This window comes from Peribacillus sp. GL_122 (genome assembly GCF_057835005.1).
The window spans coordinates 1964218-2021888 of sequence record NZ_CM174415.1 but is presented as its reverse complement, the minus strand read 5'-3'; the positions used below and the strand labels follow the sequence as shown (position 1 = coordinate 2021888).

The 57671-nt window shown below is 37.7% G+C and carries 50 protein-coding genes and 2 pseudogenes (2 of these 52 only partly in view); 17 read left to right on the top strand and 35 right to left on the bottom strand.

Annotated elements, in window-relative coordinates; all coding sequences use genetic code 11:
- Positions 1-591, bottom strand: the 5' portion of a protein-coding gene (locus AC3ISB_RS09820) for an SDR family NAD(P)-dependent oxidoreductase (protein ID WP_141994738.1). It extends 153 nt beyond the left edge of the window; the window shows 591 of its 744 coding nt (coding positions 1-591); it begins with the start codon at positions 589-591; its stop codon lies off the left edge, out of view.
- Between the two features lie 50 nt (positions 592-641).
- Entirely contained in the window at positions 642-1394 is a 753-nt protein-coding gene (locus AC3ISB_RS09815) for an SDR family NAD(P)-dependent oxidoreductase (protein ID WP_098372816.1), read from the bottom strand.
- 274 nt (positions 1395-1668) lie between these two features.
- Here AC3ISB_RS09815 and AC3ISB_RS09810 point away from each other — a divergent pair, with 274 nt between their 5' ends.
- Positions 1669-2808: a LuxR C-terminal-related transcriptional regulator gene (locus AC3ISB_RS09810; protein ID WP_063234572.1), complete on the top strand. Its 1140-nt coding sequence runs from the start codon at positions 1669-1671 to the stop codon at positions 2806-2808.
- A gap of 156 nt (positions 2809-2964) precedes the next feature.
- Here the strand turns inward: AC3ISB_RS09810 and AC3ISB_RS09805 are convergent, their stop codons facing one another.
- The 5 genes from AC3ISB_RS09805 to AC3ISB_RS09785 form a co-directional block, all read right to left on the bottom strand.
- Positions 2965-4104, bottom strand: a complete 1140-nt coding sequence (locus tag AC3ISB_RS09805; protein ID WP_480338778.1) for a Ger(x)C family spore germination protein — start codon at positions 4102-4104, stop codon at positions 2965-2967.
- Positions 4104-5615 carry a spore germination protein gene (locus AC3ISB_RS09800; RefSeq protein ID WP_489276237.1) on the bottom strand — a complete coding sequence of 504 codons (1512 nt, stop codon included), beginning with the start codon at positions 5613-5615 and terminating at the stop codon, positions 4104-4106. Before AC3ISB_RS09800 ends, AC3ISB_RS09805 begins: the two co-directional genes overlap by 1 nt.
- 72 nt (positions 5616-5687) lie before the next feature.
- Complete coding sequence (locus AC3ISB_RS09795) at positions 5688-6677, bottom strand: endospore germination permease (protein WP_489276235.1); 990 nt, start codon at positions 6675-6677, stop codon at positions 5688-5690.
- Positions 6678-6971: 294 nt separating this feature from the next.
- Positions 6972-8528 (bottom strand): BCCT family transporter, encoded by a 1557-nt coding sequence (locus AC3ISB_RS09790; RefSeq protein ID WP_489276233.1) that lies wholly within the window; start codon positions 8526-8528, stop codon positions 6972-6974.
- A 145-nt stretch (positions 8529-8673) separates the two neighbouring features.
- Entirely contained in the window at positions 8674-9708 is a 1035-nt protein-coding gene (locus AC3ISB_RS09785) for an aromatic ring-hydroxylating oxygenase subunit alpha (protein ID WP_144528648.1), read from the bottom strand.
- A 308-nt stretch (positions 9709-10016) separates the two neighbouring features.
- Here AC3ISB_RS09785 and AC3ISB_RS09780 point away from each other — a divergent pair, with 308 nt between their 5' ends.
- Together AC3ISB_RS09780 and AC3ISB_RS09775 are read left to right on the top strand one after the other, a co-directional pair.
- Positions 10017-10934, top strand: coding sequence for a sigma 54-interacting transcriptional regulator (locus AC3ISB_RS09780; protein ID WP_489276231.1), 918 nt, complete (start codon positions 10017-10019; stop codon positions 10932-10934).
- 27 nt (positions 10935-10961) lie between these two features.
- On the top strand, positions 10962-11444 hold the full coding sequence (locus AC3ISB_RS09775) for an AAA-type ATPase lid domain-containing protein (RefSeq protein ID WP_489276892.1): 483 nt from the start codon (positions 10962-10964) through the stop codon (positions 11442-11444).
- Positions 11445-11919: 475 nt separating this feature from the next.
- On the opposite strand, the gene AC3ISB_RS09770 is transcribed toward AC3ISB_RS09775, so the two are convergent.
- Positions 11920-12669 (bottom strand): TerC family protein, encoded by a 750-nt coding sequence (locus AC3ISB_RS09770; RefSeq protein WP_141994730.1) that lies wholly within the window; start codon positions 12667-12669, stop codon positions 11920-11922.
- A gap of 501 nt (positions 12670-13170) precedes the next feature.
- Between AC3ISB_RS09770 and AC3ISB_RS09765 the strand changes: the two genes are divergently transcribed.
- Complete coding sequence (locus AC3ISB_RS09765) at positions 13171-13350, top strand: H-type small acid-soluble spore protein (protein WP_076368724.1); 180 nt, start codon at positions 13171-13173, stop codon at positions 13348-13350.
- Between the two features lie 48 nt (positions 13351-13398).
- Here the strand turns inward: AC3ISB_RS09765 and AC3ISB_RS09760 are convergent, their stop codons facing one another.
- Positions 13399-14169, bottom strand: a complete 771-nt coding sequence (locus AC3ISB_RS09760) for a GH25 family lysozyme (protein ID WP_489276229.1) — start codon at positions 14167-14169, stop codon at positions 13399-13401.
- A 450-nt stretch (positions 14170-14619) separates the two neighbouring features.
- Here AC3ISB_RS09760 and abc-f point away from each other — a divergent pair, with 450 nt between their 5' ends.
- Together abc-f and AC3ISB_RS09750 are read left to right on the top strand one after the other, a co-directional pair.
- Positions 14620-16257: a ribosomal protection-like ABC-F family protein gene (abc-f, locus tag AC3ISB_RS09755; RefSeq protein ID WP_489276227.1), complete on the top strand. Its 1638-nt coding sequence runs from the start codon at positions 14620-14622 to the stop codon at positions 16255-16257.
- Between the two features lie 411 nt (positions 16258-16668).
- Positions 16669-17502, top strand: a complete 834-nt coding sequence (locus tag AC3ISB_RS09750; protein WP_480338773.1) for a DUF2935 domain-containing protein — start codon at positions 16669-16671, stop codon at positions 17500-17502.
- 116 nt (positions 17503-17618) lie between these two features.
- Here the strand turns inward: AC3ISB_RS09750 and AC3ISB_RS09745 are convergent, their stop codons facing one another.
- On the bottom strand, positions 17619-17969 hold the full coding sequence (locus AC3ISB_RS09745; protein WP_098372804.1) for a hypothetical protein: 351 nt from the start codon (positions 17967-17969) through the stop codon (positions 17619-17621).
- A gap of 329 nt (positions 17970-18298) precedes the next feature.
- Here AC3ISB_RS09745 and AC3ISB_RS09740 point away from each other — a divergent pair, with 329 nt between their 5' ends.
- The gene (locus tag AC3ISB_RS09740; RefSeq protein ID WP_480338772.1) at positions 18299-18766 is read left to right on the top strand and encodes a DUF2306 domain-containing protein; all 468 of its coding nucleotides are present in this window, start codon (positions 18299-18301) and stop codon (positions 18764-18766) included.
- A gap of 392 nt (positions 18767-19158) precedes the next feature.
- Here AC3ISB_RS09740 and AC3ISB_RS09735 read toward each other — a convergent pair whose 3' ends face one another.
- Positions 19159-19332: a hypothetical protein gene (locus AC3ISB_RS09735; protein ID WP_185151533.1), complete on the bottom strand. Its 174-nt coding sequence runs from the start codon at positions 19330-19332 to the stop codon at positions 19159-19161.
- Here AC3ISB_RS09735 and AC3ISB_RS09730 point away from each other — a divergent pair.
- A pseudogene (locus tag AC3ISB_RS09730) lies at positions 19291-20031 on the top strand (amino acid permease); the annotation flags it as partial. The gene AC3ISB_RS09735 and the pseudogene AC3ISB_RS09730 overlap by 42 nt on opposite strands.
- A gap of 73 nt (positions 20032-20104) precedes the next feature.
- Here AC3ISB_RS09730 and AC3ISB_RS09725 read toward each other — a convergent pair.
- From AC3ISB_RS09725 to AC3ISB_RS09715, 3 genes are all read right to left on the bottom strand, one after another.
- Entirely contained in the window at positions 20105-20965 is an 861-nt protein-coding gene (locus AC3ISB_RS09725; RefSeq protein ID WP_144528660.1) for a MurR/RpiR family transcriptional regulator, read from the bottom strand.
- Between the two features lie 205 nt (positions 20966-21170).
- Positions 21171-22544, bottom strand: a complete 1374-nt coding sequence (locus AC3ISB_RS09720) for an aspartate aminotransferase family protein (RefSeq protein ID WP_489276223.1) — start codon at positions 22542-22544, stop codon at positions 21171-21173.
- A 902-nt stretch (positions 22545-23446) separates the two neighbouring features.
- Positions 23447-23656: a hypothetical protein gene (locus tag AC3ISB_RS09715; RefSeq protein ID WP_489276221.1), complete on the bottom strand. Its 210-nt coding sequence runs from the start codon at positions 23654-23656 to the stop codon at positions 23447-23449.
- Between the two features lie 298 nt (positions 23657-23954).
- Between AC3ISB_RS09715 and AC3ISB_RS09710 the strand changes: the two genes are divergently transcribed.
- Positions 23955-24461 (top strand): DinB family protein, encoded by a 507-nt coding sequence (locus AC3ISB_RS09710; RefSeq protein WP_489276219.1) that lies wholly within the window; start codon positions 23955-23957, stop codon positions 24459-24461.
- Positions 24462-24503: 42 nt separating this feature from the next.
- Positions 24504-24668 carry a hypothetical protein gene (locus tag AC3ISB_RS09705; RefSeq protein WP_185151532.1) on the top strand — a complete coding sequence of 55 codons (165 nt, stop codon included), beginning with the start codon at positions 24504-24506 and terminating at the stop codon, positions 24666-24668.
- Between the two features lie 77 nt (positions 24669-24745).
- On the opposite strand, the gene AC3ISB_RS09700 is transcribed toward AC3ISB_RS09705, so the two are convergent.
- The 4 genes from AC3ISB_RS09700 to AC3ISB_RS09685 form a co-directional block, all read right to left on the bottom strand.
- Positions 24746-25474, bottom strand: a complete 729-nt coding sequence (locus AC3ISB_RS09700; RefSeq protein WP_214791584.1) for a GntR family transcriptional regulator — start codon at positions 25472-25474, stop codon at positions 24746-24748.
- A gap of 67 nt (positions 25475-25541) precedes the next feature.
- Complete coding sequence (frlD, locus tag AC3ISB_RS09695) at positions 25542-26324, bottom strand: fructoselysine 6-kinase (protein WP_489276891.1); 783 nt, start codon at positions 26322-26324, stop codon at positions 25542-25544.
- 409 nt (positions 26325-26733) lie between these two features.
- Positions 26734-27747, bottom strand: coding sequence for an SIS domain-containing protein (locus AC3ISB_RS09690; protein ID WP_489276217.1), 1014 nt, complete (start codon positions 27745-27747; stop codon positions 26734-26736).
- A gap of 134 nt (positions 27748-27881) precedes the next feature.
- Positions 27882-29225: an amino acid permease gene (locus AC3ISB_RS09685; protein ID WP_489276215.1), complete on the bottom strand. Its 1344-nt coding sequence runs from the start codon at positions 29223-29225 to the stop codon at positions 27882-27884.
- 937 nt (positions 29226-30162) lie between these two features.
- Here AC3ISB_RS09685 and AC3ISB_RS09680 point away from each other — a divergent pair.
- The 3 genes from AC3ISB_RS09680 to AC3ISB_RS09670 all read left to right on the top strand — a co-directional run bounded on the left by AC3ISB_RS09680 (position 30163) and on the right by AC3ISB_RS09670 (position 33412).
- Positions 30163-31653 (top strand): DHA2 family efflux MFS transporter permease subunit, encoded by a 1491-nt coding sequence (locus AC3ISB_RS09680; RefSeq protein WP_098372798.1) that lies wholly within the window; start codon positions 30163-30165, stop codon positions 31651-31653.
- A gap of 314 nt (positions 31654-31967) precedes the next feature.
- Positions 31968-32549 (top strand): YitT family protein, encoded by a 582-nt coding sequence (locus tag AC3ISB_RS09675; protein WP_214791593.1) that lies wholly within the window; start codon positions 31968-31970, stop codon positions 32547-32549.
- A 455-nt stretch (positions 32550-33004) separates the two neighbouring features.
- The gene (locus AC3ISB_RS09670; protein ID WP_098372791.1) at positions 33005-33412 is read left to right on the top strand and encodes a DoxX family protein; all 408 of its coding nucleotides are present in this window, start codon (positions 33005-33007) and stop codon (positions 33410-33412) included.
- Positions 33413-33490: 78 nt separating this feature from the next.
- Here the strand turns inward: AC3ISB_RS09670 and AC3ISB_RS09665 are convergent, their stop codons facing one another.
- The 12 genes from AC3ISB_RS09665 to AC3ISB_RS09610 form a co-directional block, all read right to left on the bottom strand.
- Positions 33491-34126 carry a class D sortase gene (locus AC3ISB_RS09665; RefSeq protein WP_141994140.1) on the bottom strand — a complete coding sequence of 212 codons (636 nt, stop codon included), beginning with the start codon at positions 34124-34126 and terminating at the stop codon, positions 33491-33493.
- Position 34127: 1 nt separating this feature from the next.
- The gene (locus AC3ISB_RS09660) at positions 34128-35537 is read right to left on the bottom strand and encodes a processed acidic surface protein (RefSeq protein WP_480340428.1); all 1410 of its coding nucleotides are present in this window, start codon (positions 35535-35537) and stop codon (positions 34128-34130) included.
- A 542-nt stretch (positions 35538-36079) separates the two neighbouring features.
- Positions 36080-36547 (bottom strand): RidA family protein, encoded by a 468-nt coding sequence (locus AC3ISB_RS09655; RefSeq protein WP_489276211.1) that lies wholly within the window; start codon positions 36545-36547, stop codon positions 36080-36082.
- 150 nt (positions 36548-36697) lie between these two features.
- A complete protein-coding gene (locus AC3ISB_RS09650) occupies positions 36698-38152 on the bottom strand; it encodes an amino acid permease (protein WP_489276209.1) in 1455 nt (484 codons plus the stop codon).
- Between the two features lie 886 nt (positions 38153-39038).
- A complete protein-coding gene (locus AC3ISB_RS09645; protein WP_489276207.1) occupies positions 39039-39344 on the bottom strand; it encodes a YerC/YecD family TrpR-related protein in 306 nt (101 codons plus the stop codon).
- A gap of 311 nt (positions 39345-39655) precedes the next feature.
- On the bottom strand, positions 39656-40192 hold the full coding sequence (locus AC3ISB_RS09640) for a gamma carbonic anhydrase family protein (RefSeq protein ID WP_098372784.1): 537 nt from the start codon (positions 40190-40192) through the stop codon (positions 39656-39658).
- A gap of 221 nt (positions 40193-40413) precedes the next feature.
- Positions 40414-41745, bottom strand: coding sequence for a CitMHS family transporter (locus AC3ISB_RS09635; RefSeq protein ID WP_098372783.1), 1332 nt, complete (start codon positions 41743-41745; stop codon positions 40414-40416).
- Positions 41746-41945: 200 nt separating this feature from the next.
- Positions 41946-43109, bottom strand: a complete 1164-nt coding sequence (locus tag AC3ISB_RS09630) for a CaiB/BaiF CoA transferase family protein (protein WP_141994134.1) — start codon at positions 43107-43109, stop codon at positions 41946-41948.
- Between the two features lie 129 nt (positions 43110-43238).
- Entirely contained in the window at positions 43239-44123 is an 885-nt protein-coding gene (locus AC3ISB_RS09625; protein WP_489276204.1) for a hydroxymethylglutaryl-CoA lyase, read from the bottom strand.
- Between the two features lie 17 nt (positions 44124-44140).
- On the bottom strand, positions 44141-44815 hold the full coding sequence (locus AC3ISB_RS09620; RefSeq protein ID WP_489276202.1) for a GntR family transcriptional regulator: 675 nt from the start codon (positions 44813-44815) through the stop codon (positions 44141-44143).
- A gap of 357 nt (positions 44816-45172) precedes the next feature.
- Positions 45173-45814 carry a hypothetical protein gene (locus AC3ISB_RS09615; protein ID WP_489276200.1) on the bottom strand — a complete coding sequence of 214 codons (642 nt, stop codon included), beginning with the start codon at positions 45812-45814 and terminating at the stop codon, positions 45173-45175.
- Positions 45815-45995: 181 nt separating this feature from the next.
- On the bottom strand, positions 45996-46241 hold the full coding sequence (locus AC3ISB_RS09610; RefSeq protein WP_179891145.1) for a DUF1450 domain-containing protein: 246 nt from the start codon (positions 46239-46241) through the stop codon (positions 45996-45998).
- A gap of 241 nt (positions 46242-46482) precedes the next feature.
- Here AC3ISB_RS09610 and hppD point away from each other — a divergent pair, with 241 nt between their 5' ends.
- The 4 genes from hppD (at position 46483) to AC3ISB_RS09590 (ending at position 51109) form a co-directional block, all read left to right on the top strand.
- Positions 46483-47604, top strand: coding sequence for a 4-hydroxyphenylpyruvate dioxygenase (gene hppD, locus AC3ISB_RS09605; RefSeq protein WP_489276198.1), 1122 nt, complete (start codon positions 46483-46485; stop codon positions 47602-47604).
- A gap of 63 nt (positions 47605-47667) precedes the next feature.
- Positions 47668-48609, top strand: a complete 942-nt coding sequence (locus tag AC3ISB_RS09600; protein ID WP_489276196.1) for a hypothetical protein — start codon at positions 47668-47670, stop codon at positions 48607-48609.
- Positions 48606-49901 carry a fumarylacetoacetase gene (gene fahA, locus AC3ISB_RS09595; RefSeq protein ID WP_489276195.1) on the top strand — a complete coding sequence of 432 codons (1296 nt, stop codon included), beginning with the start codon at positions 48606-48608 and terminating at the stop codon, positions 49899-49901. Before AC3ISB_RS09600 ends, fahA begins: the two co-directional genes overlap by 4 nt.
- A gap of 50 nt (positions 49902-49951) precedes the next feature.
- Positions 49952-51109, top strand: a complete 1158-nt coding sequence (locus AC3ISB_RS09590; protein WP_489276193.1) for a homogentisate 1,2-dioxygenase — start codon at positions 49952-49954, stop codon at positions 51107-51109.
- Between the two features lie 279 nt (positions 51110-51388).
- On the opposite strand, the gene AC3ISB_RS09585 is transcribed toward AC3ISB_RS09590, so the two are convergent.
- The 5 genes and pseudogenes from AC3ISB_RS09585 to AC3ISB_RS09565 all read right to left on the bottom strand — a co-directional run.
- Positions 51389-52870 carry an aldehyde dehydrogenase family protein gene (locus AC3ISB_RS09585; protein ID WP_489276192.1) on the bottom strand — a complete coding sequence of 494 codons (1482 nt, stop codon included), beginning with the start codon at positions 52868-52870 and terminating at the stop codon, positions 51389-51391.
- Between the two features lie 89 nt (positions 52871-52959).
- Complete coding sequence (locus tag AC3ISB_RS09580; protein WP_141994129.1) at positions 52960-54339, bottom strand: aminotransferase family protein; 1380 nt, start codon at positions 54337-54339, stop codon at positions 52960-52962.
- A gap of 172 nt (positions 54340-54511) precedes the next feature.
- Complete coding sequence (gene nhaC / locus AC3ISB_RS09575) at positions 54512-55972, bottom strand: Na+/H+ antiporter NhaC (protein ID WP_489276190.1); 1461 nt, start codon at positions 55970-55972, stop codon at positions 54512-54514.
- Positions 55973-56355: 383 nt separating this feature from the next.
- A pseudogene (gene aspA, locus AC3ISB_RS09570) lies at positions 56356-56707 on the bottom strand (aspartate ammonia-lyase); the annotation flags it as partial.
- Between the two features lie 239 nt (positions 56708-56946).
- Positions 56947-57671, bottom strand: the 3' portion of a protein-coding gene (locus tag AC3ISB_RS09565; protein ID WP_489276188.1) for a M20 family metallo-hydrolase. 517 nt of this gene lie beyond the right edge of the window; the window shows 725 of its 1242 coding nt (coding positions 518-1242); the start codon falls outside the window, past its right edge; the stop codon is at positions 56947-56949.

Here is a 57671-nt window from a genome sequence, read left to right as displayed (position 1 = left end):
ACCTTGTGCTTCCGCAATAAGTGGTGTATCAATATATCCTGGGCAAACTGCATTGACACGAATGCCATCTTTGGCATAAGTTGAACCTAACGTTTGTGTTAATAGTTTGACCCCGCCTTTCGCAGCAGAATAGGCTGTTACCCCCGGTTTCCCTGCATGGCTATGGATGGAGCCTGTATTGACAATGGCGCCGCCTGTAGATTGTTTTTGCATTTGCTCTATCGCATATTTATCGGATAGGAAGACACCGGATAAATTAATATCAATTGTTTTTTGCCATTGTTCATAGCTTAACTCATGGATGTTTCCGTCTCTTGCAATCCCTGCGTTTGCGAACATGATATCCAGTTTTCCATATTTATTAACCGTCTCTTCAATCATTTTCTTTACGTCATTTTCATTTGTCACGTCAGTTTTAACAAAAAGAGTATCATACCCTTTTCCATTTAACTCTTCTGATACAGCTTGTCCATGATCAGCAAAATCGGCAATGACCACCTTTGCTCCTTCTTCTGCAAATAATTGAGCCGTACTTGCTCCAATCCCGCTTGCTCCCCCAGTTACGATCGCCACTTTATTTTCCAATCTCATATTTAAACACTCCTTAATTTTTAGTTTTTAATATCCGTTAGAAAGGGATTTTAGCGAGCAGTCGCTCCGCCATCTATTACAAATTCAGTACCCGTAGTATAGGAAGATTCGTCCGAGGCAATGAAAAGCACTGTATTCGCTACATTATTGACGCTGCCCAGATGTCCCAACGGGAATTCTTTACCCAATTCATCTTTTGAACTGCCCGTTTGTTCAGATGCATAGTCCGCCATCCCGGTATCGATATATCCTGGATGAATCGAGTTTACACGGACCCCTTTTGAAGCATACTCGATAGCAGCATCTTTAGTCATTGTCCGAACCGCTCCCTTGCTTGCACCGTATAAAACATGACCAGGGGCTCCAATCAAGCCTGCTATGGAAGAAGCGTTTATGACTGAACCTTTATTTTGTTTCGCCATCAGTGGCATAATATGCTTCATTCCCAGGAATACGCCGGTCACGTTAATCGACATGAGACGATTCCACTCCTCCAGTTCAATCTCCGCAACCGGTTTAATGATATAAATACCCGCATTGTTGAACAGAACATCCACCTTATCAAAAGTATCGATCGTTTCCTTTGCAACCTTTTTCCAATCTTCTTCATTGCTGACATCATGACGAATGAATAGTGCCTCTCCGCCGATTGCCTGAATGTCTTTCACAGCCTGATCACCGGATTCCTGGTTTATGTCAGTTATGACGATTTTTGCTCCCTCACTAGCAAATAGCAAAGCTGTTTCTTTCCCGATTCCTGTACCCCCGCCAGTAATGATTGCCACTTTGTTTTCAAGTCTCATGATTTCATCAGATCTCCTTTTCTTATTTTACTGATACTGAAATCCTCAACCTTAGAGGTTCTCACTAGACAAGTATTCCTATACAAGTAAATAAAGCTGACTTTAACAATTGTCCCCCCCTTTAAATGGAATGCCGCTAAAAAAGCTTCATTGTCTGTCTATTCCTTTATTTTACTCCTCGTAATTTGAAATACTATCCTATAATATGCTGTATAATAATTGGGTAAGTATCCCCCTTATATAGGGTTATTTTGTTTAAGGAGAAGAGACTCGTATGACCCAGCACTCTCATGCTTATGAAGAGATATCGTTTCAGCAATTCATCTTATTCATAAAAAGCCATAACAAACAGATTGAAGAAAATATCAATATTTATTTAAATCTAGAGCCCCTTATATTAGAAAATGAACGTAAGGTGATACAAACATTACTGGAATCATTTCTACTATTTTTATCCGCTCCAAAAATCGAAGACATAAATGAAACGTACGATAAGTATCTGGAAACTTGGCTTCAATCACATTTACCCATTTTAAATGTGAACCATTTCAGCATGTTCCGATTAATCTTTGAAAAGTCCATCGTTACCTTAATGGCCAACCTGAAACATGCCCATACCATCTCCATTCTAATGTTCTTATTATCCATTTTCTCTCATCTCATCCATAGCTATAACAAATGGATGGATGTCGAACCAATGCAACTTTCAAAAACCCACGAAGAAAATGCTGAACTTAAAAGGCTGCAACTATTAGACCAGTTGGATGAGCTTCTAATTAACTCATCAGGAATTAAGGATTTTGCTCATATCCTAAAAAAATGTGAAGAGTTCTTTCACTATAAAAGATGTGTTTTTTATGCTTATATTCCTTGGTCCAATCAATTTTATGGCACCATTGGATTGGAGCTGCCTAAGGTTCAAAGCATGAGAGGACAACTCAGCTTGAAGCAATCCTTTGTTTTCAATTCAAAAAAGCCTGTATTTTTAAAGAATCCCAATCATTATATTAAAAAGGAACATATAGCCTTGTTTAATCTTTCATCTGTCATATTTGTGCCGATTGTTCATGACCAGCAAGTTTTTGGCTGGCTGACCTTTGATCAATTAGGAGAGGAATTCGATTATTCAAAAGATGAACTAACTTTACTTGAACAGGTCGGAAAACGGTTAGGCTTATATTTATCAAGAAAGGATGATGAGGTATCCATTGATATAGATCTACAATTGACGGAACGGGAGTCCATGGTTTTAAATTTGCTGGCGGAGGGGTTTAACAATAAAAAGATGGCCGAATTATTGCAATTAAGCGAGCATACTATAAGGGATTATATAAGCAGTTTAATGACAAAGTTTAAAGCCAAGAACCGTACACAAGTCGTAGTCTATGGATTTCGTTTTGGTCTATTAAAGTAAAATCTGATTTCCTTTAATCGTTATGTAAGTCAAAATAAATCCTTACATAGTTAGTTGTTGAATATATCATTTACAGTGGCTGCCATATCATAATCATTGGAAACGACTTTGAAGAAAGATTCTGTCATGGCAGCCTGCGATCCACTTCTGAAGGTATCAATTCATGTACTCATATTTATAATCGCCTGTTATATTAATAGCACTATCCACCTGAATATTACGGATGGATCCTTCATTAAGGCTAAAATCCTCTTTAGAAACTTCTTTCCATTTTTTCAAATCCTTTCTGTAGATAACTGCTTCTAAATTATAGATGTCTATATTTTTTTCAAGAGCATATTTGTACGTATCCCTAATTTCTTTCTCTAATGCCCCCTGTATTTTTTCTTTAAGATGGTGTAAGGAGATGTTTTCTTCCATATCCGTTACGGCACCTTCTACTTCAATTGAAATATCGAATTCGACTGTATCATTTACATAGATAGGCTTTATATTGAATTTTGGCCTCATTAGAGATATTTGAACATTTTTGTTTTTGTTGATTTTTATTCCAATTGGGGACCTTACCGTTGATTTTGTTAACCATCTCATCCCCCCAAGATGTTTATTTGCTATCTCCCCCTTTAGCTGATTATTTTTAATAAAATAGGTCCCTGATAGTTTTACAGTGTTCTGTGTTTTTTCTTTTGCTTTCCATACCTCATTTTTTAACGAAACCTTCGGTAGTTTTATTGTCATTCCTGTTTCATAATTTTGCGTATAAAATCTTTGGATCCGGATGGGTTCGACAAAGGATCTTAATTTATAAATATCCTTCGGATTGAAAATGCTTGTTTGCACTGAAGAGCCGAATAAACTATTGACAAAGAGGATCTTTTCTAAGGAATCATCGGTTCCATATAACCAAGTTGTTTCCCTAATTTGCTGAAATCTTAAAATGGGATCGTTTACGTTGACCAATCCATGTTTTAGTAAGCTTTCAGAGAAAATGATCAATTTAACATGAGCCCAATAAATATACTGGTTTGACCTTTTATAAATGTCATTCATGGCCTCGTTCATTGTTTTCCCTCGCCCTTTGGCGACCCAAACAGGTGTTGGTTTTGGTTCCAATCCTTCTTGTTTAGCCACACCGGCAAAAGACGTCACCTGCACATAAATGACATACTGCCCATTCTGATAATCTATTCCCATTGCACTTATATATTGAATATCTTGAATATCCTTGGCATCCCAGCAGCCACTTAAAAGAGCAAGGCTCATTACGAATAGTATAAATCTAAGGATCATTTTCATTAGCGATTTCCTTTTGTTCTGTCCTTAGTTTTCAGCATTTCGGCTCGTTTCTTTCTAAAGAGATATGGCTTCACAAAGACACCGCCCCCTAGAAGATCTTTCAAGGATAGTGGTGATATAGGCGCTAAGTAGGGTAAACCATAAATCTGCAGCCTTGATAAATAAAGGACAATGGAGAAAACACCGAGAAAGAATCCGAATAAACCTAAAACAGAAGAGAGAAATAATACAAAAAACCTGGCCATGCTTACAATTCCACCTAAAGATTGATTGATTAATGTATAGGTGGCTACCGCAGTTGTACCTGCCACCACCAACATCGTCGGGGATGTAATCCCTCCTCTAATTGCCGCATCCCCTATAATTAATCCACCCACAACGGCCAGTGATTGACCGATTGCTTTGGGGAGTGTGATCCCTGCCTCTCGAAACAACTCAAATAAACCCAAAATCAAGAAGGCCTCTTGTTGAGGTGATATAGGCAACCCAAATCTAGATACGGTTATCGTCGCCAAAAATGGGAAGGGGAGCTGGTCTAATTGAAATGATATTAGTGCTATATAAAAACCTGGCAGGAATATTGATATCACCAGTCCGATAATGCGAAAGAAATATTCGAAATTTGTATAGTAAGATGGAGTATGACGATCTTCCGCCGCCCTTAACAATAATGTAATATTACCTGGTCCAATTAAGGCAGTTGGTGACCCATCCACTAAAATGGCAAAGCGCCCATTATTTAAACTGGCTACAGCATAATCCGGCCTCCCTGTATAATCAAAAAACGGGATCAGGTTGAACTTACTGCCTGATAAAAATTCTTCAAGTTCAGTAGTTCCCAACAAGATATCTGTATTTATTGAGGAAATTTTCCTTTTTACTTTTTCAATGGTTTCTGGATTTACAACATCCTTCACATATAATAAATTGATTTTTGTCTTGCTCCTTTTGCCAATGGTAAATGCTTGATTTTCGAGTGATGCAGTTTTATATCTTTTTCTGATCAACCCTAAATTAACAGAGATATCTTCAATAAATCCATCACGTGGACCTCGGATGGAAATTTCACTACTTGTTTCCTCGGGACTTCGATTCGGGATGCTTGGTAGGGAAAACATGAATAATAATTCCAATTCTTCAAATAGCATCAGGACCATCCCGGAAAATACGTTTTCCTCCACATTTTCTTTTAAAGTGGAGGAAGGGAAAACCCTACTGACTTTAAATTCGTCTTGCGGATCCTCTATAACCTCTTCTTCCTTCAGTTTAGAATTTATGAATACACTACCTTCAAGCCGTGCTACTGATTCCCACAACTTTTTGACATCGACCAACACCTCTGAATAAATCAAAGTGCAAATAAGGGGCGGATCGGTTTTCCCTTCAGATGTAATGGTATGCTTTTTGAATTTTACATCCGAGCTCATTCCGAATAATTCATTGAAATACTCCGTCTTTAGTTGGATCTCCGAAGAACTCCCCTTATTTGACTTGTTCAATAGAGGCTCCATTCTTTTTCACCCTTTCTTTCAAAAAAATGACCATGTTAATAAAAAAGGTTATAACCAAAATGCTAATCACACTCAATTTAAAATAATATCGTTCCGTGCTGGAATGTCGATTGGTATACAAAGCGCAATGATTAAGGAGACTGATATAGCAAGCAATACAATATTTTTTATTTTCTTTGATTTAATTTGAAACAGTTCCCCCATTAGGAATATCGATAACGATACACGGATAAATGCACCTGAAAGCCATTGGTATATTGATAAAAAATCCAGCCGATTCAAATACTTACCCATGGTTAGTAACCGCCATTGAGCGTATGCAGGATTGCTGATTTTTGCAGCCTGTATCGGACCAAACTCTGTAATGGAGCCTATTATGGGTCCCATACTGATAAACAAAAGAAATAAACCTAAAAAAAGTAAACTCCTGAACTTTATTTCTGTCTTTACAAACTGTTGAAGCAAAACGAGAAGAAATATCTCTGTAAAACCTCCACCTAGTATTACGACCCCGTCCCAAACAGGTGTAATTCCATTTTCAAAAATAGGGAAAAGCAAGGAGTAATCCTTATACTGTATATTTGCCGTCATTATCATAAATCCAAGTGCCACAACAAGGGGTAAAACCAATCCTCCGGCAATGGCTATTGTTTTGATTCCAGCCTCTGCAGCAATAAAACATAGGATGATGAAAGGTATAAATAATATATATTCTGGCGTTTGAATCATATAAGTACTGTTTACCCAGGAAAATGTGCTATATAAAGTGACAAACAAGTTTAATAAAATATAGAAGAAAAGAAGGATTTTTATGGACCAGGCGGCGAGCGGGTGACTGTGAGTATGAAGCCAGCCAATGATATGCTGCTGTTTTGTTTTATTTATGATCCAATAAACCATGGGAAGCCATAAAAGAAAAAGCATCCCGGTGACTAAATTACTGATCCATGAATCTCTTCCGGATGCCCCAAGCAGTGAAGGCAAAACGATAACATGGTTCATCAACCCAATAGATAGAATCAGCACCATTGTCGCTTGAAAAGTAGATATACTTTTTATCATGTGAAACATCCCCTCTCTTTTAATATGAGGAGGCATTTTTGTTTTTATTCATACGATGCATCAATTCTTTAATGGACAGATAGGTATTTGAACGTCCCCTTCCGTCAATAAGCTCCGCTGAATCAACTGCCATTTATGGCTTTGCGATAAATAATTTAGAGAGACATTTTTTGTTTACAAATCAGAAAAGTTTTGTACGGTTTCATCGAACGCCCAACAGGCACCAGCTATTTTTTAGCTGGTGCCTGTTGGCATTTCTCCCTTATACTGTATCCTCCCAGTTTGAATGATACTTTAAGATGTTAGCTTTGTAGGTTCTTCATTGATAGTTTTTTCTATACTGCTGCTTCCTGCCTGATCCTCTTTTATCCATTTAATGAGCGATATCGATGCCATCGCCATTATTAAGATGAGTGGAACGGAAGTAATGACTACTACTGATTGAAGAGCATGAAGTCCTCCACCGAACATCATGGAAAACGCTACAAGCTCTATGACCAATGCCCAAAATATTTTGTGCCATCCAGCTGGCTCTTGATCTATTGACAACTTTTTTGATGCTGCGCTTGCTAATGTGAATGATGAAGAGTCTAGTGTAGCAGAAAGAAAAATAAGTGTGATAATCATAATCGCAAGCAAGGCTACACTGCCGCCGGGAAGCCCCTGGTAAATGGCGGCAATGGCTGCTTCCCCACCTTTTTTCTCTAAAATGTCAATGACAGGAACAAGTTTATTAAGTTCAAAGTAAAGACCTGTATTACCCATAATGGAAAACGCCGCCCAACACCCTACTGTTCCTCCAATACATTCAGCAAAAATGACTTGTCTTATCGTTCTTCCTTTCGAGATTTTTGCTACAAATATGCCCATATAAGGAGCACAAGCAAACCACCAGGCCCAGTAAAATATCGTCCAAGCTACCGGAAAGCCAGAATTGGCAACAGAGTCGGTGTAGAAACTCATACGAAAGAAATTCTGTAACAAAATCCCAACGCTATCCGTAAATCTGGATATTATAAACAAAGTTGGACCAGCTAAAAGAACGAATGCAGAAAGTGCCAAAAAAAGGTACGTATTGATGTTAGCTAATCTTTTCAGGCCCTTTTTCAGACCAAAATACGTGCTAACACAGAATATTAATGTCAAGGCTACTATTAGCGTCATATCTAACATAAAGCTTCGTGGTATATTAAATAATTCAGATATACCTTCAGAAATCATCGGAAGTCCCAAGCCTAAAGCAGCCCCTATTCCTCCAACCAGTCCAACCATGAAAAAAACGTCAATCGCTTTACCTAACCAGCTATTTGCTCCCTTTTTGAGAACACCTTCACACGCTGAACTCAATTTCACACTCGGATTTTTCCTCACATATAAGTTATAGGCAATCGGCAAAGCAGGTAGACAATATAGTACCCATGCGCTAAAGCCCCAATGAAATAATCCATACGTAGACGCCCAATCTGCCGCCGCCGCAGTTTTTGGTTCGGCCCCAAAAGGCGGAGCAGTGTAATAATAAGCCCATTCAATCGCGCTCCAGTATGTGATACTTGCACCAATTCCCGCCGTAAATAACATAGCTAACCAACTGAATGTCGAAAATTCCGGCTTGGTATCAGGCGCACCAAATTTTATCTTTCCATATTTACTAAATGCCAGCCAAATCAAGAAACCTAAAGCCGCCACCACAGCCCATAAATATAATGAACTCAAACTCTCGGCAATTAAATGATGTAGATCTCCGAGGATTGCAGTCCCTTTTTTAGGATTTAATAGTACAGGAATTGATAAAGCAGCAAGAATAGCTAGAGCCGGCCAAAAGATTGCTTTATCAACATTTGATTGTTTCATATTAAAAGAACCCCTCTTTCATTGCTTTTTGATAGTATGAAAACTTACACTTTCAGCTCCAGCTTTAATATAATTCACCTAACGAATGATCAACATTTAAAGCGCTTTCATTTTATCAAACCATAGGTCATTTATAGATTACAGACTAGCTTTGCATCGCCTTTGTGACTAATTGATGAAAATGTTTCAAACCGTGCTCGGTCGGAGAATATACTCCTCTTCCACAAGCTCTAGAATGTAATCCACTTTGTAATAACTCAACTAATTCGAAGTCTTCTTCCCGCACTTGATCTACAAATTTAATTAAATCTTCCTCGTCTTCAGTCAAGTTTTCATCAGCAAAATAATAACGATAAATTGCCAATGAACTTTTTTCATCAACCGGGATAATATGGCTCGTTGTCATATTTCCAGTACCTGGGTATATACTTATCATGGTATTCGGCCAAACCCAGTAAAAACGTGCACCAGGACCTTCTTCTTCATCACTGGCTGTTGTACACTGATAGGAAAAATTATCACAAGGAGTAATACTATATTTAGTTAAATCGAAGGCCTTCGAGAAGCTAGGATGTGCAATTTGACAATGATCACATTCCAAATAATTGTCAATGATTGATTTCCAGTTAGCTTGAACAATTCGACGGTTTTCCCTGACCTTTTTTAAAGAACTAAGAAATGTATATTCATTTATGTTATTTAAAAAAGATTGATAATCTGTTTCGAAAGCAGGTGCATCCTGATTTAGATTTACAAATATCATCGACTGATGTACTTCTATACGAATTGGAGTCATACAGCTAGGTTTTTCTATATCATTTGTTTTGAAATTTGGAGTCCTGTTCACCTTACCATCTAAATGGAATGTCCATCCATGATAAATACACTGGAGAATTTTTTTATTGCCCTGTTCTGTACGCTCGACTATCGCACCACGGTGAGGGCAAATATTATAAAAAGCATGCAACTCTTCGTCCTTGCCCCGTGTTACAATAATCGGCTCCCCGACCAAATCAAATGTAAAGAAGTCTCCAACCTTCTCTACCTGGCTTGTATGCCCAACCATAATCCAATTTTTATAGAAAATATTTTCCCTTTCCTCCTTCATGACTTCAGGATCCACATACTTATTATAAGGTAGTGTATAGTCCAGCCTTTTCATTTCTTCTTTTGTCGACATAATGGCAGTTCCTCCTTTTAATTATCCATAAAAATAAAGACTTGCTCTGAATAAGGATACAGGTATTCCTTTTAAACCTCCTCTGCCGATTGGCATCATATTTCCTTATTTCTGCAGCATGCTTTACTTAACTCTTATGCAAGGATAATGCCATTTCGACAGCCCCCTATTATTACCGATATTTTACTAATTCCCCCTTCTTTAATGTATAAATATGATTTATAATTGACTCAATTTAACCATAATAGACTCATCCTAGTTATTATAGACTCATTTAACACTTAAAAGGAGATGAAGGGAGCAAACTCATGCAAAACTTAATGAGTAATGAAGGAAAAATTGAAATGAGTACTGAGATATTGAAAAAAATTTTAGATCATTCACCTAATGAGATATATGTTCTTAACAAAGATGCCCGCATTATTTATGCAAATAAAGCGTATGAAAGACATTATGGAAAGCAGTTAAGCGAAATAGTCGGAAAACATAATAATGAAATTTTCTCCAAAGGATATTGGAAACCTAGTATTTTACCCTTTGTTTTGAAAGAAAAGAAATCGGTTACAATCAAGCAAGTTTCATATATTGGAAAGGAAATGATTACAACAGCTATTCCTTTACTCAACGATGAACAGGAAATTGAACTTATTATTACAACAGCACAAGAACCAAACTATAAAGGGTTATACATTCCGGACGAACAAGAACCAGAAAAACTAAGTGAAAAGAATTCTTATAAAGAAAGCGTAATTACGAACAACGAACAGATGAACAATGTAATGGAGGTCTGCGATAAGATTTCTATGGTTGATGCGACCATTTTGATTCAAGGGGAGTCTGGTACAGGGAAAGGAGTGTTGGCTAAATACATTCATAATAGAGGACTTCGAAAGAACTCGCCTTTTTTATCCATTAACTGTGCTACCATACCGGAACAATTAATAGAATCAGAACTTTTCGGATACACCGATGGTTCTTTTACCGGGGCAAACAAAGGCGGAAAAAAAGGTCTACTTGAAATGGCAAACGGCGGTACCGTATTTTTGGATGAAATCGGGGAAATCCCGATTAATATTCAGGCTAAGCTTTTACAGGTTATTCAAGACCTTGAATTTCTTCCTGTCGGGGGCAGAGAACTAAAGAAAGTGGACATTCGTATTATTTCCGCTACCAATCGAGACTTATTTGAGATGGTGCAGAAAAAAAGATTTAGAGAAGATTTATAATATCGACTTAATGTAGTTAATTTACAAATACCGCCATTAAGGGAAAGAAAAGAAGATATCATTCCGCTATCTTACTATTTTCTTTCAGTATTCAATAAAAAGTATCAAGTTAATCGGATTATATCGAAGGAAGTCCTCGATATTTTTTATGACTATCCTTGGTCCGGAAATATAAGACAATTAGAGAATTTAATAGAAAGCTTAGTTGTAACGAGTGAAGCTATCATTCAAGTATCCGATTTACCGATAATGCTACAACAAAAAAATGCTCAAGAAACACCAAGTCAAGAAACACATAGTCAAAACAGCACCGTCCAGAACAAATCAAGTCAAATGCTACAAGATTATTCATTAAATAAAGCGTTAGAAGAACTTGAAAGAAACCTGATTGTTACCTCATATACAAAATTCAGGAATACAAGGAAGGTCGCTCATCAATTATCCATTAGCCAATCAAAAGCATCACGGTTAGTGCGGAAATACTGTAAAGATTTAGACCTTTATAATTGATTCATTAAAAAATATATCATAAATATAAGTGGGCTTTTTCATTTGGATTTTCGGGCGGTTCCATAAAAAGAAGGAAACTAAGGAAAGTAGATACTTTCCGATCAAAACTGGTCATCGGGTTGGATATAAAATCGATGCTATGCCCTTTCTTACATTTCGGCAGTGCTGCCTCTGGTCTTTTTGAACATTGCCCATAAATCTTCAAGTATCCTCATCATCGCATAGTACACAAGAGACCACTTATTGTGGTCTCCTCAGTTTTTAGGCAAAAGGGTTTTATCTAAAAGTTAATACAATGTTGATTGGAACAGATGTGCCAGACTCCTGCTTAGAAAAGTGAGTCCAGAGTAGACCACCGCAGCCGAGGAGGCAAAAAGACCGAAATTGGAAGTCGGTCTTAAAATCCTATTTAGCAAACATAAGCTTTACAAAAATTAACACTAAAGTATTTCAACTCTTTTTTATTCTGATAACATTAGTCTTTTTGCTTATCATTTTTCACTGTTTTTCCAGATAAAAACCATCCGCCTATAGCAATGAGAAGCATGACTGACCAAAAGATAATATTCCAGATCGGTCCTTCAACAAAATCGTGTGGGATAATGTGCACGGCTGGATGCGCAAGGGTATGCATTAATAACTTAACCCCTACCCAACCAACGATTAACATGGCTGCGGTTTCGAGGCTAGGTCGCTCCGTCAGTATCTTAACAAAGTATCCTGCTGCAAACCGGATGACAATTAAACCTGCAATCGCTCCTAATAAAATAACAATGAATTTCGCCCCATCCATTCCGCCTATATCACCCATTGGTGTATCTGGCAAGGCAATGACAAGAGCGACTGCAGCCAAAATGGAATCAATAGCAAAAGCAATATCAGCCAATGCAATTTGCGCAACGGTCATACGGTAGCTTTTCCCTTTTCCCTCATTCTCCCCGTGGTCCTTTTTTAGTAAATGCTTTAATGAGATGAAAATCAAATATGCAGCCCCAATTGCTTGAACTTGCCAAACATGGAAAAGGTACGAAATAATAAAGATTGCACCAATCCTAAATATAAAAGCTAAAAGCAACCCAATATTAATCGCTTTTTTTTGCTGTTCTTTTGGTAAATGCTTTGACATAATGGCTAAAACCAATGCATTATCGGCAGATAATAAGCCTTCTAAAAAAATTAGAATAATTAACACCCAGCCATATTCCAATAATAACGATAATTCCATGATACCCCCCTAAAAGCATGTATAAGAATGCGTATTGACTTCAAACCAAACAACACTTTCTCCTCCAATATTGTCCCATCTTATTTACTTCCTTATTCAACCCTTCCGTCCCATTAACTCCATTTGAGTAGGAGGTACCAAAGCGACTCCCCTATTGAAAGCAAGGCATCCGTTAGCTCTATAATATATTCTTTTTTGCTTAGTCTTAGCCCACTGAGATAAACTGGGATTCCAGTCTGTGTTTTTTCAAATTCATCACCTCAAGATTCATTTTACAATCCTATCCATTCTAGCAGATAAACTTAATACTTTTAAGATTAAGAATTCTCACCTTTTCATTACAAACATAATTAAAAAGCATGCACTTCACGACGGTTAACAAGAAAGGTTAAACATCATTGTGCTTAAATGATTTAGTCGCAACATTAATCGCTGAATAAACGAATAAAATTAAGCCTTTCCCCAAATAATAGGTAGACTAATTAGCAGGGAGGGATATATGTGGATGTTAAGCGTGTAAAACAGATACTTTCTTCTTCATCCGACATTGAGGTGAGATATAATGGCACCTCAGTATGGATTGATAATTTAAATGAAGATGGAAGAACGGCTACAGTACATTTAAGAGGACCATTAGAGGAAAGATCAGAAGTAGCAATTGACGAACTTAAAGAAATATAAGGAATATATTAAAAAATAAGCTCCTCTCGTAATGAGAAGAGCCTTTACTTATTTCAGCCTTAATTTTTGACCGATATAAATTTTGTCGGGATCTTTAATTCCGTTAAGACTAACAAGGGATTTTATCGTTGTATTATGGTTTTTTGCAATGAAGCTAAGTGTGTCGCCTTTTGTTACTGTATAAATTGTGGTTGTTTCGGTTTTCAATGCACCGGTGTTGTGCGTCCTAAAAGTATTTATTGTATTTGTAAAATCCCTATAGGCTATATTCAAATCCACCTTTGTACTGATGCCCCTTATTTTACCCGAATCAGAATGCTGCCAAATATCTGCGCTACGTCCCAACGTGCTGTTGTATCTGGCAATCCACAAAGCGTAATTCGTCAACCTTGATTCATCTAAACTATTTTCGAGAAAATATTTACCAGTATACAGCATAGCCGTGTATCCAGCTTCTTCAATAGCTTCTAAAAAAGCTATTGCTGCATCGGTCAGCGTTTTTTTCTTTGCCTTTTTTTTATTTTCCTCAAGATCAAGAACAACAGGGTAATTTACAGCAAAAGAGCTGATTGAATCTAAAAAATAAGCTGCCTCAGCCTCTGCTTCTGCAACAGTTGCAAACTTTGCATAGTGATAGGCCCCGACTTTCAATCCCGCTGCCAATGCTTGTGGTGCATTTTCTTTGAAATAAGATAACTTAGAATAACTCGTTCCCTCTGTTGCTTTAATGAACACGAACTTCACGTCTGCCTTTGCAACTTCCCCCCAATGAATGGCACCTTGCCAATGTGAAACATCGATTCCCTTTATATATTCCATATTAATGTCCTCCTTAAGGAAACAACCCTATGGCGGTAAATGTTTTATGAATTTAACATAGCCCTTATAAACACATCATATAGGAAAAATGCAGTCCTATTGCCCACCTTATAATAAGATATTTGATGGAGTTAAAACAATAATAATCTGTGGGAATGAAAGGAAAGAATTATGCTGTTTCCTTTTGTTTTCAAATGTTAATTTATGCTATACTGATTTTATTAATATCAGAAGGGATGATGGGTGGCCGATGATTAACTAATCTTATTTTTTAAATTTGAAATCGCATATTTCAAATCATACGAAATAGGATTAGTCTGCCCATTTTCTATAAATTACAGAGCTATACTTAAAATAGCTCTTATTTGACAATGCACAGGTACGGCTAATCCTTCCATATGAATTGGGAGGATTTTTTTTATCCTCCCATTAAGGAGAGGGCTGAATTATATGAAAGAATTATTAAAATTAACCAATATTAGCTATGAAGTAATGGACGTAAACATTTTTGAAAATGTAAATGCAAGTGTTCAACAAGGGGAAATCATCGGTATCATTGGCAAAAATGGTGCCGGTAAATCTACGTTGTTGCAATTAATTAACAATGATTTAGAGCCTGTACGCGGACAAATCCAATGGCTGCAGCAAGACTTGAAAGTTTTTATGGTTGAACAAGAAGTCGTGTCGCATCCATCTGAAGATAAGACCCCTTCCGAAGTTAAATTACTTGATAAAATGCATGTACCAGGCCATGAATTCCAACAATTAAGCGGGGGAGAAAAACTGAAAGCCCGACTTGCAAAAGGACTTTCTAAAGATGCAGACCTTTTACTATTAGATGAACCGACGAACCATCTTGATGAGGACAGTTTAGAATTCCTTAAGGGACAAATAAAAAATTATAGAGGTACCATCATTTTTGTTTCGCACGATCGTTATTTTTTGGATGCTGTTGCAACGAAAATTTGGTCGATTGAAGATAAAAAGCTAATTGAACACAGAGGGAATTATTCTAGTTATATGGAGGTTCGCAAACAGAAAAGACTTACACAACAACGTGAATATGAAAAACAGCAAAAAATGGTTGAACGGATTGAGGGACAAATGAATGAAATCACTTCTTGGTCGAAAAAAGCCCATTCCCAATCGACGAAAAAAGAAGGAGTTAAGGAATACTATCGCGTAAAAGCAAAACGAATGGATGCACAGGTAAAATCTAAACAAAAGCGTCTTGAAAAAGAGCTTGAAAAAGCAAAAGCTGAACCTGTTGAATCCGAATATACTGTACGCTTTTCAATTAAAGCAAAAAACAAGACCGGAAAACGTTTTTTGGAAGTTAAGAATTTAACTAAGTCTTTTAACGAGCGAACACTATTTAAAAACGTCAATTTCACGATACAGCATGGTGAGAAGGTTTCCATAATAGGTCCCAATGGCAGCGGAAAGACGACATTATTAAAAATAATTCTTGGACGTGAAAATTTTGCGGGCAATGTTTGGATTTCACCATCTGCAAAAATTGGCTATTTGACGCAAGAGGTGTTTGATTTACCACTTGAACTAACACCCTCCCAGCTATTTCATAAAGAAACTTTCGAGTCGAGAGGGAACGTTCAAACTTTAATGAAGCATTTAGGCTTCACGACATCTCAATGGACAGAACCCATTAAGAACATGAGTATGGGTGAGCGAGTGAAATGTAAGTTAATGGAATATATCCTAGAAGAAAAAGATGTGCTTATTTTGGATGAGCCGACAAATCACCTGGACTTAGCTTCACGGGAACAACTTGAAGATACCTTGGCACAGTATACTGGAACGCTAATCGTCGTTTCGCATGATCGATATTTTCTTGAAAAAACGACAAGCAGCAAACTTATCATTTCAAAAAATCACATACAAAAGCAATTGTATGAATCATCCTCAAAAAGAGATAATCTGGAAGAACTACGATTAACACTTGAAACAGAAAGACAAGAAGTATTGGGAAAGCTTAGCTTTATGACTCCAAACGATAAAGCGTACACAGAACTCGACCAGAAGTTTAATGAGCTTACGAAAAAAATAAATGAACTTAGTGACAAATGACTATCAATAGTAACCTAATGATACTGCTGGATTAATAAACGAGAACCCTTAGATAAAGTCTAAGGGTTTTTTATTCAGAATGGCTGCCGAAATATTTTTTAGAAAGTCCATGGTATTCGATTCCCCCTTTGAATCTCCATTGTTACATGCTTTTGGTGCATCCTAGGTTCAAAATCCATTTTCCTTTCTAGCTAAAATGCAATAATCACATATACCGGCAAGAACATGGATGAATCATGTAATTCCCCTTCATGAACTCATCATAATAAACGCCATCAAGTACCAATTTGTTTGAGGTGCTAAAAGGATATTAATAATTGCTTTTATTTATATTCAAATTGAGCAGAATACTAGTGTCCCTTTGTTAATAAGATTTAATGATGGTTTTGTTTAAAAAAGGGGGCTTTAGTTATGAGTGAGGACACACAGGAATCTATTAGGAATAAATCAGGAATGTTTGTTGCACGCTCTTTAGATGAGATTCGTTTTTGGTCAAGAATAATGAAGGAACACTCGTTATTTCTAAGACTAGGTTTTAGATGTGAAGATACGCAGCTAATTGAGGAGGCTAATCAGTTTTATCATTTATTTGAACGGATAGAACAGCAATCCCATACATTTACAAATCAAACTGATCCTGAACAGATCAGGAGATTTAACTCGGAAGTGCAACAAGCTGCTACAGGAATTTTTTTATTCAAAAGGAAGGTATTGGGGTTGATACTCACCTGTAAATTGCCTGGTGCAAACAATTTCCCACTTTTAGTTGACCATACAAGCAGGGAAGCCAATTATTTCAGAAAACGATTAAAAGAATTAAATGAGGGTAAATTGAAACCACTGGCAGATGCCATCATCAAAGAAAATGTATTCTTTTTAAGGATCATGGCGGATCATGCAAAATTCATCGGACATCTCCTTGACCCATCGGAAAGAAAGCTGGTGGATATGGCGCGTAATTTTAGCAATGATTTTGATCAATTAGTCTTTCAAGCTGTGGACTTAGAGTCCATGAAACCGCAATCTCAAACCGCTCCTCTTTTGGATCAATTTCTAGATCAGAACCGAGTTTCCGTCGTATCACTTCGAGACTTTAAGAAAACCGCCAGAGATTTAATCGAAGAATGCAAAATCAAGAGCATTATCCATCCTCTATTGGCAGATCACGTTTTCCGTGAAGCTGAACGTTTCCTTGAAATCATTGATATGTTTGAGACCCACCTTACAGGTGAAACATACAATTAATTGAGTATGAAGGATATAGAAAATAATGTTTTTTATAAAATTGCTATTATGGATTAATAAATTCAAATAAAAATTGGCCCCTCTCGATTAAGAGAAGGGCTTTTATATGTAAAAAGTTAAGAAAGGGAGTTCACCAATGTTTTAAGTTTCACTTTATCAGAAACATGAATCCATGGTAAATCCAGATTATCATCGTCAATACCAGGTTGGATAACGCGGCTATATAAAAGGTCACAAATACAATCATTTAATAACTGGATATCCTGGTCTGATATTTTCCGATTATATGTTACATTAGCGGCTCCTGTTTGTTTATTCATTCCCCCTATCAAGCCTCTTTGTTTTAATGAACTTCTGATCACTTCTCTAATAGCCTCTAGACTAGTCAACGGAAATACATCAAGGTGCTTAACAATCATTCTAAAGATATCATCTTTAGATAAGTCCTGTTCAATATGTTGTCGCAATTATTCCACCCCCATTCGTCAAAACATTCTTCAAATGAAACGGAAAATCCTCCTTTATCCTTAAAAAGGACTACGCACACTGCCTTTTTGAGTGGGCACTGCCCTTTCAACTCATAAAAACCAGATTGACTGACGACTATCCGCCACGAATACATCGCCTGAACCCTTTTTGCAAAGGATGTTCCATTGTATGAAAACTCATCTTCCATAACTAAATTGATTTTGTTCTTTGCAAATTAACATTCATATTTTTGGTAAATATTTGTATTATAATAAAATAAATATTTAATCTGTTACGTTATGCTAATGATTATTTAACGAAGGGAAAGATGCTTATCTTTAAGATCATTCTGTTCATTCATATTTTCGCTGGAGCAATATGTCTTATTAGTGGAATAGGTGCTATGTCTTCAAATAAAAAAAGAGGTATGCATACAATTTGTGGTGAAATTTATCACAGTTCATATGTTGTACTCTTTGTCACATCCCTGACAATGGCAATATTGAATTGGGAAAGCAGCGCCTATTTATTTTTCATTGGGATATTTTCATATTCTTTCGCATTTATAGGGTATCTTGCTGGTAAGAAGAAATGGAAAAACTGGATTGCATCTCATATTAGCGGGATGCTCGGTTCCTATATCGCTATTTGTACTGCAATTCTTGTAGTGAATGTACCCAATATAACTATCTTGAATGAATGGAACCCATTAATTTTTTGGTTTCTTCCAAGCATTATAGGTTCACCGCTGATAATTTTGGTTGGACAGAAGTATAAAAAATCCCATTCAATCTAAATGCAGTCCAAAAAGCTCCTACAAATTTATTTAAAAATCCCAACACAAAAAAAGCCCCTCGATTAAGAGAGGGGCTTTTAACAATGGAGGAGTACCACTTAGGGGGTAGTACAATAATATAATTATCGCCAATCAAAAACATTTATATTCATTGTTATTCGGCAAACAAGTTAGTGTATAAGCTTAATTATCTGTGTTAGCATATATCTACTATTTCAGAGATGCCAACCATGGTTTGTTGTTGGTAATTTGTAATTTTTATTTCCTAATCTCAATACCAAGTACAATATTCGTCAACTCCACTATTCATAGCGCCTCGCTTTTTCCACTTACTAGAAAAAGTAAAGCTTCCTCTGCACAATAGATAGCTAATTTACAGTCCCCTGCCTCGCCTACACCAGTTCATTCATTTCAGACTGGGCTAAATCACCAGCTGCTTTCACACGAATACGGGTTGCATTCCCAGGCATATATGCTAAAGGTACATCTTCTATGTCGACAATAACAAGCGTTTCGGGATCGGCTCCGGCGCTGATACTATTTTTCCAATTCAAATAACGAAGCATTTGGCCACAATTTGGCGTGTTTTGATCTTTTATGTAGGCTCAATAGCCGTAGTTGTGACATTACTTCCTTGGAATTCTGCCAATGTATTACAGAGTCCATTTGTTGCCGTTTTAGAAAACTTAGGCATTCCTTTTGCAGCTCACCTCATGAATTTCATCGTACTAACTGCTGTTTTATCATGTCTAAATGCTGGATTATATACAACATCCCGAATGCTTTTCTCTTTAGCTAAAAAAGGGGATGCCCCTCAATATTTTAGTAAGTTGAATAATAATGGCGTACCTGCCAGAGCTGTTTTTGCAGCTACCATATTTTCTTATATTGCTGTAGTGATGAGTTATGTTTCGCCTGAATTAGTTTTTCTGTTTCTCGTTAATTCATCAGGAGCGATTATATTACTAGTTTATTTGGTTATTTCCATTTCTCAGTTGAGGATGAGAAATAGATTAGAAAGAGAGAATCCTGATGCTCTGAAAGTGAAGATGTGGTTGTTCCCATATTTGACATATGCGACGATCCTGGGGATTTCCATCATTTTAATTTCCATGGCTTTTATCTATTCTACAAGAAGCCAACTATATTCAACACTTCTACTAACTGGGGTAATTATTGTGTTGACTCATTTTTTCGGAAAAAAGAACATCAGTAGCGCAGAGGAGAAAAGTAAACTATCCAGTAATTTGCCTCCTTTGAAATAAGCTAAGGCAAAATATCATTATGTGATTAATTAAAAAGCCTTACTTTTCCAATGTGGAAGAGTAAGGCTTCTTTCTATTCCATTTTCTTTCTTTGAAAAACATCAAAATGACTCCAGATGTCTTCCAAAACTTCTAATCGCTCGTGTATATCTTCCTGCTTCTCTTTTCCGACAAACATGATCAAAGCATTAATCAAGCTTAATGGTGCAACGAAAGAGTCAATGAAGCTGGGCATCTGACTGGATGCTGTCAACGGAATGTCCGCATGGGGAATAAGCGGTGAGAGTAAATTATCAGTAATAGCAATTGTTGTCGCATTTTTTTCCTTTGCAAAAGAAAACATTTGAATTGTACTTTTCGTATATCGTGCAAAACTGACACCAATCACTACATCTTCTTCACTTAAATTATATAACTTTTCCGATGAATTCTCCAATGACTGCAGAAGTTCCACATTATTTAAAACAATTTGAAGATAATATTCCAAAAACACGCCCAGGGAAGTGGCACTGCGGTTTGCGATAACATATACTCTTCTCGCTTGTAATAAGCATTTCACTGCTTCATGGAATGCATCTTCATCCAATTTCTCCATAGTGGATTTTATGTTTGCGATGTCATCTTGGAAAACTTCGTATACTCCTGAAGACTCTTTATTGTAAACCTTTTGGGACATCTTTAATCGCTCTGTCGTTGTCAGCTGCTGCTTAACGGAATTCTGCATATACTGCTGCATCTCTGGATAGCCTGAATAGCCAAGCGAGGTTGCAAACCGCACAACAGTGGCATCACTGACCCCTGCCATTTTTGCTAATTTTCCAACTGTAAAAAAAGGAACGGTCGTTTGATTCTCTAATATATATGTAGCTATTTTCACGTGGGACTTGCTCATTTCCCCTATTTGTCCAGCGATGTTTTGATAGACGTTTGACATTAAAAAGAGCGCCCCTTTATTTATATTTATGTATTGTAGGAGTATCTATTTCCTTTTTGTGAATGATTATAATTTAACAATAGGTTTTTTCATCCTTTTTTGTCAAGTTAATTGAAAGTACCATGGTGGAATTAAAAAAGGCCGATCAATTGAAATCGCTTTGATCGGGCCTTTTGCTTTTCTTCTAACACTCAGTTAAACTGAATTATTTCAGGATCCGTCCAATGGCTTCATCATGCGCTTCCACAGTTCGAAGAATATCTTCCTCCGTGTGTACGACAGACATCGAATAACGATTAAGCGGCTTTGTATAAATACCTAATTTTAATAACTCATAGTCAAGCTCTTTTCTTAATTTCGTATTTGCCCTGCTCATATCACGATAATTTTTAATCGGGCCTTCAGCTAAGATAATGTTAAAGATACTGCCCATACCGACTGTTTGCATGTTTAAGCCATGTTTTTTATACACATTCTCAAGTTCCTTACGTAAAGATTGCGTCTTAGTAAACAAATCTTCCATTGTTCCTTCTTGTTCCAGTAAGTCAATAGTTGCTAAACCGGCAGCCAAAATGGTTGGATGACCATTGTATGTTCCACTATGATATAACGGATTTTGTTTATCTGCATTATCTGCTCCAGCTGTTAAAATATCTCTTCCGCCTCTAGCAGAGGTAATCATCATTATTTCTTTTTTACCTCCAATGGCCCCTACTGGGAATCCGCCGCCCAGAACTTTTCCTAATGTAGTGATATCCGGTTTAATGCCATATACTTTTTGAGCTCCCCCAATCGATATCCTGAATCCTGTTTTTACTTCATCGAAAATAAGCACTATATTAAGTTCTTCTGTTATTCTACGAAGTCCTTCCATGAATTCTTGTTCAGCAGGTATGAACCCTCCTTGAATTGGCTCTAAAATAACACCTGCTAATTCATGTGCATGGGCACGTAAAATCTTCTCGGTAGATTCTAAATCATTGAATGGAAGAATGACGGTATTTTCAATATAGTAATCTGGTAGTCCTCTTGATTCTCCTACCGCTTTAGGAGCTGTTGCGTTACCTGCTTGATCCATATCAGGGTTAACACTCACTAATACTTGATCATATCCTCCATGATAATGTCCTTCAAACTTTGCCAATTTCGGTTTTCCGGTATAAGCCACCGCCGTGCGAATTGCAAGAAGTGTAGCTTCCAAGCCTGAATTCGTATAACGAACCATTTCAATACCAGGATATAACTCTACTAATTTTTCCGCCATTGTTGTTTCCATCTTGTGAGGCGTACCGAATATGGTAGTTCCAGACTCTAACATTTGTTTTGTCACAGCATCAAATACTTGTTGATGACCATGACCTAATATAAGAGCTCCATAACATAATAAATAATCGATATATTCATTGCCATCTACATCATATAACTTACTGCCTTTTCCTTTTTCCATCATTAATGGATGTGGCGGAAAGTATTTAATATGTGCTGTGACACCGCCCGGAATCACGTCACAAGCTTTTTCAAATAAATCAGCTGATTTATTTGTTTTTTCTGATAATGTTTTTTTGTCGTGTAGTATCATAATTAATTTCCCCTTTATATAGATTTTTTTCATGCGAAGTATTTATAAATAATAGAAGAGATTTTTTTAAATCTAATCAAACTTCTATTAAATGTGGATATTTTTCAGACCAAACCCAGATATTCAATTGATTAAGCATCCAGGTCCAGCCCGACCATAAGAAGATAAAGAATAATAAGCTATACACTTTGAAATTGCTTCCACCAACCATCATTTCCAGCTTCTCATTCACTTCCTGTTCTAACCAATAGTAAATTTTCTCATTATTAAAATAAACATTTCATTATAAATTATAATATGAAATAAATATTACAAAGTCAAGATTAATAAGGAGATTTTTACTTATTTTTAAGATCTCAGAAATATAAATGCTAGCCGGATGAAGCAATTCAATCAGAAACAATTTCTCAATAAATAAGCTGTAATCTATATTTTCGACGGATATCTGACTTTAATGAGCAAACGCCAATTAAGCGCTCCAAGAAATGGCGCGCTTAATTGGCGTTATTTATCATGCTCTTCAATCATGTCTGTGTCTCCTTGGCCTCTACCGCAGCAATTCTATACCACCGTCGTTATTTGGGAATGCTGCATCTATTACATATTTTTAGAGGTTCATCAGGAGGTGCTCAGATCCCTACAACATTTTAAACTAGTAAAGAAGAAAAATGAGACTGAAACCACGGAGTTTTCTGCATTGAACGGAGCTCAACTATATTGCTGAACTTTTAAGGCAAAGATTTTCTTTTCGGTCACTAATACACCTCTCCCTCCTTATAAATTTAAGGAGGGAGAAAGCCCATTTAGCACGCTACATTTTTAAAATCAGAAGTTCCCTTTAAATATTTTCACTTTTATATTTTGATTTCGTTCTAATGAAGGAGAAAATTACGTAACTGCACTTACATTGTTTCATAGTTTTTTATTTCAAATTCACTTAGGGGTCGATTAATCGACTTACTCAATTTATTAATAAGCTCTTGGTAATCCTTAGTATCATTTGGATCTATACCTTCCCTGACGTTTAGTATCTCGTATCGGTCATACTGTTCTGGAATAAGTTTTCCGTCTACATGGATATAAAGCCTATATTTGATCCTCAGATTCATCAAAATACCATCTCCTTTACTATCAGTTCGATATAGGGAGCTGTTTTCCTGCAAGAAAAAATACTCTAATGTGGCCTCCACTAACTATTCATTTTTTAATCAGAATGATAAGTAGTTCGTATTATCTCAAAACCTCTCTTTTTATATTCGCGATGAGCGCACGAACAGTTAGGAGGAATTGTTATATATATAAGAGAACAGCATATTAATAAATATACTTTATTGAATTTACCTGAATTTTTTTGTTTTTACTGCATAAATTGTTCAATACGAAAAAACTAGTGTATATGGGGGTTTTTTAATGAATCATCCCGAGTCAGTATTAGAAATGTATAACTATCACTCGTGGGCAAATGTGGTCATCATCGATCGGTTAAATGAACTTCCACAGCACATTTATCATAAGGAAATTCAGAGTGGTTTTTCGTCGGTATCAAAAGTGTTGTCTCACATTTATCTCACAGATTATGCGTGGTTTGACATTATCTCAGGTAAAAGTATGGATGAAGCAATGGCATCTTCCAATCAATTAAGAGAAGAAGTGGAAAAGAAAAGTATTGAGGAAATGAAAAAAATATTTTTAGACTTATACGAAAGAAACAAATCACTTCTGAGTACAGAGGATATTGAAAAGGTAATTGTCGTGGATAACCCATATGCTGGGTTGCTTGAAACTACCATTTCCGAATCGGTATTACACGTTGTCACACACGGATCATATCATCGTGGCAATATTGCTACCATGTTGCGGCAAATGGGGCACACTTCCGTTATGCAAGATTTTGGCCTTTACCTTTATTCAAAATAAAAAAACAAACTATATCCGACTCCTGAATAAGGTGATGTATCGATGGATGAACTAGTTGGCACTTGTGTTCGCTGTGCACGTAATGTATATTGTACTGCTGGATTTCTGAACGGTATTCTGTTAGAAAACAAGAAAATCCTATGTTTTAATTGTAAGGATATTTTATATGAAATGATCAAAGCAGAAAGATTGGAAGATGAGAGTTGAAGAGTAATACACCAAATCAAAATGTAAAAACACTTTTCAAAACTTCAAAATAGGTCATGCCAATAATTTGGCATGACCTATTTTGCCCGATGGACAGTCAGATTGACCTTGTTGGTTTCGCACATGAACGTTGAGAGATGCACAGGCCGGTCGTTTGCATCGAAAGCGATCTTTAATATTCTAAATAAATTGGCACCAATATCACATTCTAAAAATTTAGCATAGTTTTTTGTAGCACCAATCACGTCTATAATTTTATCGTTACTGACTATTTCTGTATGGTAATCTTCCATAAGGATTTTATAAGTTGATTCATCCCTTGCAATCTTCTTTTCTAAATCCGGAAAACGAATTAACGAATAATGAGCGGTATCGTAGAAAAGCGGACGATCATTTACATACATGAGTCGCTCAAGTTCGAGAACGGGGCTACCTTCTTCAATGAGGAGATGACCTGCAACATCTTTGGGTGCTGGTATGACCTCACTTCTTAAAATCCGGGAATTAGGTATCATCCCAAGCTGATGACTAAACTCCGAAAATCCACTTATGGATAACAATTCATTATGGAACTTATTAGATGCAACAAAAGTACCCCTGCGCGGAATGCGTGTCAGTGTTCCTTCCTTCACCAATTCCTCTATTGCTTTTCGTATGGTAATGCGACTAACGTTATAAGTTTCACAAAGCTCTGCTTCGGTTGGGATCTGTTCATCTGGTTTATATTTACCGTTCTGAATATCATTCTTCAACATTTGCCTTATTTGCATATATAATGGCTGGGGGGTTGAAGGATTTAAATTCATATTAGATTCATCCTTATCCGTCAAAATTTATTATTTACTATCTATTATACATTATTTCCAGTCCCAGTCACCACGCACCGAAATATCTAATTGTTTTCGCAGCAGACTCTGTACCCAATTCTAAGCAAATGCCGATAGATTTGCCTTTCAATATTCCATATATAAAACCGGAAATGAAGGTATCCCCGGCACCCATAGTATCCACCACAATCGATTCAACTACACCGCATTGATAAAATTGAATGCCGTCATAGGCAAGTGAACCATTTTCACCTAAAGTGGCGACCGCAATTTTAGATCCTTGATTTTTTACATCCTTTAAAAATTGGCGGATAAAGCCATCATCCTTCGTATAAGAGAAAAAAGGATAATCAACAAACTGCGGTAAAGTCTTCACTAGATCGTGATCTAGCTGATCTGAGAAATCAAAAGACGTGAGCATTCCTTTTTCTTTAAAAAAGGAATAGTACCTATCCGCATGTCCCCAAATCCCTGAATGTATGAGCTGAAATGTTTGAATGTACTGGAGCTCTTGCGTCGTTAAATAGAAATGTTCCATGACACCTTCGTCGTATTCTCCAAATCTGCGGTCATTTCCTACCATTTCAACAAAAGTAACCGCTGTTTTTCCTTCTTTCCTCGATAGATGAGATATATCAACGCCTTTTTCCTGAATCGCTTGAACCATTTTTTCACTATATTGATCGGAACCCACCCAGCCAATATAAGCAGATTCAGCACCTAACCCTTTTAAATAGACAGCCACATTTAAAGGATTACCGCCAGGATAGACCTCCCCGCTCTTTTGATAGACATCCATACAGTTATCTCCGACTGAAACCGTTCTCATCATTTTCCCCCGCTTTCTTTGAACTTAAGAAATGAGCACTACTAAGTAGTGCTCCATTTTGACGTCAAAGGATCCTTCTTGTTTTTTTACTTGATTATAAGAATGAAACACTCTCTAGATTAAAGAAATTTGCGACACTCCTGCCGAATAACTGGCTAGCCAAGACCACACTGGCGCTTGCTTTGATGAGGCTTGGCAGACAGTCGGTGGAAAAGGAGCTGATTTCTGAAATCAACTGGAACTTTTTTTTGAGGGTTTGTAAAACTTGAACGTTGATTTCAACTCCAGGCACTCGCTCCAATCAACTGGAATGTTTTTTTGATCTGTTGGAACTTTTTTTAAGAAAAAAACTGGTTCTTCTCTAATTTGTCTACAGTCAGGAGCACTACTAAGTAATGCTCCACATATCTTAATATTCCATTTGTCGATAGTATCTTCTAAGTGTTAATGGATGATTTCTTTCACGCTCAAGGTAAACGCTGATTCTACTTAATACTGCCCAGTTAATACTAACAGAAAAGTGCTTTCTAAATTCTTCACTGATGCCATCCATTTCAAAGCTTTTTGTATCAATAACCGTTATCTTTTTTGAGATTTTTTCTACAAATCTCTCTACACGGTCCATCAGCGGTCTTGTTTCGTCTTCTCCTTTTAGTAAAATAACACTTGTATCTTCAACAACAAGTTCAAGCGTACCATGGAAAAACTCTGCCGCGTGGATGGATTTCGCTTGGATCCATTGCATTTCCTCTAAAATGCACATGGCATATGAATAAGTGTTTCCCCACAGGTTACCAGAACCGACCATCATGTGGTAATCCGTGTCTTTATGTGTAATGGCAAATTCCTCTGCTTTTTTGTCAAAAGATTTAACGGCATCCAGAATTGCACGTGGAAGAAGAGAAACCTCCTTCGTGAATTGTTCATATTGTGGGAATTCATCATTGTTATACATGAAACGGAAGACGACCATGTACAAAAGCATAAAGAATGTATCAAAAGAGTGCGTTTCAGAACCTGTCGTTATACAGTAATCCGCAATTTGTGTTAACGGAGTATTTGGCTCTGCAACTAAAGCGATTGTAGTAGCCCCTTTTTCTTTACAATACTCAGCCGCTGCAACTGTTTCTTGAGTTGTCCCAGATACAGATGTAAAAATACAGACTGAATCTTTACTGAAATGATTATGATTCATCACCATGAACTCAGCAGCAATTTCTGCATGGACATCAATGGTAGAATTTGATTTTAAAATGTATTCATATGGATACATCATGGCTATGGTGCCACCAGCCCCGATCAGGAAAATATTGCTGTAGCCCCTTTTTGTGATACCATCTACGATTTCTTCAATCTGACCTCTAAAAGCAAGGCCCTCTTTTTCTACAAGATCAAGAAATAACCCCTCATTAAACTTTAGCATCGATATCTTCCTCCCTGTATCCTTGTTTATTTGTTATGTCTTGTATTATAACTAAACACAATAAAATGTACAATTGTTTTATTTCAAATTATAAGGGCGTATGTCAAAGAGGCCTAACTTCCCTTATCATTCTGCTAAGCCACGATATCGCTGTCGTTATTGCTCTTTGATCCATACTTCCTTTCCCAATAATAGTAAACCGGCAGACCTGTTGCGATAACGATCGACGCTGCAACCACTCCTTGGATAGGAGCCCAAGTAAATGTTCCCCAGGCAAGCCATGATGCTCCAAGAATAGCTAAAACCGTTGTTAATCTCCACATTGGCATACGATAGATTGGGTTATAATCATCCCTTTTACGACATTTATAAACTGCGGCAAAGTCCATAATGTTAATAACCAATTGAATCAGTGTGAAATAGCCAAGTAACACCGTTAAATTACTAAAGCACACAAGAATACATGCATACGTAACCTGAACGATGATGGAGAAACTTGGAGTTTCATATTTAGGATGGACTCTTGCAAAACGTTGAAAGAATAGTCCGTCCTTTGCCATTGCATACTCAAGGCGGGGCTGAAACATTATGCAAGAGCTCAGAGAACCCAAGATAACAATAATCGCCGTAATGGCCACAAATGATGATGCAATATCAGATAATCCCGGAATATATTTAACAGCTTCAGAAACAGCCGCATTGGAGTTGATTAATTCATCAAATGGCATCAAGCCGATGACACAAACGGCTAGCAGCGTATATAAAGCCAATACAATGAATACCGAACTAATGAGAGCTCGTGGAAGTATTTTCCCTGGATTTTTGAACTCCCCAGCCATGAAACAAATCGCAGCCATCCCCGTATATGCCCATGTGGTTGCAGATACACCACCTATTAAACTTGAATTTTGGGTACCAGGTCCTGGAGTATAAGTAAAGTTATCAGGGTTCATATACATGATTCCCAGGACAATGACAATCAGGAAAGGAATGATTTTGATAGCCGTGATAATGACTTGGAAAAAACCTCCTTCTTTCACACTTCGATAATGAATCGATGTGATGAGCAGGATGATCGCGATACCCAATAATTTCCCGGCCACTCCTGAGAAAAATGGGAAAAAGGTTGCTAAATAAGAAACAATCGCTAAAGCCATAATCGATATAGATGGAGGATCCAAAGCCCAGAAAGTGGCCCATCCATATAAAAATGCCAAAGGCCTCCATCCAGCTTTATTTAAATAAACGTAACCGCTTCCATTTTGGGGGTATGCCGTCGATAACTCTGCCAGCACCATTACTTGCGGTATGGCAATCACCCCGCCTATTATCCAAGCTAGAATAGAAATGGAAGGAGTACCCGCAGCCCTTGCAACATCACCAGATGAGACAAAAATACCCGACCCTATAGTAGTTCCAACAGCAATAGCTAGAGCAGACCAAAAACCCAGTTTTCTTGTAAGTGTGCCATTACTCATAAAGAGTTCCTCCAAATTAGATGATTAAATTCCTAATTCCCTTACTTTTTCAATAGATTTCATGATTGCATCTCTTGGATTTTGATAATAATTTGATCCCATGATCTCTAGAGTACAACTTCCTTTGTAACGATGGCTTTTAAGGCTTGTTAAGTATTCTCTCCAATTTAAAACCCCATCATCTAGTTCCAGATGCGTATCTGATTGAATAGCAGATGATTTTCATATTTCTAGACTTAATTTCCCTTCTCAAACTCCTTACATTTCCTAGTATGTTGCGATAAACATATAGATGTGGCTCCCCCCCATAATTCAATGCTTTTAATCTCAAGGTGATCCATGCAATCCAAAAAATAATGAAAAGGGAAATGCCTAAAAGTGATATTCATCTGCAATATTCAATTATTCCCCCCCTTCAAAATGACTTTTTATTTGTTATGTTTTGTATTATAATTAACCAATACATTGATTGCAATAATTATTTTGAATATTTAAAAAATGTTAATTCTCAACATACGGAAAAGGCGTGATTTTATTGTCCATCACACCTTTTTATCAATTAACTATTTTTTAGTGAATACGAATGATAGAATGTTAAAGTATTTATACTTTAGTGGAACAATTTTTCTGATACGCAGTAAGTTTTATATTGGTGATTATTGTTCGAAGTATGATATACATGTAGAATGGATGTTAAACTGGGGGATTTCCCAAAAAAGAGAATATATCCTGGATATTGGCAAGTTAGTTGTTAATAAAGAATAAACGCCTCCAAAATCCGTGAATTGAGGTTAATCTCCTTAAGATGGTGTATATCATTGGAAAATATAGGTTGGTTTACTTAAAAACTTATTGAAGTCGCTTTAATTTCTATAATTTTAAAATATAGCAGGCAGTACAATACGTACTACCCTAGCGGAAAGGACGTGCCATAATAATGAATCACGACAAAACAGACATCACTAAAATTCGAACGGGTCCCATGTTTGCGGTGATGCTGGCTGGTGCTCTAGTCGCTTTCTTAAATCAGACATTAATTAATATTGCATTGCCTCAATTAATGAATCATTTTGAAATATCAGCTGCAACAGCTAACTGGCTTACTACAATCTTCTTATTGGTCAATGGGATTGTCATCCCTATCACTGCTTTCTTAATGGAACGTTTCAATACAAGACAACTATATCTTGCTTCGATGGGACTCTTCGCTTTAGGAACTTTCCTATGTGGTATTGCCCCCAGCTTCTCCGTCTTATTGATCGGACGTGTGGTTCAAGCTGCTGGGGCAGGGATTTTATTCCCTTTGATTACAAATGTGATTTTCACTTTATTTCCACCTAACAGACGCGGTTTCGCAATGGGTATATTTGGTATCGCAATGAATTTTGCCCCTGCTGTAGGACCGACGTTATCAGGATGGATTATACAAAACTACTCTTGGCGGGTTCTGTTTTTTGTCATTTTCCCATTTGCACTGCTTGACTTCATCTTTGCCATTTTCATCATCAAAAAAGTAGGGAAAACGAGTCGGCCTAAACTCGATAAAATGGGTGTAATACTATCCACTATCGGTTTCGGCGGAGTACTATATGGATTTGCTACAGGCGGTACCAAGGGCTGGAACAGTCCCGAAGTACTGACGATGTTCCTTGTTGGAGGAATCAGTTTAGTTTTATTTGTCTGGAGGCAATTTACTGTATCCCATCCTATTTTGGAATTTAGAATTTTTCGGTATCGGATGTTCACTTTAACGACAATTATCAACATCATCGCAACTATGGGTATGTTCTCTGGAATGATCATCATGCCAATCTATATGCAGAATATCCGTGGGTTTACCCCGATGGAATCCGGTCTAATGCTATTGCCTGGCGGGATTTTAATGGGGATCATGTCTCCTATCACAGGTAAGCTGTTTGATCGATTTGGTGCGAGATGGCTTGCGGTGAGCGGACTTGCCATCACTATCATTACAACCTATCTTTTAACGCGGCTTGAAACAGATACGTCCTATTCTTATGTGGTGTGGGTATATACTATTAGAATGTTCGGAATGTCGATACTGATGATGCCTATCTTCACAGCTGGATTAAATGAATTGGCACTTAGCCTAAATAAATATGGAACAGCAATGGTCAATACATTGAGAATGGTAGCAGGTGCTGTTGGCATGGCATTCTTTGTTTCCATCATGACAAACCAGGGGACGAAGCATGTTCAGGAAATCTTATCTCATAGGAACATATCACCAGATAATACATCACAAATGGCCATGGCCATTAAACAAGGTAGCGTAATGGGAGTGGATGATGCATTCATGATTGCAACAGGTTTGACCATAATTGCATTCATACTGGCCTTTTATATACGGCAAACTTCACCGCAAGAAGATACCATTACAAATCGTCTATCAAAAAAAAGAGCTTGAATAAACAAGGCTAAACTCAACCTATTTTCCAAGGTATATAAATTCTATAAAACTGACTTGCCCCATTAAGGCCAAAAAAAGAGACACTTTTTATGTGTGTCTCTTTTTTTGGCCAAATTACTTCATGTGCTCAAGGTGACGGCCTTCATTTTGATCCTGCTGCTTACTCACATGCATCTAAATTTTCAGAACATCATTCGGGAAGGAAAGCCAACAATACACAAATAGCAATTGTAATTTCCAAACAGCTAAGTATATATTTACATTCCTCTCATATATTTTAAGATAATGATTTGGACAAGGGGAATGTTTTTATGAAAAAGTTTGTTACTCTGCTTTTTTCAAGTTTTTGTATTGGAGTAGGTCTTAACCTGTTCATTGTCCCCATTCATCTAATAAATGGCGGGATATTTGGAATAAGTTTGTTAATCAAATATGTTTGGGGAATCCAGGTTGGACATACCATGATCATGATCAACATTCCCATATACCTTCTATCTCTTCTATACGATAAGTCTTATTTCTTCAATGCCATCCTTGGGTTAGCTTTTACTTCGACCGTTATTGATTGGCTAACACCACTAAACGGTTTGGTTCATCTACCGATCATAACGAGTGCCATTATCGGTGGAATGACGATTGGGATTGGTGTTGGTTTTATGCTGAGACAGCATATTAGCCCCGGTGGAGTGGATTTACTAGCACTATTAATCTCTAAAACCACAGCAACTAATCCTGGAATTATTATTTTTATTATTGATTCACTCATAGTAATTGCGGGAATTATTATATTGAATGACTTAAAGCTAATGTATTCACTCCTCACGATTTCCTGTGTCGGGATATGCGTCATTTTTATCAATTCTTTTAAGACAATAAACATTTTTATAAGATAAAGCCATATCTACAAGTGCTGCAACAGGGAAGCCTAATCAAGTATATCCCCCCTTTGGATATACATTTTGCTCGTGCTGCATCCATGATTTCGCACGTTTACTCGTGATTTCGCACCTTTTACTCGTGAGTTTGGCCCATTTACTCGTGAGTTTTGCTGTTTTACTCGTGAGTTTTGGCTATTTACTCGTGAATTTAGCATGTTTACTCGTGAATTCGTGCTGCACCCATGATTTAGCACGTTTACTCATGGGAGCGGATTTCTGAAATCATCTGAATATTTTTTAAGAAAAAACCGCAGGCAAACTCGCTTTTCTTCGAGTTTGCCTACATTCGTGGCGCGATTCTTATTAAAGAATCGCGCTGCGACTGTTGAAGTTCAATAATATAGAGTGCATTAAAAAAAGGAAAGTGGAATATGATTAAAATGTCAATCTAAGGGAGGGAATGAGAATATATGAAAAAAGTAAAAATTATATATTGGATTTTCACAGGGCTTTTGCTGGCACTAATGGTTTTGGGTTCTATTCCAGATATAATGTCTGTTCCCGATGCAGTCGCTTTATTTAATCATTTAGGTTATCCTACCTATCTCCTCCCCTTTATTGGAATAGCCAAATTATTAGGTGTCGTGGCAATACTCATTCCAGGTTTTCCGAGAATTAAGGAATGGGCTTATGCAGGTTTTGTATTTGATTTGACGGGTGCTATGTATTCAAGCATATCAGTGGGCGACCCTGCCAGTGGATGGCTGCTTTTCATTATAGGATATATATTGATAGCCGGCTCTTATATTTACCATCATAAAATATTAAAATCCGCTACATCGAGCACTTTGAGCAATAAGGATAGCTTAACAATATAATAAATGGAAATTAAAAGAGTCCAGATAAGGTTTACCTTATCTGGACTCTTTTTTTTGAACATAAAAAGTTGCTTATTACTAACTTACTTTTTTTGAAGACAAATAAGCGACAAGTATATAGCGTTCAGGTGCCGCCCCGATATAATCAAAGGGATAACAGGTACTGACGGTTAGCGTTGCCCGTGGCTTTGGTACGATTACGGTTCGATCATCCTCATCCACAATTCGCACTTTGTTGACTTTGTATGTGAACTCGCCTGCCGATGTTCTTACAATCAACAAATCTCCTTCGCCAACTTGCCCGAGTTTACGGAATACCGTATCTCTATGACCGGAAAGAACGGAATTGTCATTTTCCCCTGGTAGTACACTTCCTGCAAAGTGACCAACGCCTTTTTCCAATTCATCCTCGTTTGTGCCATGGAAAATAGGGAGTTTGGCTTTTAGTTTGGGTATATACAGTTCCCCGATTTCTTCACCAGTTTTAGGACTGACAGGATATAGCTCTTTCTTTGTTGTTTTTTTACTTATTGGCTCACTACTGGGTGGTTTCTGTACAGTTTCATTCACTTGGCTACTTGGAGTATGAGTCTTGTAAAGAAAGTAGCCTTTTGCAAACTTATACATGTTGGATGTGGAAAACCAAACCCCAAATAAAATGATGGCAATTGTACAAGAAAGCAGAAGCAACCGCCTTTTCTTTAATTGTTTCATATTAAGCTTTCCTAATTTTTCGATACATCAAGCTTCCTAACAAGACAATGCATAGTCCTAAAAGGGCATTAGGGATATAATCGGAAGCGGTATTTGGCAGTTTAGCCCCTTTTACAGTTTGATGTTCCGATTTAGTATGAGTGCTGATCTTTTGTTTTACTGGTTTAGCAACCGGTGCCTTTTCAATGGTCTTTTGCACCTCTTTAGCAGATTCCTTTATTTGCCCGCCTGCATTGGTAAGAGTATCAGAATCGACCATTTCACCCGTTATTAAAAGATCAGCCAAGAACTTCCCATCAGTAGAGTATATTGATATTTTCAGGTTAGCACCCTTCAGTTCTTCCAATTTCATTAGATCCAAAAGTGATACAGGTGATTCCGAGCCACTTTTCACAAGTGAATAGGATACATTAAGCTTAAAGATGGAAAGTAATTCTTCATAGATTGATGCCATTTCAGCTATCTGTTCAGCTGTAAGCTCGGTTGCTACATCAAATTCCTCGAAAGCCATCATGCGGTTGCCCAATTCTTCAAGTCGCTTGACTGTTTCCGGATTGGAAAGATGCTCTTCCAAAGACATTAAGTGGTCTTCAAGCCTCCGTAGTTCCTCTTCCGTTAACCCGAGATCTTCCTCGAAAATAGGAAGGAGATCTTCGACAACTTCACCATCCATCCCCCCACCAGTAAGGTTCCAAACAGTTTCTTCAAGATTATCTATGTATATATAATCGTTAATATCTTCACCATTTTCTTCCAACAATTGAAGCAACGCTTGTTTATCCAATCCATAATTCTCATTAAAATAATCTAAATTGCTTAGGTCTGCCTTTATGACGTCACCTAAGAATTCGCTAAGCTCATCGACAGATTCGAATTCTTCCGTGCTAAAATCATAGAGTTCCAATGACGCTTCGATATCTTCTTTTGTTACTTCAAATCCTCTTACTTTGCTAACCTTGGCTAAATAATTGACAAATTCTTTGTCAAAGTTTGGATCGCGTTCAAAATCGCCCTCTTCTGCATAGAAATAAACAGCTTCATCGAGGTCCCAGATAAAGATATAATCGTTTAGTTCTTCGCCATTTTCATGCAATAGTTTAATTAGGCTCTCATTAGTTAGATTATAATCTTCATAAATGGCATCTAAATTACTTAAATCTGCTTTAATAACTTCGCCCAAGGCATCTTTAAGATCACCAATAGATTCAAAGTTTTCAATACTCTCATCGTAAAAAGAAAGAGACGTTTCAATATCATCCTTCGTCACTTCAAAACCCCTGACAAGGCTTACCTCTTTTAAATACTTTGTGAGTTCTTGGTCAAAATTTTTGCTTGGTGCTGCCAATGCTAATTGCGGGAATAAGCTAATTAACAACGTAAATGAAAGTAAAATGGTCCACAGTTTTTTCATACTTTTCTCCTATTCATAACATTTCATATGTTTCTAGAAAATTATAATTCAATAACAATAATTTAACAATGAAGTTATTTTTTCCAATAAGGATAAATTTCTATCTTAATTACCTTGCTAAGAAACTTTTTAACCGCATATACACCTGTTTGCGCAAATAATGACGTATTTCTTCCTATTAATATACCGATTGCAAAAAGAGGGGGTTAAAACACCCCGGCTCCTATGCCTCCAGATAAAAGAATTTTTATTTTCGTATGCCTACTAAACATAACTAAAGTGAAATAATCCGAAAAATAAGGTTTGAGGGATAGTTGCTTTTTGTAGGGCTTACTCAAGTTCTTTTGCGGATTCTAATATTTTCTCTCTCTTGTTCTCCTGCCTTTTCATAACAAGAAATTCACACACTTTTATAGTATTTCTCTCTAGTATTGTCCCCTCCCCCTAAAGGTTACATCCATTACGAAATATAAAAAACGCAAATCCTTACGTTTCAAGGATTTGCGTTTTGATTGATTTCGTTCATAGATAGCGTTAACCTATTAAATTTCATTGCTTCCTTCACTAATCATAACTTCAACATCTATCTCCATCATCATTTCCGGCATTGCAAAACCACTTACGATCAAGCCGGTACTGCAAGGATAAACATCTTTAAAATGTTCGGCTATTACGGGATAAACTTTACTTCGATCTTCCCGATTAAGCAAGTACACGGTAATCTTACAAATATCATTGACTGAACCGCCCGCTTCTTCAATAAGCTGCCTAACGCACTTGCATGCCTGATCCGCTTGTTTCACGACATCTCCAATCCCATGAAAATTACCGTCTAAATCAAAACCAGTTTGCCCTCTTAAAAAGATTCTATTTCCTGCCCTTACGGCCATGCTAAACTCGTTTACAATATGATGCTCCGGCTTTCCCAACGTTGAAGGATAATACTGATCTGTTTTGAACTTTCTAAATCTCTTAATCCCTGAATTTTTAACTTCTCCCAGTCCTGTCATAACATCCAATACCTCCAGTTCATTATTTTATTACCTAATTAAATAATGTCCTCCCAAGATTTATTATTCTTGGAGAAAATATTTCCGAAACCACATTTCGCTTTTCTAATCTATAATACATTCATGCTACTAATTCTTATATGATTGAAGTTAATTTTTCCACTCACCTACAGTAGCATCGACATAGTCCTCACTCTCTTCAGTGACCTGCCCATTTTTCCGTTTACTGTACCAAGACCGTACTAAATAGGCTGCAAGAATCACACCGAAACTCGCTAAACTGAGAAGAAGTTGCGAACGTGTACCAGGAATCCATGCCATTGCTATAAGCACTACGAACATCCAGATAATGGCTACATAAGACAGATAGGGAAATAACCACATTTTCAACTTTAATTTCTCAGGTGCTTCCTGTTCTAACCTTCGTCGCAGACGGATTTGAGCGAAAGCGAGCACCAAATAGTAGAAAAGGCTAATTGCTCCTGCGGAATTGATTAAAAATAAAAAAACTGTCTGTGGAAAAAAGTAGTTTAAAACAACGCCTACGTATCCGAAAACCGTCCCTGCCAGTATTGCCCTAACCGGAACGCCCCTTTTATTAAGTTTGATAAGAAATTTTGGTGCGTCTCCCAGTCTGGTTAAGGTAAACAAACTTCTAGACGTAATGTAGAGACAAGAATTAAGGGAACTGAGTACTGCGGTAAGAACGACTACTTGCATTAGCGAAGAAGCGAAAGGGACACCTAATCGTTCTAGTGCAATCGCAAACGGGCTTTGAATAGCAATGCCAGCAAACTCGAAATTCCATGGCACGATTGCAACGATGAAGAAGACAGAGAAGATATAAAAGAATAAGATTCGATACATGACTTGATTGGTAGCTTTAGCCGCATATTTTGCAGGCTGATCGGACTCTGCAGCTGCAATGGTGGCAATTTCTGCCCCTCCCATCGAGAAAAGTACAGTAACGCTTCCCACTAGAGCTGCAACGATCCCATTTGGAAAGAAGCCGCCTGCTGTATACAGGTTCGAGAGACCGGGTGATTCACCAGGCCATAGTCCAAGAGTATATATAGCTCCAAAGACAATGAAGAAGGTTATCGCGAATATCTTAATAGATGCGAACCAAAACTCAGTTTCAGCGAATGAACGCACCGAGTAAAGGTTGGTCAAAGTAAGCACCACTAATAATACCAAGCACAATATCCAAGGTGGAATATCCGGAAAATAATTCACAAGTATTCCAGCACCAGCTACAGCCTCAATTGCAGCCACGATCACCCACATATACCAATAGAGCCAGCCAACACTAAATCCAGCCCAATTCCCTAATCCCGACCGTGCATATTCGGAAATTGAACCGGCAGATGGTTGTGCCACTGCCATTTCACCTATCATGCGCATGATTAAAAGCATGAGAATTCCTGACAAAGTATAACTAATAACAGCCGCCGGCCCTGTTGAATTGATGACCGCACCGCTTCCAACAAAGAGCCCGGCTCCGATGATGCCACCGAGTGCTATCATTGTTACGTGCCGGTTCTTTAACGTGTTTTGGAGTTTGTCCTGTGTAGATGGATCCTGCTTGGTGTAATTATCCGCCATAGTTTCACCTTCCTTTTACTATTGGTTAAATTTCAGCCGATTTTTCATTTCACGGTACTAGCAATGTCATCTCTACTTAACTCCTTATATTCTGTAAGTGTGTCTTTCCGACTTATAAAGGTTATCTTCGATTACGAGCACTAAGGACTATACACAATGGGGAATGCATCCTGAAAGTTTTCGGTGACAAACCTACAAATTCTCTTCATTTCAACGCCCTCTTTAAGTCATTTTCTGTTCCTCCTCTTATATTTTCACATAATGAAGTTGGTAACATTCGGAATATATCCTTATATATTCCTTTAATGAAATATTACAAGCCATCATTATAAATGTCAACAATATCTTTTGAATATTCAGAATTTTAGGTGGCTCAATTTTTCAGTAAAATAATATTGTACTCTACTAAACATCTAATAAACCAACAATTCTATATATCCACATACTCTTTCGATTTTTAAACAAGCCGAATTATTTCGACCAACCGATACATATCCAATTACATACCGGGAATCGATTGGATTCATGTGGAAGAATTCCTTGTTTTTATAATATTTGAAAATGTTATCTATTCTTTTAAGTTTTGGGTAAGTTTTCTTCCGTAAAAAAGACTGACTATAGTCAGTCTAAGGTGACGTCAGGTGCTTCCTCACGCCTTATTTATATATTATGCAAGTGTTTGGACAAGCGTTACCCTATCTATTAAGTTATGACACTTTTCAAACAAAAAAAGAGACTGTATATTACAATCCCAAGTGTTGTATGTTTTAAAAGAAATCGCAAAGCTATTTATTGACGAGTTTCTTCTATATTATAATGATATTTTTTCAGAAAAAATTAAAGAATGACCTAGACCCAAAATATCAGTCCCCAACTGCCGAAACTCTTACAATTTTTTAGTATTATCCATGCGATCTAACGACATCTGATAACCACCATTACTCCCATAATTCAATAGTTTATTAACTCTTGATATAGTAGCTGATGCGGCACCAGTTTCTGCCTCAATACCTTCGTATGTAAAGCCATCCTGAAGCATTCTAGCAACTTCTAGTCTTTGGGTAAAAGCTTTTATTTCATTCATTGTGCACAAATCATCAAAAAAAGCCATACACTCTTCTCGGGTCTGTAATGAAAGGATAGCCTTAAATAATTGTTTTATGTTTTTCTCAGACAATTTATTTCTGTACATAACCTACCTCCATTATATCTATTAATTATTATATATATTAGAAAAAAATTTATCGTCACAATGGAGATGCGCTCATATTCTAAACCGGGAACCAATTACAACTGACTGGCACTTTGATCACACTTTGAAGTAGGTATGAAGGGCATATGTTTCCTGCAATGCCTATTCAAAAGGCTCTACAAATAAATATACAGAAAGGATTTTTGTTTTTTTAATCCAAGTCTTTCTACCGTTTTAATAATGATTAAGCAGACTCGTCCAATCTTACGGACAGTCTGCCTTCTCACTTTTTACGTACAAGTGCATGCAAATTATCTAAATGATTCCTCTTTTTCGCTTATGTTCTCTTGCTTATATAGAGCGCCATTTTTGATATACTGGGATGCTCCCTCTTTTGCCCGCTCTATGTTTTCTGGTGTTAGCTTTCTGATGACCTTAGCGGGAACTCCGGCTACTAAAACAGCCGGTTCAATTATCTTTCCTTCCGGAACTAGTGCTCCCGCAGCGATTAGAGAGCCTTCTCCGATTACTGCTCCATTTAAAATTGTTGCACCCATACCAATTAACGCCCCATCTTCTACAGTACAGCCATGTAGAACCACGTTATGCCCGACAGTAACATTTTCACCGACTTTAATTGGAAAACCTGGATCCACGTGAACTATTGTACCGTCTTGAATATTTGATCCTTTTCCTATCGTTATTTTCTCATTATCTCCTCTTAAAACGGCATTGAACCAAACGGACGTATCTTCCTTAAGTTCTATGTTTCCAATTAACTGTGCTCCTGGGGCTATATATGCGCTTGGATGTACATTGGGGTAGTGTCCTTTATATTTATGAATCATTCTTCATTCCTCCTTTTAAAATATGTTGATTATTCCAGAATAAAACCAAAGTAACCACTATTCGAAACCTTTCTTAAACACTATTAATATAATAAGAATCTTAAATCTGGCCTCTGCATACAACTGCCACAGTTTGTTTCCTAATATGTCTCCACCTAACTATTAACAGCCACCTATGGAATTTGTCTTCCTTCTCTCCAATGATTTTGTTTAGAATTCATTTAGAAAGAGATTGTCCCTAATATCACTCCTACAATGATATAAATTAGAAAAATCCCTAAAGACCATTTTGCTGCATATTTATGAAGGTCACCTAGGCTGATTCCAGTTATGTGAATCAATAAATAAACAGATGCTACGAGTGGACCCATAATACCAAAAGGAGTTCCGTATAATGCAGCTGTTCCAATTGATAAAGTATCAATGCCGTAAGTAGAAGCAGTTTCAGCCAGGACTGGCAGAATCCCAAAGTAAAATCCATCAGGACCAATCAAGAAGATGGCAGGTGCACTAACTACCGCAGTAATTAACGCCATATATGGACCAAGGTCTGTAGGGATAATGGAAACAATCGATTGTGCCATAGATTCAGAGATTGGAGTACCTTTGAAAATCCCTGAGAAAATCCCAGCAGCAAAAACCATGGTAACCACTGCTATTGCATTGGGTGCATGAGCAGCGACTCGATCTCGTTGATCATTTAAGACTGGATAATTAATGAGCAGTCCTAGAGCGGTTCCAATGATAAAGAGTACGGCAGCAGGTAACCATTCTAGTACAATGGCTATCATAATAACGATTGATACAAGGAAATTGATCCAAATTAATTTAGGACGCTTAATGTTTGTGTTTTTTGGTGAGATATTTTCTATTGTAGCGCTTTCAATTGCAGCATCTATTATTCTGGCTTCAGGCAATGATAAAGATTCTGTATTTATCTTTTTGTATCTAGCTCGTTCTTTCAAACCGATAAAATAAGCAACGGCAATAACATACAGCAAACTTACAAGCATTCCTGGCAACATTTGAAGATATAATTCCGTTGGATTAAGATTTAACACACTCGCTACGCGGCCAGCAGGTCCTCCCCAAGGAACAAGTGTTGTGATACCAATTTGCATGATTGTAATGGAGGCCAATATGATAGGACTGATCCCCATTTTTTTATATAGAGGAAGGAAAGCTGTTACAACAATCATCATCGTCGTGGATCCATCACCATCAAATCCTATTATTCCCGCTAACACAGCAGTTCCTACGATAATCTTTAGTGGATCTCCTTTAGCTAACTGTATAATCTTTGAGGTTAAGGGATCAAATAACCCTGTATCTACCATGACTCCAAAATACAAAATGGCAAATAACAAAAGAATAGCGGTAGGCGCAACATTTTGAATACCTTCCATTATCAATGTTCCTAATTCTGGCCCAAATCCTCCGATTAAACCAAAAATGATAGGTACAATTGTTAGGCCAATAAACGGAGATATACGTTTTGACATAATCAAAAATAAGAAGGTACAAATCATTGCAAATCCTAAAATAGATAACATAAACTTCCTCCCCAAGGTTCGTTATTGGTACCGCTTTCAAAAATCACCTGTAAATTTACTGTAACAATCTCTTTTTTTCTCAAGTCAGAATAAGAGCATTATAACCCCTTATAGCTTTAAGATTTTCATTCCCTTTCTACCTTTGTAGGCCGACAGACAGGCATGAAATTTTAAGATTTATCTAGCAATAATAAAGTACACTATTTTTGCTGATTCAATTTTTTTCCCCCAAGGACTTCGTCGTTATGTTGTCCTAGTTCGGGACCAATCCATTCAATGCTGCCTGGCGTTTCAGATAGTTTTGGTACAATTCCTGGAACTAGTACCTGTTCCCCATCCGGCAAAGTGACCGTCTGAAGCATATCACGTGCTTGATAGTGTTCATCCCTTACAATATCTTCAATATTATAAATAGGCCCAACTGGCACACCAGCCTCATCTAATATTTTTTGCACCTCTTTTTGTGAGTGTTTCCTAGTCCACTCTTCAATTACTTGATCTAGATATTCCGCATTTTCAGCTCTGCCATTATTGGTTAAATAAGTCGGATTTTCCGCAAATTCTGGTCGTCCTATCGCATGCGCAAATCTTTTGAAAATACTATCGCTATTTGCCGCAATGACGATATATTTTCCATCTGCACATATATAGGTATTTGAAGGAGCGATTCCTTCCAAGGTAGCACCTGTTCTTTCTTTTATTATTCCTTTTAAATCGTATTCTGGCAGAACGCCTTCCAGCAAAGAAAATACCGCTTCAGTTAGAGCAACATCCACATATTGTCCTCTTTTTAATGGATCGTTATCCCTCGCTCTTAATGCCATTAACGTACCATTCACTGCATATAAACCTGCTATGGAATCTCCAACTGCTAAACCAACTCGAACTGGGGGGCGATCAGGAAATCCTGTCAGGTATCGGAGACCACCCATTGATTCGGCAACGCTGCCAAACCCTACTTTGTTTCGGTAAGGTCCTGTTTGACCATAACCAGAAATCCTTGTCATAATGATACTTGGATTTATTTTCTTAATATCTTCATAGCCAATTCCCCATTTTTCCAACGTCCCTGGACGGAAATTTTCAATAATTACATCCGCATCTTTTGCTAACTCCCGAACCATCTCCTGCCCGTCTTCTTCACGAAGGTTAAGAGTTATAGATTTTTTATTTCTTGCATGCACGTACCACCACAGGGACGTTCCGTTATGCATCACTCGCCAATTTCGTAAAGAATCCCCTTTATTAGGGTCCTCAACCTTGATCACTTCAGCACCAAATTCACCAAAAATCTTCCCAGCAAATGGAGCTGCTACAAAGTTACCTAATTCTAAAACTTTAATGCCCTCTAAAGGTTTTCTCATAGGATTACCACCCTTCAATTATTAACATTTCATACTGTTTCCTAGTAAGGTATAATACTTATTTAAATTAACTGAATATTCTAATAACGTATACAATTTACTACTGGGCTCTTTCCATTCCTAATCAATTTATACAGTTTTTTTAAAATTTCTAGCATTATTCAACAGCTCAGGGAATGCTTTATCTAAGTCCTTTACCTGTTCCAGATCCAAACCTGTTTTGATATTCTGTTTTTCTAAAAATTCCACTACACGACTTGCCTGAATATTCCCTGGAGACCCAGGAGCATATGGACATCCTCCTAGTCCGGCTTGGGCTACATCAACTAAATGAACACCAGCCTGTATCCCAGCCATAACATTTGCCAAACCGTATCCATATGTATCATGCAAATGAAGTCCAATAGGAATGTCCGGAAATTTCTCTGCTAAACGGCTACAGTATTCATATACCTGTCTCGGTGTTGCTTTGCCGATTGTATCTCCCAGGCCTAATTCACAAACCCCATTATTAACCAGGAACTCTGCAATCCTTTCCACCTCAGAGTATGGTACGATCCCAGCAAACGGACAAACAAATGCGGTTGAAATTGCACCAATTGTTTTTCTACCCTCCTTAGTGGTTTCTTCAATTAAATCTTTTATTTCAATTAAAGACTCGTTAGAACTCTTATTTAAATTTGCCTGGTTATGTTGTGTGCTCGCAGAAAGGAAAAAAAGAGCATTGTGTATCTTTGAATTTAGGAACCTGTCTAATCCCCGTCTATTGGGGACCAAAGCTTCATATTCTACTCCACGAGTAATTGGCAGATTTTGTCCTAATTCATCCGCATCTTGCATCGCAGGAACCCACTTTGGATGTACAAAGGACGTGACTTCCAAGCGATCAAATCCTGCTTCAATTAAATTTTTAATTTTATTTATCTTTTGATCGGTTTCTACAAAAACAGGTTCATTTTGCAGACCATCTCTCAATGTAACATCTCGAATTTTAAGTTTTTCTGGAAAAATCATTTTTCACTCTCCTTTAATTAATATTCCTCATCCTTAACACCTGAGTACATGGAAACATAAAATTGATAATCACGTTGAATATGTGCCTTCATTAACTCCTCTGCAGCTTTCCCATCCTTATTTTTTATAGCATTCCATATCGCTTTATGTTCATCGGCACCCTCTTCTATTCTCTTAGGGATATTCAATACAGCATTTCGATAAAAAGAAATTAAGGAATTTAACTGATTCATCATTTTCATCAAATAAGGATTACCACTGGCTTCCACAATCAGGTAGTGAAATTGGCTGCTTAGGACCTTTAATTTTTCAAGCTCTTTCTTATCAACCATGAGGTTCATTTTATCAACTGAACCTGACAATTGTTTACGCTGTTTTTCATTCATACGTGAAGCGGCATAAAAAGCAGCTGTAGGTTCCAGGCTTAACCGGCATTCGTAAAGATATTTAAAATCTGAAAAGGTTGCGCGGTACACTCTTACTCCGCCTCTTGGACTGACGGATACTAATCCTTCACTGTTTAACCTGCGGATCGCTTCTCGGATTGGACTTCTACTGACACCCGTTTCCTGAGAAACTTTTCCTTCCACAATTCGTTGTCCAGGTGGTATGTTCCCGCTTACAATTTGTTCATGTAAATATTCATATACTTGATTTTGAAGAGTTTGCGATTGTACTGTTTTTAACTTCATTTTTACCACATCCATAGTCATAATTTTCAGATAATGTATACAAAAAAATATATGTCTACCTCATCATAAATCAATTTGTTGTTTTTGACTATAGTGTGATATTTATATTGGCAGCATCATAACATATACTCGTTTTTTAGTTCCACCTACCCTTCACTGTGAAAATAGTGTAATTAGAGCAATCCCCTCACTAATTTCACAATTTTTCTAAATATTATTATAAGTTTCCCACTCCTGCAAGCTTATACATTAAAGCGGACATTCTGCAAAACAGCTATCTTTCACCGCGTTAAAGTTAAATAGTTTTCTCGATTCTCCACATAAAAGAGTCTGCGGGGAGCAGCATGTCTCTTTCTTTTAACAATCAAGATTCTTTTGGTCAATCTTAATAATTCCGTCCTCATCAACGTCTATCTCAAATAAGCCATTTTGGGTTAAAAATAAAGAATACGTATCCTTACTAACCTTTTCATTGTTTATCTGCCGGATGGCTGAAGAAAATTTAATGATAAAATAATTCATATCTGTTCTGGTGTCATCCACTTCATTTATTAAATAATTCCGAAGATACATCATTTCTGTATTAGGAAACGTTTTATAAAAAAAATCGAGAGGATTGCCCTTTTGAAAATCATCATCTGAAGAGAAGTAAGTGACACGGGGTATACCATCAGCTGTAAACCCTGCCAAAATATATATAGTTGCATATTCCTGTTCGGGATATAACTTCTTGAACATCTCTAATGAATTTCTAAAAAATATTTGTGATTGAGCCTCGATTTCTTCAATTGAACTTGTTCCAAGAGAAAACATTTTTAATTCTTCTATACATGTATCGATGATATTTTTAACACCCGCAAATGCAAAGATCACATTTTGATTTAATGCTATTACTTTTTTTTCATCATCACTAAAGTTTTCAGTTCCTCTATAGGTTATTCTTTTATCAGCCATAATAAAAACACCATTTTTAAACTTTTTACCAATTAATGCAGTCATAATTAATTTCCCTTCAGAATAAAACTAAGCCCTACTATCATGCAATTTGGAGTAGGGCTTACTTATATTTTATCATATGTAGATCCCTTCTGAAGTCCTCAAGTTTCCGGGTGGTAACAACCCTAAATATATAATTCTCTATCAAAACATCTATCAATTATCATTTTCTTATTCTTCGTTTTTACACGGTTTCCCCCAGTTTAATGTTAGCCATATATTGATTAATTTTTTTATAAAGTTCATCAGGATCGTCCGCAACAATATTTTCACCATTTATAAGTGCAAATGGGTCAATCAAACATTGACCACAATATAACAAGCACTTATCCTCAATAACCTCCACATCGCTGCACTCAATTAATTTTCCTTTTATTGTTTCCAACTCGTCTTCGAAATTACATGGACAGAACTTTACGTTTATTTTCATGGTTAACTCCCCTTCGTTTTTTGTTGCCAACATTTTAATTGGAATAACCAAAAGTTTGCAAGAGTACACTCAAACGCATATTCGCTTTAACGGTTTAAAAGACTGTTGCCATAAATACTAAACGCGTTAAAACACATATTTGCGCGTTGGATTTTTATAGATTAAGATGTGAAACATTACAGAAACTAAATTTCGAAAATTCTGTTTGTTAGAAATTTAAGATGAAAAAGGAGAGGTTAAAATGGCCGAAAAAATGGTAGCATCACCTAAAGTAAAAAAAGAAGAATTGTTCCCGGTAAAGAGTGTTCATTACGTAGAAATCTATACAGGAAACGCAAAGCAGGCAGCTTATTACTATGCAAAATCTTTCGGTTTCAAACTTGTAGCATATAAAGGATTAGAAACAGGTTCCCGTGACCGTGTATCTTACGTGATGAAACAGGGCGCTATCCGATTGATTTTAACAGGCACCCTATCAGACAATACTGACGTTGCCGAGTTTATTAAACTTCATGGCGAGGGTGTAAAAGATATTGCCCTCCTCGTAAAAGATCTGGAAAAAACATATGCGGGTGCGATTGAAAGAGGTGGCATCGCTCTTCGGGAACCATGGGTAGAAGAAGATGAAAACGGCAAGGTGAAAAAAGCGATTCTAGGTACATATGGGGATACAATTCATACGCTTGTTGAACCAATCGATTATAAAGGCGTATTTATGCCAGGGTTTGAATCTCGCGAGAACACCCTTGCTTCTCAACCAACTGGCTTAATTGGTGTTGACCACCTTGTCGGCAATGTGGAGGTTATGGAAGAATGGACAAACTATTATGAAAATGCATTCGGTTTTACAGTTCTGAAGCATTTTGATGATGAAGACATTTCGACCGAGTACTCTGCTCTAATGTCAAAAGTCATGATGAATGGAACAGGACGCATAAAGTTCCCAATTAATGAGCCTGCGGAAGGAAAGCGCAAGTCTCAAATTCAAGAATACCTAGATTACTATAATGGACCAGGCGTTCAGCATCTTGCCCTGTTGACAAACGATATCATCGGCACGGTGGCGGCTCTCAAAGAAAATGGTGTGGAATTTTTAAATACCCCTGAGACTTATTATAAAGAACTCGCCAATCGGGTAGGAGATATTGATGAAGATGTGAAACGACTTCAAGAACTTAATATTTTGGTAGATCGTGATGATGAAGGCTACTTGCTACAAATCTTTACTAAACCACTTGTTGATCGTCCGACGCTGTTTATCGAAGTCATTCAGCGTAAAGGTGCACTTGGATTCGGCGACGGGAACTTTAAAGCATTGTTTGAATCGATTGAACGCGAGCAAGAACTTCGCGGAAATATTTGATTTGGAACGGTCATACCGTTGTCTCTCACGGTATGGCCTCCTTTAATAGGAGGTGTGAGGTAGTTGTTAACTAAAGTAAATGTTAAGTGGAGGGAAGAAGCGGTCAGTCATTTTATGACAGAACTCATTGATTATGCAGGTCTATTTCCACCGGCCGCGCTTCCGCTTCCAGAGGCTATTTCAAATTTCCATGCATACATCAATGATTCGGACAGCTGGATGCTCGGCCCGTTTGTTATTCCTGCTTCAAGATTGGGTGAACTTAAACCATTTAAAGCCCAGTTTAATGATCAATATCCACTTAGGTTATCTGTAATTTTAACTAAATCCGAAGAAATCGAAACCGAAATGGAAGCTATTCAACTTTTTTTAGAAACATATAAAACCGCGGGAACCATAAAAGCAATCGAGTTTCCGCTTCCACCACAGATTAATTCTTCCTTCTTAGAGAATCTTGAAAAACGAACAGGGAATTATCCCATTTATTGTGAAATGACAGGAACGAATGATCAACTTCTATATACATTGGATACTATCCATTCGATTAATCAAAAATCTCTGAAACGTATAGGTATCAAAATGCGCATGGGTGGGATCACGGCTAATTTGTTTCCTTCTGTCAATCAAGCGGCATTCGTTATTCACGAATGCCAGAAACGAGAACTGGCACTTAAATTCACAGCTGGACTGCACCATCCGTTTCGCCAGTACCGAACAGAAGTGGAAACACGCATGCATGGTTTTGTTAACGTATTTACCGCTTCTATTATGGCATATAGCCGTTCTGTCAATACAGCAACCATTCAAGCCATTTTGCTTGATGAAGACCCAACAAATTTTTCATTTACAACAGACTCGCTTTCCTGGCGCGATTTTACTGTCAGTTCGGCCGATCTCATCAAAGCGCGCAGTTTCTTTGCAGCTTCATATGGAAGCTGCAGCTTTAATGAGCCTCGGGAAGAACTAGGAGAGCTTACTATTTTTCATGGGGAGGCAGTACGATGAAACATTCCTTTATTGAGACAACGCCAGAATCACATTTTCCAATTCAAAACTTGCCATACGGCATTTTCCAAAAAAATGGTCAAAGCCCCCGTGCCGGTACAGCCATCGGTGATTATGTTCTTGATTTATCTGTAATCGATGAAGTTGGATTGCTAAGTGGGACCGGTGCAGAAGAAAAAAAAGTTTTTTCCTCTTCCTCTCTTAATCAATTTATGTCACTTGGCCGTCCGGTCTGGACTGCTGTCCGTAACAAACTTCAATACCTTTTGGATTCGAAAACGCCTGATTTACGAGATAATGAAGAGCTTCGTTTGAAAGCGTTTCACCCATTGACAGATGTAGAGATGCTTCTTCCTGCAGATATTGGAGACTATACAGATTTCTATGCCTCAAGAGAGCATGCGACCAATGTGGGTACAATTTTCAGAGGGAAAGACAATGCCCTCATGTCAAACTGGACACACTTGCCGATTGGTTACCATGGACGGGCCAGTTCCATCGTTCCAAGTGGTACCCATGTGCGTCGCCCTTCGGGACAACGCAAACCAACGGATGCAGATTATCCAGTATTCGGTCCATCTATACAGCTTGATTTCGAACTTGAAATGGGCTGGTTTATTGGACCTGGCAACCCTCTTGGAGAACCAATTCCAGTTAATCAGGCTGAAGATCATGTTTTCGGGCTCGTTCTCGTAAATGACTGGAGTGCACGTGATATCCAAGCATGGGAGTACCAGCCTCTTGGCCCTTTTCTTTCAAAAAACTTTGCAACATCCATTTCGCCATGGGTTGTGCCGCTAGAAGCGCTGGAACCTTTCCGTACTTCTGGACCGCAACAGGATCCAGAGCCGTTTCCCTACTTGCAGCAAACAAAAGATGGGGCATTTAATATTAACCTTGAAGTTCATTTGACACCAGAAAATACAGAACAAGCAACCAGAATTACGAATACCAACTTTAGCTATATGTATTGGTCAATCGCTCAGCAAGTCGCTCACCACACCATTACAGGCTGTAATATCCGTTCTGGTGACATGCATGGATCTGGAACTATCAGCGGTCCAAGCCGTGAAGAACGAGGCAGCCTCCTTGAACTTACTTGGCGCGGCACAGAACCGCTTCAACTTAACGACGGCGGTGAACGAAGTTGGATTGAAGATGGGGACAAGTTGACTATCAGCGGGTGGTGTCAAGGAGATGGGTATCGAATTGGATTTGGTCAAGTAAGCGCTCAAGTTTTGCCAGCCCTTTCGGAGGCACAGATTTTAGGCAATCAAAAAATGAAGATTTAGCAACTAATATACTAAATGTAAAAGACAGTTACATGGAAGGAGTTTAGGCAATGACACATTATGTTAAAATGGGCCGCATTCCCCATAAACGTCATACTCAGTTTCGCAAGGAGGACGGAAGCCTATATTATGAGCAATTGATGGGTACGAAAGGTTTCTCGAGTATTCAGTCACTCATTTATCATATCAATCAACCAACACAAGTAAAAAAAGCACAAAAAATTCGTGATGTTCGTTATGAATATGAAGAAAAAGATGCATTAAAACATCGTCATTTCCGGACATGGAATACGGAAGTTGGCGGCGATTTTCTTGAAGCTCGCAAAATTTTCATGGCAAACGATGATGTTGCACTTGGCGTTGCTCGCCCTAACCAGCAAATGGATTACTTTTATCGAAATGGTGAAGGTGATGATATGCTGTTTGTCCATGAAGGAAGAGGTAAAATCGAAAGTATTTTCGGTGAACTAAGCTTTTGGCCAGGTGACTATCTCATCATTCCGATTGGCACCACGTATCGCGTCGTCTTGGAATCAGAAGAAGCTCGCTTTTTCATCCTTGAATCGAGTTCATCAATTGTACCACCAAAACGCTATCGTAATGAGTTTGGCCAACTTCTTGAGCACTCACCATATTGCGAGCGTGATTTCCGGACACCAGAAAAATTGGAGCCTAAAGATGAAAAAGGAGAATATGAAATCAGAGTGCGGGCACAAGGCATGATCACATCCTATACGTATGATTTTCATCCGCTTGATGCGGTTGGATGGGATGGTTACCTCTTCCCTTATGCGTTCAGCATTCATGATTTTGAACCAATAACCGGACGTGTTCATCAGCCGCCGCCAGTTCATCAGACGTTTGAAGCACATAATTATGTTGTATGTTCATTTGTACCACGTATGTATGACTATCATCCGGAAGCCATCCCTGCTCCTTATGTCCACAGCAATGTGGAAAGTGATGAAGTGCTATATTATGTGGACGGAGACTTCATGAGCCGCCGCGGCATTGAAACCGGATCTATTACCCTTCATCCAAGCGGCTTACCTCATGGACCGCATCCAGGTAAAATTGAAGCAAGTATCGGTAAAAAAGAAACGCGTGAATTAGCAGTCATGGTCGATACATTCCGTCCGCTGTATATCGTAAAAGAAGCACACGCTATTGAAGATGATGCGTATATGAGCAGCTGGCTGCCAAAATAATAACTGAAGTTTCCCCCCTCGGCAGATCAGTTCATCTCTATATCATTCATGAAATAAAGCCGGAGCCAGAATTCCACTAGCTCCGGCGCCTTTGTTGTCATATTAGTTCTTCGCAATAAGTGATTTTTCCTTTAGTTTTTTTTCTAAAAAACCGATGACTGTAAATATAGACCTTCAGGCAAAAAACAAATCTGTAAACTGGTTTTCTTTTATATCTTTATTCTCATCGATAGATATATTTAAATACGGCTTGATACGTGATTTCTCAACTTATTATGTTCACTCCAAATTTACCCAAACACTCTTCACCTCGGTATAACTTTCTAAAGCATAGGCACTTAAATCTCTACCAAATCCCGACTGTTTATATCCCCCAAAGGGAGAGGCTGGGTCAATTACATCATAGCAATTAACCCAAATATTTCCTGATTTTAATTGATTAGCAACTTTATGTGCCATTTTCACGTTCTCTGTCCAGATACCCGCACCTAAACCGTAAGGAGAGTTATTCGCACGTTCTATTACTTCTTCCACCGTATTGTAAGGCATGACAACGACGACTGGTCCGAAGATTTCCTCTTTTGCAATCGTCATATACTCTTCTACATCAATAAAAATAGTCGGCTCAACAAAGAAACCTTTATCCGATTTTCTTCCGCCTGTTACTGCCTTTGCTCCTTCTTCTTTACCAATGTTAATAAATTCAAACACGCGGTCTTGCTGTGTTTTAGAAACAAGAGGCCCCATAGTTGTATCTGTATCCAATCCATTTCCAAGCTTAACGTTTTCAGCTAGGGAAACCATACCGGAAACGACTTCATCGAATTGATCCTTATGAACGTATACTCTCGACCCAGCACTGCAAACTTCCCCTTGGTTGAACATAATGCCGTTGAACACTCCGGGAATCGCTTTTGAAAGGTCCGCATCCGGGAGTATAATATTAGGCGACTTTCCCCCAAGCTCCAGCGTCAACCGTTTCATTGAATCTGCGGCTTGTTTCATTATTTGCTTCCCGATAGGCGTCGAGCCGGTAAACGAAACTTTATTTACATCTGGGTGATCCACTATTGCATGACCGGCTTTCGCACCGAATCCAGGAACAATGTTAACAACACCTGCAGGAAACCCTGCTTTTTCAACAAGTTCAGCAAAATAAAGTGCCGATAACGGAGTCTGTTCAGCGGGCTTCAAAACAACCGTACAGCCTGCAGCTAAAGCCGGAGCCACTTTCCATGAGACCATATTAATAGGGTAGTTCCAAGGGATAATTTGTCCAACCACTCCGACTGGTTCGTGACGAGTATAGTTTAAGAATGGACCGGAAACAGGAATTGTTTGCCCCATATTCTTTGTCGCCCAACCAGCAAAATACCGGAACGTTTCAATCGTACCTGGTACATCGACGGCCCGTGTTTCATTTATTGGCTTTCCATTGTCCAAAGTATCTAATTGTGCCAGCTCTTCTTGATGTTTTTCAATAAGGTCAGCTAATTTCAAGATGAGTTTCGCTCTTTCAGCGGCACTCATCTTTGACCATGGTCCCTCATCAAATGCTTTCCTTGCTGCCTTAACTGCCAAATCTATATCTTTTTCTTCCGCTTCATAGACTGTTGCCAATATTTCTTCAGTAACTGGATTAATTGTTTCAAATGTTTTTGAAGAACACGATTCCACAAATTTTCCATCGATGTACAACTTTTTCGTACCTTTTAAAAACTCCCTCACCTTATTGCTCATTTCAAGTGTTTGGTTCGCCATTCTTGGTTCCTCCATTCTAAAAATAAACATGCCAGAGATCGAGCCGCTAAGCCTTCAAGCTCTCTAGCATGTTGTATGAATCCAATCATTTATTTAATGGTTTTATTAAATTCAGTCACTGCTGTATCGATGATATTGATCATTTCCGAAATTTCTTGTTTATTAATGATAAGCGGCGGAGCAATGGCAACAATATCCTTGCCCTTTTCAAAGTCTGCAGCTCTTAAAATCAATTTGCGTTTGAAGCACTGATCAACAACAAACGAAGCTGGTTTGACTGATTCTGCAAATGGTACATCCAAGTCACGGTCCTGCTGAAGCTCAAATCCGGCAAGCAAGCCGACCGCTCTTGATTTCGTGAAATACCGGTGTTTATCCGTTAAGTAGTCAAACCCTTTCTTCAGCTCCTTCTCCATTTTGTTAACGTTTTCAAGAATGTTGTCGCGTTCGAGAATTTCAATCGTTTTCAATCCAACGGCACATGCTGTTGGATGTCCGCTATACGTAAATCCATGACCTAAAATTTGATCATATTGAACGATAGTATCTCTGATTTCTTTATTAACCAACACGCCGCCAAGCTGGGCATAACCGCTCGTAATCCCTTTTGCTACACTCATGATATCAGGCACAACGTCCCAGTTATCGACACCGAACATTTTTCCGGTACGGCCAAATCCACAAATGACTTCGTCAGAAATCATCAGGATATCATTTTCTTCACACAAGGCTTTAACTGCTTTTAAATAACCATCAGGTGAAACGTGAACTCCTCCTGCACCTTGAATTGGTTCAAGGATAAGGGCAGCAATGGTTTCTGCTCCTTCTTTTTCGATGACATCACGAATGCATCCTTCATAGTTCGGATCATTTTTATCGCCAAGCTCACAATTAGTCAAATGTGATTTTGCCCTCACCATATCGGCATCTCTTGAACCTGCAAAACTATGGAAAGCATCTATGCCAGTTGCTGTTCCAGCAGAAACCGTTGCACCATGGTAGCTACGGCTTATCGATAAGATTTTTTTCTTTGTTGGACGACCTTTTAAATTCCAATAAAAACGTGCTAATTTAAAAGCCGTATCGTTTGATTCCGACCCACCGGATGTGAAAAAGATAGCACTTAAATCACCAGGTGCAACGGAAACTACTTTTTCGGCCAAGCGAACAGCTTTTTCATTTGAGTAGCCATAGAATGAAGAACTGTAAGCAAGAGTAGACATCTGGTCATATGAAGCCTGCGCAAGTTCCTTGTTTCCATGTCCTAAATTTACATTCCAAAGCATGGAAGCGCCATCAATATATGTATCACCTTTAATGTCTGTTACACGGATCCCATTTCCTTCTTGAAAAATTATTTTCGGGCCATTTTCAATAAACAATTTAGGTACAGTCGTTGGATGAAGATAATGTTTTTTGTCTAATTCAATTAATTTTTCGATTTTCGACTCGGTTTTAGAAACAACCATGTTCCATACCTCCCAATGTAATAACTATTTAAAATCCCCTAAAATGAAACACTTTCACTATTAATCTAGTATATTGAGAATAAATAAGGAATAATTCCTTAAATAAAATATATATCATACTTAGACTATTGTCAATAATCTGAATAATCAATCTAGTTGTTTTTTTATATTTTTATTCCATTGGAAAAGAAGATTCGAGATCTTTACCTTTATTGTCACCTCTTGTTCCAACTAGTTCTTCTACTTCTAAACGGTTAATTTTTATATTTAAATATCCAAAAGCGATAGCTACAAAAGTACTAATATAGCAAAAGAATGCATACGGAGCATATTCAATTGGAGAAACACCTAGAACAGAAAACATAAAAATACCACAAGTGGTCCATGGGATAAGACTTGCTGTCACTGTTCCGCAATCTTCCAATGTACGTCCGAGCAATTTCGGATGCAGCCCCCGTTTTTTATATTCATTCAAATACATGCGTCCAGGGATAATAACGGACATGAATTGGTCACACCCTACGATATTTGAAGCGATACACGTACCAGCAGTCGCTGTGATTAAACTGCCTGTCCGTTTTACTTTCCGAAGCAGCGACCCAAGAAGAGTTTCCAATATTTTTGCTTTTTCGAGAATAGCGCCAAATGATAGAGCAATAAGGATTAAAGAAACCGTATACATCATATCTTGAATCCCACCTTGGTTTAACAATTCATCCGTGACTTTGTAACCCGTTTCGGCAGTATAACCATTATTCATGATGTTAATCATATTACCTAACGAAGTTTTTTGGACAAATAGGGAACAAGCCCCACCAATAAGGACCCCGACAGTCAAGCCAGGAATGGCCGGTATCTTCAAAATGAAAATTAGCGCAATAAATAGTAACGGAATTAATAAAAACGGCGAGATAACAAATTGATCTGAAAGAATTCCTTGAATCTTTTCAGCCTGTGACAAATCTGCACCTTCCCCACGAAATTTAAACCCGAGAAATGCATACAACATTAGCGATATAATAAGTGTGGGGAATGTAGTGTTCATTAAGTTCCTAATGTGTTCAAAAAGGTCTACACCCACAACCGCCGAGGTGAAGTTCGTCACATCCGATAAAGGACTCATCTTATCACCAAAATAAACACCCGATACGACTGCACCAGCAACCATCGGTAATGGAACACCCAAGCCATGCCCAATTCCCATTAACGCGACTCCAATCGTACCAGCAGCAAACCAGGCATTTCCAGCGATGCTGACAAGAACAGAAATGATGCAGGCTGTAACAAGAAAATACGTTGGAGATACAACCCCTAATCCATAATAAACCATCGATGGCACAATTCCAGATGCCATCCAAGCTCCAATGAAGGCCCCGATTATCACTAGTATCAGTAAGGCTTTGATTGATACACTAATTGTTTTTACTAAGTGTTCTTCAATTGAATGCCAATTATGACCAAGCTTCAAAGCAACGATCACTGCAACGACCGTACTTATTAAAAGGGGTACATGTGGATCAGCACCATAAACACCAATTCCAATTGCCAGGGCACATGCCATAAACACGATTGGTATTAAAGCAAGCCATTTAGAAGGGGTTTTTACCACATTCACATCGTTATCCTGTTTCACTCATTTTCACTCCCCGTATACTTTTTAACTCCAAGTTTCGATCACTATCTAATAATTTTTTAAAATTTGATAGCGCTTACAATCTTAAGCGGTTAAAATGAGCGTTTGTCAGTTAAAAATGCCATTAATCAATCCCCCTGACTTTTTTAAATTGGCTTTTATAATTAAAAAGCTACCATAATAGAATTTAACTCTATTTAATCTCTAAAGCCATACTTATTTATCCGATTATGAAATTTCCATATTGTTTTGCACTCTCATGAATTAAGAAGATCGATAAACCTACAAATATACTTATTTCATAAGTTAATTCCTCTATCCATCAAATATAGGAACAGCTGAGAGTTAGAATCATTCGGAAATGAATGGATGTCAATCCTGGATTAGTCTAAATCTAACAGTGCAGCACCAGCAATCCCCGGTTCGGTCATTTCGAAAGGGTTTAAAATCAGATCTGGTTCTTACTCTGTTAGAGCAAAATTCACGAACGGATTTTCCATTTTCGATGCTTCTTTCGCGATACGTACTGCAATCTCATATCCAATATGGGGATATACTGCGGTAAAAATGCCTACACTTTTTTCTACATCCCCTTTAAGGAGATCTTCATTTGCCACAATACCTGAAAGACAATATCCGGTAAATACACGGAACCCATTATTCATCACACTGATTGATTGGAGCATTTTATTCAAATTGGCCAGCTTCTAAAGCAAGACAGATGGTATGATCATTCCAATGTCCTGGAAGCTATTCCTTAAACATGCTGATACCACCTTGTCCCATAATTTAAAAATAGAGGGCAAACTCTATCATTTTCCGTAAAAGGTAACGTACGGAGCAATATTTCTAATAGAAAAAAACAGCAAGGAGCTTATTTGTTCAAAAATGTAAATATCCTTCATGAAAAATTGGAGCCATCATGTAAAGCTGGCTATACTATTTAAAAACTTGAACTCATAAACTGTGGATTTCTACGTCAATTCCCGATCAATGTTCATAATTCCCTGCAAAATTAAGGTACCGGCTTTTTCAATATCCTTAGGCAGACTGTATTCTTCTGGGCAATGACTCTTCCCATCAATGCTTTTCACGAAGACCATGGCTGATTTTGTAATCATTGCCATATGAGCTGCATCATGTATTGCCATACTGGAGAACGTCATTAAAGGTTCTTCCATCTCCTGAGCTGTGCTTTGTAATATATGAACAATATCCTCATCTAAAACAACTGGTTTTTGATCAAGAAAAACTCGGTGCTGAATGTCGACCTTTCTTTTCCTGGCGATTTCTTCCCAAGCGCCCTGTATTACGTTGACCTTATGTTGAATTCCCTCTTCTGTTTCTCCTCTGACTTCATAGATAAAATCAACTTGTCCTGGAATAATATTTGCTGCATTCGGAAAAACAGTCAATTTGCCGACTGTTCCAACAACACTGCTGCCGCTTTCTTGGCAATGACGTTCCACTTCAAGGATCATTTCAGCTACAGCAGTCAATGCATCCTTCCGATGTTCCATCATTGTCGTACCGGAGTGATTAGACTGCCCGATAACCCTTACTTTACTTCGATAAGTTCCGACAACTCTGTTGATGACCGCCATGGATATATTTTTACTTTCCAACCGCTGTCCCTGCTCAATGTGCAGTTCAATAAAAGCCCTTTTGTCTTTTCCCGTTTCCTTCATCATTGGGAATT

Excerpts from the sequence above, each read along its gene's own strand:
- AC3ISB_RS09665 (WP_141994140.1), bottom strand. The coding sequence starts at position 34,126 with ATGAAACAATTAAAGAAAAGGCGGTTGCTTCTGCTTTCTTGTACAATT.
- fahA (WP_489276195.1), top strand. The coding sequence starts at position 48,606 with ATGAAACATTCCTTTATTGAGACAACGCCAGAATCACATTTTCCAATT.
- AC3ISB_RS09815 (WP_098372816.1), bottom strand. The coding sequence starts at position 1,394 with ATGAGACTTGAAAACAAAGTGGCAATCATTACTGGCGGGGGTACAGGA.
- AC3ISB_RS09785 (WP_144528648.1), bottom strand. The coding sequence starts at position 9,708 with ATGTCGACAAAAGAAGAAATGAAAAGGCTGGACTATACACTACCTTAT.
- AC3ISB_RS09700 (WP_214791584.1), bottom strand. The coding sequence starts at position 25,474 with ATGAATTTAAATCCTTCAACCCCCCAGCCATTATATATGCAAATAAGG.
- AC3ISB_RS09660 (WP_480340428.1), bottom strand. The coding sequence starts at position 35,537 with ATGAAAAAACTGTGGACCATTTTACTTTCATTTACGTTGTTAATTAGC.
- AC3ISB_RS09635 (WP_098372783.1), bottom strand. The coding sequence starts at position 41,745 with ATGTTATCTATTTTAGGATTTGCAATGATTTGTACCTTCTTATTTTTG.
- AC3ISB_RS09725 (WP_144528660.1), bottom strand. The coding sequence starts at position 20,965 with ATGTCAAACGTCTATCAAAACATCGCTGGACAAATAGGGGAAATGAGC.
- AC3ISB_RS09620 (WP_489276202.1), bottom strand. The coding sequence starts at position 44,815 with ATGAAGTTAAAAACAGTACAATCGCAAACTCTTCAAAATCAAGTATAT.
- AC3ISB_RS09740 (WP_480338772.1), top strand. The coding sequence starts at position 18,299 with ATGCTTATCTTTAAGATCATTCTGTTCATTCATATTTTCGCTGGAGCA.
- AC3ISB_RS09615 (WP_489276200.1), bottom strand. The coding sequence starts at position 45,814 with ATGACTGCATTAATTGGTAAAAAGTTTAAAAATGGTGTTTTTATTATG.
- AC3ISB_RS09675 (WP_214791593.1), top strand. The coding sequence starts at position 31,968 with ATGAAAAAGTTTGTTACTCTGCTTTTTTCAAGTTTTTGTATTGGAGTA.
- AC3ISB_RS09685 (WP_489276215.1), bottom strand. The coding sequence starts at position 29,225 with ATGAGTAATGGCACACTTACAAGAAAACTGGGTTTTTGGTCTGCTCTA.
- AC3ISB_RS09760 (WP_489276229.1), bottom strand. The coding sequence starts at position 14,169 with ATGGAATATATAAAGGGAATCGATGTTTCACATTGGCAAGGTGCCATT.
- frlD (WP_489276891.1), bottom strand. The coding sequence starts at position 26,324 with ATGAGAACGGTTTCAGTCGGAGATAACTGTATGGATGTCTATCAAAAG.
- AC3ISB_RS09690 (WP_489276217.1), bottom strand. The coding sequence starts at position 27,747 with ATGCTAAAGTTTAATGAGGGGTTATTTCTTGATCTTGTAGAAAAAGAG.
- AC3ISB_RS09650 (WP_489276209.1), bottom strand. The coding sequence starts at position 38,152 with ATGGCGGATAATTACACCAAGCAGGATCCATCTACACAGGACAAACTC.
- AC3ISB_RS09810 (WP_063234572.1), top strand. The coding sequence starts at position 1,669 with ATGACCCAGCACTCTCATGCTTATGAAGAGATATCGTTTCAGCAATTC.
- AC3ISB_RS09580 (WP_141994129.1), bottom strand. The coding sequence starts at position 54,339 with ATGGTTGTTTCTAAAACCGAGTCGAAAATCGAAAAATTAATTGAATTA.
- AC3ISB_RS09710 (WP_489276219.1), top strand. The coding sequence starts at position 23,955 with ATGAATCATCCCGAGTCAGTATTAGAAATGTATAACTATCACTCGTGG.
- AC3ISB_RS09640 (WP_098372784.1), bottom strand. The coding sequence starts at position 40,192 with ATGATTCATAAATATAAAGGACACTACCCCAATGTACATCCAAGCGCA.
- abc-f (WP_489276227.1), top strand. The coding sequence starts at position 14,620 with ATGAAAGAATTATTAAAATTAACCAATATTAGCTATGAAGTAATGGAC.
- AC3ISB_RS09770 (WP_141994730.1), bottom strand. The coding sequence starts at position 12,669 with ATGGAATTATCGTTATTATTGGAATATGGCTGGGTGTTAATTATTCTA.
- AC3ISB_RS09750 (WP_480338773.1), top strand. The coding sequence starts at position 16,669 with ATGAGTGAGGACACACAGGAATCTATTAGGAATAAATCAGGAATGTTT.
- AC3ISB_RS09735 (WP_185151533.1), bottom strand. The coding sequence starts at position 19,332 with ATGCTTCGTTATTTGAATTGGAAAAATAGTATCAGCGCCGGAGCCGAT.
- AC3ISB_RS09610 (WP_179891145.1), bottom strand. The coding sequence starts at position 46,241 with ATGAAAATAAACGTAAAGTTCTGTCCATGTAATTTCGAAGACGAGTTG.
- AC3ISB_RS09645 (WP_489276207.1), bottom strand. The coding sequence starts at position 39,344 with ATGTACAGAAATAAATTGTCTGAGAAAAACATAAAACAATTATTTAAG.
- AC3ISB_RS09800 (WP_489276237.1), bottom strand. The coding sequence starts at position 5,615 with ATGGAGCCTCTATTGAACAAGTCAAATAAGGGGAGTTCTTCGGAGATC.
- AC3ISB_RS09625 (WP_489276204.1), bottom strand. The coding sequence starts at position 44,123 with ATGATTTTTCCAGAAAAACTTAAAATTCGAGATGTTACATTGAGAGAT.
- AC3ISB_RS09670 (WP_098372791.1), top strand. The coding sequence starts at position 33,005 with ATGAAAAAAGTAAAAATTATATATTGGATTTTCACAGGGCTTTTGCTG.
- AC3ISB_RS09795 (WP_489276235.1), bottom strand. The coding sequence starts at position 6,677 with ATGATAAAAAGTATATCTACTTTTCAAGCGACAATGGTGCTGATTCTA.
- AC3ISB_RS09630 (WP_141994134.1), bottom strand. The coding sequence starts at position 43,109 with ATGAGAAAACCTTTAGAGGGCATTAAAGTTTTAGAATTAGGTAACTTT.
- AC3ISB_RS09780 (WP_489276231.1), top strand. The coding sequence starts at position 10,017 with ATGCAAAACTTAATGAGTAATGAAGGAAAAATTGAAATGAGTACTGAG.
- AC3ISB_RS09790 (WP_489276233.1), bottom strand. The coding sequence starts at position 8,528 with ATGAAACAATCAAATGTTGATAAAGCAATCTTTTGGCCGGCTCTAGCT.
- AC3ISB_RS09590 (WP_489276193.1), top strand. The coding sequence starts at position 49,952 with ATGACACATTATGTTAAAATGGGCCGCATTCCCCATAAACGTCATACT.
- AC3ISB_RS09805 (WP_480338778.1), bottom strand. The coding sequence starts at position 4,104 with ATGAAAATGATCCTTAGATTTATACTATTCGTAATGAGCCTTGCTCTT.
- AC3ISB_RS09680 (WP_098372798.1), top strand. The coding sequence starts at position 30,163 with ATGAATCACGACAAAACAGACATCACTAAAATTCGAACGGGTCCCATG.
- AC3ISB_RS09705 (WP_185151532.1), top strand. The coding sequence starts at position 24,504 with ATGGATGAACTAGTTGGCACTTGTGTTCGCTGTGCACGTAATGTATAT.
- AC3ISB_RS09585 (WP_489276192.1), bottom strand. The coding sequence starts at position 52,870 with ATGGCGAACCAAACACTTGAAATGAGCAATAAGGTGAGGGAGTTTTTA.
- AC3ISB_RS09655 (WP_489276211.1), bottom strand. The coding sequence starts at position 36,547 with ATGACAGGACTGGGAGAAGTTAAAAATTCAGGGATTAAGAGATTTAGA.
- AC3ISB_RS09720 (WP_489276223.1), bottom strand. The coding sequence starts at position 22,544 with ATGATACTACACGACAAAAAAACATTATCAGAAAAAACAAATAAATCA.
- hppD (WP_489276198.1), top strand. The coding sequence starts at position 46,483 with ATGGCCGAAAAAATGGTAGCATCACCTAAAGTAAAAAAAGAAGAATTG.